This is a genomic window from Brachybacterium sp. AOP42-C2-15 (assembly GCF_052377065.1).
Lineage (GTDB): Bacteria > Actinomycetota > Actinomycetes > Actinomycetales > Dermabacteraceae > Brachybacterium.
The window spans coordinates 1-55,443 of sequence record NZ_JBQSWK010000011.1 but is presented as its reverse complement, the minus strand read 5'-3'; the positions used below and the strand labels follow the sequence as shown (position 1 = coordinate 55,443).

The following is a 55,443-nucleotide window of genomic DNA, read 5'->3' as shown; positions in this document are numbered from 1 at the left end:
GGGCAGGTCACTCCGAGGCGTCTGCGTCCACATCGGCCTCCGCGTCGTCAGTGCCTGCGGGCTCCGCGCCGGTGACGAACTCGCTCAGGTGCTGCGAGAGGGCGAGCCGGCTGGGCTCGTGGCAGTACATCATGTGCCCCGCCTCGTAGTACTCGATGCGGATCCGCTCGCTGTAGTCCTCGCGCGGGATCGCGAGCTGGGCGAGCACGGTCTCGCTGGCGTGGAACGGGGTCGCGGCGTCGTGATAGCCGTGGGAGACCAGCACCTTGGTGTGCGGGGACTTCCGCAGCAGCCGGGAGAGGTCCGAGGCGACCTCGACCGAGCGGTTCTCGAAATCCTTGTAGCTCCACGGATGGACACGGCCGGACATGATCTCGTAGATCACGTCGGAGGAGAACTCGAGCTCGCTGCGAAGATACTGGTTGATCGCCGCGGTGTACGACGGGGCGAGCTGATCGATCGACGGATCGGTCTCCATCCTCGCGGAGTTCCCGTTCCCGGCCGGGGCGGTGAAGCGACCGTCGATGCGACCCGTGACCAGGCCCTGATCGCGCAGCAGCTCGGCGAGGAAGGCCAGATGCTCCACGCGCAGGTCCGCGCGCTCCACCCAGTCCGGGTCCACCCCGATCAGTGCGCCGATGCGGGCCGCGGCTTCCTGCGTCTGCTCAGGTGCCAGGCGCAGACCGGCCGCGAGCAGCGCCGGGTACTCCTGCTCGGCGAAGGCCTCCGCCTCGTCGACCACGTCCTGCAGCAGCCGGCCCTCATGCTTGCCGTGCGCATGGGCGATCGCGGCATAGGTGGGCAGGTAATGGATGTACGGGCTGTCGTTGCCCTCGGAGAACACGATCGTGCCGAAGTCGAGTACCGGGGAGATCAGCGCGATCCCGGCAACGGCCACGTAGTAGCGGTCCATCAGGTGCGCGGCGACCGCGGAGGCGCGGGTGGTGCCGTAGGACTCCCCGGCCAGGTGGATCGGGGAGGTCCAGCGCTGATTGCGGCTCAGCCAGTCGATGATGAACGCGGCGATGAGATCGCGGTCGGCGGTGAGCCCGTGATGGCGATCCGGCTTCTGCCCGGGTGCGGGACGGGAGTAGCCGGTGGTCATCGCATCGACCACCACGAGATCGGCGTCGCGCAGGATCGTCTCGTGGTTGTCCAGCAGTCGGTGCGGGGGAGCGGTCGGGGAGCCGGCATCCCCGGAATCCACGCGGCGCGGCCCCAGCAGGCCCAGATGCAGCCAGACCGTCGAGGCGCCCGGACCGCCGTTGAACGCGAACATCACCGGACGCGGCCCCGCACCCTCGACGCCCTGGGCGACATACGAGACGGAGAACAGCTCCGCGTAGGCGGCGCCGCGCCCGTACTCCTCGCCCTCGGGCTCCTCCTTCAGCACCACAGTGCCGGCGGTGGCCGTGTAGTCGAGCGTCCCGTCGGGGAGTGCGAGCGAGTGCAGCGTGGTGACCAGGTGGTCCTCACGGGCGGGCTTCTCGGCGGCGGATGACGGGACGGTGGCGGTGTTCTCGTGGGTGCTGGCGGGGCGGGGCTGGTCGGTCACTCATGCTCCTTCATCGGATGCGGTGTCGGCATCGATGGTATGCGAGCTGCGCAGGGCAAGGACCAGGTGGGGAGCGCGCACCCGGGGATGGTGCCTGGTGGGGTGACCTGGTGACCTGGTGACCTGGTGGCCCGGTCGCCCGCGGCTCGTCGCGCCGCGACACGCAGGCGTGGAACGCGCGAATCCACCGATATCTTCCAGGAACGGAAGATATCGGTGGATTCGATGGCGAGCGCACGGCGTGTCTGGGGCCGGGCTCCTCCAGCGCGTCCTTCGCCGCGAGGTCTTGGCTCCTGCCCGGTGTGTCCGGGGCCAGGAAGGTGGGGCAAGGCCAGGGAGGGACGTGCTCAGTCGAGCGCCGCGATGTCGCGGGGCTCCTCCGCGCCGTCCTCGTTCTCGCGCACGACCATCCGGATCGGGTCCAGCTTCGTCCACAGGATGAAGAGGATCCCGACGATGTGCATCGCCAGTCCCGCCCAGAGGTTGGCGTTCAGCCCGCCGGTCTTCGCGGCCTCGACGGGGGTGAAGGCGAACAGGCCCATCCCCAGCAGGACCAGGCCGAACAGGCCCAGCAGGGAGCCGATGAAGTTGCGGATGTCGAAGGCGCCTGCGGTCCGGACCGCAGCGGCTTCGGGGGTGCCGGATCCGCGGTCCGCGGTCGGGTTCTGATCCTTGTGTGTGCTCATGGGTTCTCTCTTCCGTCCGCGCTCAGGCGAAGACGATGTTCAGGATGATGACCAGGACCAGGGCGATGCCGGCCATGGGGGCGGGACGGCGCCAGAAGGGCAGGTCCTTCTCCTCGGGATCCACGAGGTCTGCCTTCGGGGTCTCCGAGTAGACCAGGCCCTTCAGCTCATGCGCGGGCTTCGGGGCGGTGAACCGGGTGACGATCACCGAGACCACGATGTCGACGACGAACGCGGTCGCGGCGCTCACGAAGGCGAGGCCCTGGCCCGGCAGCTCGAAGACGCCGAAGAAGGTGGAGGCGCTCCACAGGGCGACGGCGGCGAGGGTGCCGGAGACCAGGCCGGCCCAGCCGGCCGTCGGCGTCATCCGCTTCCAGAACATGCCCAGGATGAAGGTCGCGAACAGCGGGGCGTTGAAGAATCCGAAGAGGGTCTGCAGGTAGTCCATGAGGTTCGAGAACTGCCCGGCGATCAGTGCGGTGAAGATCGCGATCACGCAGGCCGCGGCGGTCGCGATGCGGCCCACCTTCATGTAGTGGCCGTCGGGCGCGTCCTTCTTCACGTACTGCTGGTAGAGGTCGTAGCTGACCACCGTGTTGAAGGCGGAGATGTTCGCGGCCATACCGGCCATGAACGCGGCGAGCAGGCCGGCGATCGCCACGCCCAGCAGGCCGTTGGGCAGCACGTCCCGCATGAGCAGCAGCAGGGCGTCGTTGTAGGTGACGCCGGTGGCCGCGGCACCGGCCGCGTCCCCGCCCACGTCCAGCTGCTTGAACTCGGTGAGCTCGCCGACCAGGATCGCGGCGATCATGCCGGGGACGATCACGATGAAGGGGATCAGCATCTTGGGGAAGGCGCCGATGATCGGGGTCATCCGGGCGGCGGTGATCGACTTGCTGGCCATCGCGCGCTGGACCTCCACGAAGTTCGTGGTCCAGTAGCCGAAGGAGAGCACGAAGCCGAGGCCGAACACGATGCCCACCACGGACAGCACCGGGCTGTCGAAGCCGGAGAGCGCCTGGCCGGGCCAGGTGTGCAGCTGCTCCTCGCCGAGCATGCCGTCACCGGCGATGCGCTCCTTCATCCCGCTCCACCCGCCCACGCGGTGCAGGCCGATCAGGGTCAGCGGCAGCAGCGCTGCGACGATCACGAAGAACTGCAGCACCTCGTTGTAGATCGCGGCGGAGAGCCCGCCCACGGTGATGTAGAACAGCACGAACGCGGCGGCGAGCACGAGGCCCACCCACATCGGCCAGCCCAGCAGGCGGTTCACGATGGTGGCGAGCAGCGAGAGGTTCACGCCGGCGATCAGCAGCTGCGCGACGGCGAAGCTGATGGAGTTCACCAGGTGCGCCCCGGTGCCGAAGCGCATGCGCATGAACTCGGGGACCGAGCGCACCTTGGAGCCGTAGTAGAAGGGCATCATCACCACGCCCAGGAACAGCATCGCCGGGACGGCGCCGACCCAGAAGTAGTGCATGGTCGGCATGCCGTACTGGGCGCCGGTGGCGGACATGCCCATGATCTCGACGGCGCCGAGGTTGGCGGAGATGAAGGCGAGGCCGGTGACCCAGGCGGGCAGCGAGCGGCCCGAGAGGAAGAACTCGATGGAGGTGGAGACGCCGCGCTTGGCGTACCAGCCCACTCCGAGCACGAAGGCGAAGTACAACGCGATGATCGCGTAGTCGATCCACTGGGCGTCGAGGCGGAGGTCGACCATGAAGCAGTTCCTTGGGGACGGGGAGGGCGCGGTGGCGGCGAAGGCCGCGGCGGGCGCAGGTGATGCGGCATCTGGAGGTGCCGGAGCGTGACGTTACCACCGGGTAGTTCGTCATGGGCGCCGGATGCGGGCAACTGCGGGCCAGGAGGGCGGCAGTGTGGTGCTTACCGCATCTGCGGGGCCCTGAGCGGGGCTCTTGCGGGGCCCGGGGCAGCGCGCGGTGAGGGGCTCGGCGGGGCTGCGCGGCGCGCCGGATCGCGCCCCCTTCTCAAATCGTGAACGTTCACGGTAGCATCCTTGCCATCCACCGGATCGACGCTATGCTCGGGTGGAATTCACCGACGAATTGTGACAGGGAGAGCGATGACGCCACGTCTTTCACGCCGAGCCGCGTTGGCGGGGGGCGGAGCGGCAGTCGCCGCCGGCCTCGCCGCCTGCGCGCCGCCTAACCCCGGTGAGGTGAATGCAGCACCCACCATTCCGCCCGCGGAGGGCAAGGTGCACCTCTCCTACTGGGCCTGGCTCAAGGACCTGCAAAACGTCTGCGATGTCTTCAACGAGTCGCAGGACCGGATCCAGGTCGACGCCACCTGGATACCCGGGGGCAACACCGGCGGCTACGCGAAGATCCTCTCCGCCATCGCCGCCGGCGGCGGCCCGGACATCGCCCAGGTCGAGCTGCGCCAGATCCCCGAGTTCGCCCTCGCCGGCGCCCTGGTGGATCTCTCCCGCTACGGCTTCGACGAGCAGGAGTCCCTGTTCGATCCAGGAGCCATCAGCCAGGCGAAGGTCGGCGACACCATCTGGGGCGTCCCGCAGGACACCGGCCCCGTGGCCACCTTCTACAACCGCGAGGTGCTCGAGGAGGAGCTGGGCCTTTCCGTCCCCGCCACCTGGGATGAGTTCTACGAGACGGCGGGCATCGTCTCCGAGGCCGGCAAGATGCTGATCAGCCTGGACCCCTCCGACGGCTCCCACCCGATCGCCTGGGTGATGCAGGCCGGCGCGAACTGGTTCCGTCCCGAGGGTGACGGCTGGATCGTCGACATGACCGGCGACGCCTCGATGCGGGTTGCCGAGTACTGGGACCGCATCTTCGCCGAGAAGCTGGTGGGCACCGGATACGGCTCGTTCACGACCCCCTGGTACGCCGCGGCGGCCGACGGGAACGTGCTCGCCTCCATCAGCGGGTCCTGGTCCGATGCGCTGGCCAAGACCATCCCCGGCGGCGAGGGCAAATGGGCCGTGGCGCCCATGCCCACCTGGCCCGACGGCTATGCCTCGGGCGGGCACGGCGGATCGGCCGCAGCGGTCTCCTCCACCAGCGCGCATCCGGCCGAGGCGCTCGAGTTCCTGACCTGGATGTGCACCGACCCCGCCGGGATCGACGCCATGATCGAGCACTCCGGCATCGGCTGGTCCCCGGCGGCCGACTACATCGGGAAGATCCGCCAGCAGCCCGACGACTTCTTCTCCGGACAGAACTACAACGAAGACGTCATCGTCCCGATGGCCGAGGGCCAGAACCTCGAGTGGACCTGGGCACCGCTGATGCAGCGCGTCCAGGCCATCGTCGGGGACGGCATGACCACCGCCGTCACCGGCGAAGTCCCGCTCGCAGACATGTTCGCCGCAGCGCAGACGGAGATCGTCGAGATCATGCGCACCATCGGCCTGAACGCGGAGGAGGCACGATGAGATCGAGAACTGCCCCATGGGTGCTGCTGGCACCCTTCCTGATCCTGTTCATCGGCACCATGATCATCCCGATCATCATGGCGATCGGCTACAGCTTCACCCGGGTCGAGCGCAAGGGCCTGCTGGGCGAGGGCGGTACCGAGAGCGTCTTCGCGGGCCTGGACAACTATCTCGCCGCGCTGACCAACGTCAACTTCATCGAGTCGATCGGGCGCATGATCCTGTTCGGCGTGGTGCAGGTGACCGTGATGATCGTGGCCGCCACGATCCTGGCGCTGCTGCTGGAGAGCGCCTCGGCGAAGTGGCCGGGCTTCTTCCGCGCCACCTACTTCCTGCCCTACGGGATCCCCGGCGTGATCGCCACGATCCTGTGGTCCTTCCTGTACATCCCCGGTCTCTCGCCGATCATCGACGTCCTCGCAGTGGTCGGGATCGACGTCGACTTCCTGGGCCCGAGCATGGTGCTGTGGTCGATCGCGAACATCGTGACCTGGACCTACACCGGCTACAACATGCTGATCATCATCGCGCAGCTGAAGTCGATCCCCGGTGATCTGTACGAGGCCGCGAAGCTCGACGGTGCGAGCTCGTTCCGGGTCGCGATGGCGATCCAGCTGCCGCTGATCCGCCCCGCCCTGATGCTCACGATCATCTTCTCGATCATCGGCACCCTGCAGCTGTTCGCCGAGCCGCGGCTGCTGCAGACGATGAGCGCAGGCATCACCTCGGAGTACACCCCGAACATGTCCGCCTACGCCTTCGCATTCCAGTACAACGACATCGGCATGGCGGCGGCGCAGTCCGTGATCATCGCACTGGCCGCCTTCCTGCTCTCGGCGGTTGCGCTGGGAGTCTCCAACTGGACGGAGAAGCGCTCATGAGCACCGCCGACACCACCACCACGACTCGCCCCGCAGGGCGTCGCAGGGACTCGGCCAAGGACTCCCGCGCCGGTTCTCGTGATGCGGGCCGCAAGCCCACCACCACGATCATCATCACCGCACTGCTGGTGATCGTGGCGCTCTACTTCCTGGTCCCCGTCTACTGGGTGCTGATCAACGCCACCAAGTCCACCGAGGATCTGTTCGGCACCGGCGGCTTCTGGTTCGGCGAGGACTTCCAGTTGCTGGAGAACCTCCGTGCCGTGCTCGACGCCAACGGCGGCATCTTTCCCCGCTGGGGCTTGAACTCGCTGCTCTATGCGGGGGTGGGCTCGGTGCTGGCGACCTACTTCGCCACCGCCGCCGGTTACGCCCTGGCCAAGTACCGCTTCCGGGGCCGGAACTTCGTGTACGCGCTGGTCCTGGGAGGCGTGCTGGTCCCCGGCACCGCCGTCGCCCTGCCGCTGTTCTTCCTGTTCAGCTCGATGGGCATCACCAACACCTACTGGTCGGTGCTGATCCCCTCGCTGGTGAGCCCCTTCGGGCTGTTCCTCGCCTCGATCTACGCGAGCGCCGCGGTGCCCGAGGAGATGCTCGAGGCGGGCCGGATCGACGGGGTGGGGGAGCTGGGCCTGTTCCATCGCCTCGCGCTGCCGCAGCTGACCCCGGCTCTGGTGACCATCCTGCTGTTCCAGTTCGTCGCGATCTGGAACAACTACATGCTCCCGCTGGTGATGCTGGCCGACGAGAAGCTCTACCCGATCACCCTGGGCCTGGACAACTGGCGGGCCCAGACGGACCGGCTGCCGGAGTTCTACCAGCTCACCATCGGTGGCGCCCTGCTCTCGGTGATCCCGTTGGCGATCCTCATCCTGGTGCTGCAGCGCTTCTGGCGCGGCGGCCTCACGGAGGGCTCGGTCAAGGGCTGACCCCTACAGCCTGACCCTTACAGCCTGACCCATGGTCGGGCACCGATGCTCAGGCGCCGGTGCCCGACCAGCGTCATGTGGGGGCGGTGAGGCGCCGGGAGGCGTCGGCCCTTGCCACGGGCGCCTGCGCATCGTTCGATAGAGGCATGCGCACCACCTCTGCCTCCGCACACCCCGAGCTGCGGCGCCCCCAGGTGCGCCGTCGCTCGCTGCTGGCCACCTCGGCGCTGCTGCCGCCTCTCGCCCTGGGCCTGGCCGCGTGCGGAGGGCAGGATGAGGGCGAGGGCCCGGATCTCGCCGCGGAGCTGCCACGGGCCGCGCCGGGCCCGGCGGACGATGCCGGCGGCGTCGCGATTCCCTTCACCGCGAGGATGCTCGGCGCGATCGACCGCGCGGAGGTCAACGCGGTCTGCTCGCCGCTGTCCGCGCAGGTCGCGCTCACGATGGTCGGCATGGGGGCGGCCGGGCAGACCCTCCAGCAGATGGAAGAGGTGCTCGGTGGGAGCATGGAGGTCCTCGCCGAGGGTGCGAACACGCTCTCGCAGCTGCTGGCCACCGTCGGCGACGAGGAGCGGGAGCTCGATGACGACGAGGCGCCCGAGCCGGCCCGTGCCTCGCTCGTGAACGGGACCTGGCTCCAGGAGGGCTTCGAGATCCAGGAGACCTTCCTCGAAGACCTTGCCACCTGGTTCGGCAGCGGGCTCTTCGAGGCGGACTTCACCGACGACGCCGAGCGTGAGCAGGCCCGGGAGGAGATCAACGAGTGGGTCGCCGACTCCACCGACGACCTCATCGAAGAGCTGATCCCCGAGGGCATCCTGGACTCGAACACCCGCCTCGTGCTGGTCAACGCCCTGCACCTGAAGGCCGCTTGGCCCGAGGAGCTCACGAAGGGCGGCGGCACCTTCACCACTGCGGACGGCTCGGAGCTGAGCGCCGAGATGCTCCACGGCAGCACCTCCACCTGGTACGAGGACGAAGTGTGCCGGGCGACCTCTCTGGGCACCTACGGCGAAGACCTCGCGCTCGCGCTCGTGCAGCCCACCGGTGACCTCACCGACGTCCTCGATGCCTGGGCGGAGGCCGCATCCGGGAAGGATTCTGGTCTCGCCGCCCTGCTGAGCGGGCTCGAGGACTCGCAGGCCTCCACCCAGCTGGCCGTCCCCGCCTTTGACATCGGCTGGGAATCCGCGCTCAAGGACACGCTCAAGAGCCTCGGCATGACCGACGCCTTCGGCAAGGAGGCTGACTTCTCGGGCATTACCGGCGCGGTGGACCTGGTGATCGACGAGGTGCTGCAGAAGGCCGTGATCACGATCGACGAGCAGGGGATGGAGGCCGCCGCGGCGACCGCGGTGGTGATGGCCGAGACCTCCGCCCAGATCCCTGACCAGGAGCTCGTGCTGGACTCGCCCTTCCTGTTCCTCGCCTATGAGCGCTCCACGCTCGCCCCGCTGGTGGTCGGCTGGATCGGCGATCCCACCGAGACCCGCTGACGGACAGTCCCGAGCTGCAGCGGTGCCGGCGACTAGCCTGGTCGCACGCACTTCTGGATCGTTCTCGCAATGGAGGAGACATGACCGCTGCACGCCCCTGGCCGCTCGGAGTCGACGGGATCGCCTACGGCGGGGACTACAACCCCGAGCAGTGGCCCCGGGAGGTCCGGCTCGAGGACATCGAGCTGATGCGCGAGGCCGGCGTGAGTCTGCTCAGCGTCGCGATCTTCTCCTGGGCCATGCTCGAGCCGCGCGAGGGCGAGTACGACTTCGGCTGGCTCGACGAGGTGATGGACGACCTCGCCGACGCCGGGATCAAGGTCGCTCTCGCCACTGCGACCGCCTCCCCGCCGCCGTGGCTCACCCGGAACCACCCCGAGATCCTCCCGGTCACCGAGGACGGCACCGTGCTCGGCCAGGGCGGCCGACAGGCCTACGCCGTCTCCTCGCCTCTGTTCCGCGAGTACGCGCTGCGGATGACCCGCGTGATGGCCGAGCGGTACCGGGAGCATCCCGCGCTCGCGCTCTGGCATGTCGACAACGAGCTGGGCTGTCACGTGCCCCATGACTTCTCCGACCACGCCGCCGCAGCCTTCCGTCGCTGGCTGGAGGTGCGCTACGAGAGCATCGAGGCGCTGAACCACGCCTGGGGCACCGCCTTCTGGTCCCAGCGCTACGATTCCTTCGAGGAGATCCTGCCGCCGCGCGCCGCGCCCACCTACGCCAATCCCACCCAGCAGCTCGACTTCGCCCGCTACTCGAGCGACGAGCTGCTCACCCACTACCGGGCGCTGCGCGACGTGCTGCGCGAAGTCACCCCGCACGTCCCCGCCACCACCAACTTCATGCTCTCGAGCGCCACGAAGTGGATGGATTACTACTCCTGGGCGGGAGACGTGGACGTGGTCGCCAACGACCACTACCTGATCGCGGCCGATCCGCGCGGCCAGATCGAGCTGGCCTTCGCCGCGGACCTCTCCCGTGGCGTCGCCGGCGGTGACCCGTGGATCCTCATGGAGCACTCCACCTCCGCGGTGAACTGGCAGCCCCGCAACCGCACCAAGGGTCGCGGGGAGATGCTGCGCAACTCCCTCTCGCACGTCGCTCGCGGGGCCGACGGGGTGATGTTCTTCCAGTGGCGCCAGTCCCAGGCCGGCGCCGAGAAGTTCCACTCGGCGATGGTCCCGCACGGCGGGCGCGACACCGACGTGTGGCGCGGCACCGTGGCTCTGGGCCGCGCCCTGGAGTCCCTCGCCCCGGTCCATGGCAGCCGTGTGCTGAACCGGGTGGCGCTGGTCATGGACTATCCCTCCTGGTGGGCCAGCGAGCTGGACTCCCACCCCACCCAGGCCCTGCGCTACAGCGAGGAGATGCTGCGCTGGTACACCGCGCTGTGGGACCTCGGCATCGGGGTGGACATCGTCCCCACCAGCGCTGATCTGACGGGCTACGAGCTGGTGATCGCTCCGACCCTCTACACGGTCAGCGCCCAGGAGGCGGAGCGCCTGGACGAGGCCGCCCGTGCCGGAGCGCAGGTCGTGATCACCTTCTTCTCCGGGATCGTGGACGAGAACGAGCACATCTACCTCGGGGGCTACCCGGGCGCATTCCGAGACCTGCTGGGCGTGCGCACCGAGGAGTTCTACGCCCTGCAGGAGGGCGAGATCCTGCACCTGGATGACGGCACCGCCGCGGACATGTGGAGCGAGAAGACGCACCTCGAGGGTGCCGAAGCGATGCGCTCCTGGGCCGATGGTCCGCTGCACGGCTGGCCCGCGATCACCCGCAATGCCGTGGGGGAGGAGGGAGGCGCCGCCTGGTACGTGGCCGCCCATCCGGTGGCGGAGGGGCTCGAGACGCTGGTGGCGGAGGTCGTCGGCGCCGCGGGCGTGGAACCGACTGTGCCCGGCCTGCACCGCGATGTCGAGGCGGTGCGCCGCTTCGCCGAGGACGGCACCACCTATCTCTTCGTGCTCAACCACTCCGATCGCGATCAGGTGGTGCAGGTCAGTGGTCGGGAGCTGCTGCGCGACACCGAGGCGGACGGCGCCCACACCGTGCCCGTCGGCGCTGTCGCGGTGATCCGCGAGAGCTGAGCGACTGCGGGGCGTCGGGGCGTTGCCTGCCCTGCCGCCCGCTCCTGAGACACTGATGGAAGACGTGTGACCCGAGAGGACCTTCGACGATGACTGCCCTGCTCCAGCCCACCCCGGACGGGTTCCTCCGTGACGGGGAGCCGCATGTGGTGGTCTCCGGCGCGATCCACTACTTCCGCGTCCATCCTCAGCAGTGGCGCGACCGGCTGCGCCGCCTGGTCGCGATGGGCTGCAACACAGTGGAGACCTACGTGGCCTGGAACGTGCACCAGCCGGCCCGCGACGTCACCACCTTCGAGGGCTTCGCGGATCTGGGAGGCTTCCTCGACATCGCCGCGGAGGAGGGCCTCGACGCGATCGTGCGCCCCGGCCCGTACATCTGCGCCGAATGGGAGAACGGAGGCTTCCCCGGCTGGATCCTCGCGGACCGCAACCTCCGCCTGCGCAACCGCAACGCCCCCTATCTGGAGCTGGTCGACGCCTGGTTCGATCAGCTGATTCCGGTGATCGCCCACCGACAGGCGGCTCGCGGCGGCAACGTGGTGATGGTGCAGGTGGAGAACGAGTACGGCAGCTTCGGTGACGACACGGTGTACCTCGCGCACCTGCGCGACGGTCTGATCGCGCGCGGCATCGAGGAGCTGCTGGTGACCTCCGACGGGCCGGCACGGATGTGGCTGACCGGTGGCGCGGTCGACGGCGCGCTCGCGACCGTGAACTTCGGCTCCCGTGCTCTGGAGGTGCTGGCGATGGCCGAGGAGGAGCTGCCCGCCCAGCCGCAGATGTGCATGGAGTTCTGGAACGGCTGGTTCGACCACTGGGGCGAGGGGCACCACGAACGGACCGGCGGGGACGCCGCCGGGGAGCTCGCCGACATGCTCGATCACGGCATGAGCGTGAACTTCTACATGGCCCATGGCGGCACCAACTTCGGCCTGCAGGCCGGTGCCAACCACTTCGGCTTCCTCCAGCCCACCACCACCAGCTATGACTACGACGCCCCGATCGCGGAGAACGGTGCGCTGACCGAGAAGTTCCGCGCCTTCCGGGAGGTGATCGCGGAGCATCGTGAGCTGCCCCCGCTCGAGGAGCACCTCGAGCAGCTGGAGCTCGTCGCGCAGCCGGCGACTCTGCCTGCCGGAGACGTGAGGGTCGAGAAGCTCGCCTCGTTGCGCGGCACCGAGCGGTTCACCCGCGCCGCCGAGGTGCATCCCACGCCGCCCGCCTTCGAGGATGTCGGGCTGGAGCGGGGCCTTCTGCGACTCTCCCGGGAGATCGAGATCGCGGCGGTCGAGCGTGAAGGACGCCCCGAGATCTCCCCGCTGAAGCTCTACGACCTGCATGATCGTGCCTGGGTCTATGTGGACGGGGTCTACCTCGGGGCGACCGGCGTGGTCGGCAACGAGGAGAGCGAGATCGACCCGGCCACGATCGAGCTGACCCCGTTCCTCGGGCGGCTGCTGCCCGACGGCGGGCGCCGCACCGTGCGCGTCGAGATCCTGGTGGAGAACCTGGGACGCGTGAACTTCGGACCGAAGCTCGGGGAGCGCAAGGGCATCCTCGGCGGTGTCTGGCAGACCATCCGCTTCCTCAACGGCTGGGAGGCCGATTCCTGGCCGCTTGAGGAGATGGGGGCAGAGCTCGCCGCGCTGCTCGAGGCCGCTCCCTCGCTCACGGCCGGGCCCCACTCGGCGCTCACCGCCGGGGCCGACACTGCAGCATCCGACGCCGCACCACGCGCCACTGCAGCCAACGACGCTGCAGCATCCGATGCCGACGCGCTCCCGGTGCTGGTGGGCGCGTCCTTCGAGGCGGAGAGTCCCGCCGACACCTTCCTCGACGTCTCCGGCGCTGGCCACGGGGTGGCTTACGTGAACGGCTTCTGCGTGGGCCGCTATTGGAACATCGGTCCCCAGCTGACCCTCTACGTCCCCGCACCGCTGGTGCGCGAGGGCCGCAACGAGGTGCTGCTGCTGGATCTCGAGAAGCAGCCCACGCGGCTCGCGCTCGCCGCGGAGCACCGATTCGGGCGCACCGACGACTGAGAGCACGCGCTCCTGCAGAACACTGCAGGCCCGACCGGCTCTGCTTGACAGGGTGCCCCAGATCGGAAATGCTCCCACAATACCTGTAAATCGGTTAACAACAGTTGGGCACTGCGCTCCTCACACGAAGCTGTGACGATGAAGCGGTGCTGTCCCGGCTCCTCTCGAAAGCGGTCCCCTCATGAAAGACCTCCGGATCGGCGTCATCGGCTTCGGATCCCGCCATTACCTGGCCCTGCGTGCCCACCAGCCGGGGGAGGGCTCGGCGATCACCGTCGTCGCCGACCCGAGCGAGCTCGGCAAGGCGAACGCTCGCAAAGCGCTCGGCGAGGAGATCCCGACCGTGGATACCGTCGAGCAGCTGCTGGCCGACCATGAGGTCGACGCGGTCATGATCCTCACCCCTGACTTCGCGCATGCCTCGGTCGCGCTGACCACCCTCGAGGCGGGGATCCCCACCTTCTGCGAGAAGCCCATGGCGATCAGCGTCGAGGACACCGACGCGATGCTCGCGCTCGCGAAGGAGAAGCGGGCTCGGCTGTACATCGGCCACAACATGCGCCACATGCCGGTGGTGCGCCAGATGAAGGCGATCGTCGACTCGGGCCGCATCGGCCGGGTGCGCGCGATCTGGTGCCGGCACTTCGTGGGTGCCGGCGGCGACTTCTACTTCAAGGACTGGCACGCCGAGCGTGCGAAGTCGATGAGCCTGCTGCTGCAGAAGGGCGCCCACGACATCGACGTGATCCACTGGCTCGCCGGCGGCTACACCCGCCGGGTCTCCGGCATCGGTGACCTCGCCGTCTATGGCGACATTACCGATCGGCGCGACAACTCCGACCGCCTGATGCGCGACTGGTACGACGCCGACATCTGGCCACCCACGGCTCAGAAGGAGCTGAACCCCGTCATCGATGTCGAGGACATCTCGATGCTCAACATGACGCTGGACAACGGCGTGCTCGCCTCCTACCAGCAGTGTCACTTCACGCCCGACTACTTCCGCAATTACACGGTGATCGGGGACGCGGGCAGGATCGAGAACATGGGGGACGGCAGCGGGGACCAGATCCATATCTGGGAATCGCGCCGTTCGGGCCCCGGCCGGCCCGACGCCGTCGAGGTCATCGCCCGGGCCGACGGCGGCCACGGCGGCGCCGATCCCAGCCTGGTCGCCGAGTTCCTGCGCTTCGCCCGCTCCGGCGGGACCACCGAGGTCTCCGCCATTGCCGCACGTGAGGCCGTGGCCACCGGGGTGTACGGCGCGGAGTCGATCCGCAGCGGCGGGGTGCCGCTGGACGTGCCGCCGGTCCCGCAGGAACTGCGCGACTACTTCGACGACGGGCAGGTCTGAGCCCGGTCAGGTCCTCCGCGCAGGCGGTCCCGCTCGCTGTTGCTCCGGTCGTCGCGCAGGCGGTCGTGACGGCACCGTGGCTTGTAGCATCGCTGTCGGATCTCAGCCCGCCGCCCACGGCATCGCTGCCGTGCAAGGAGCCCCGATGACCAGTGCCGTCCCCACCACTCGTCGCGTGATGCCGACCGACCTTCCCGAAGCGTGGTCCGGTGCCGCGACCTGGACTCAGACGGCCGCCGGCGCCCAGCCCTGGCGGGTGGCCCCGGCGCAGCTCGAGCGGATCATGAACGCCGAGGTCGAGGAGCTGGCACGGATCCCCAACGGGGTGCGCCTGGCGGTCGACACCGATGCCAGCGCCCTCGAGGTCGAGCTGACCACCACAGAGGCGCATGCGAATTCGGCGCGGTGCCTGGATGTCGTGGTGGACGGTGAGCTGGTGGCGACCCGGGAGGCCGGTGGGAACGTGACCGCTCGCATCGAGCTGCCGGGAAAGCTCGCCCGGGTGGAGCTCCGGCTGCCTCACGCCGCCCCGACCACTGTCCAACAGGTGCTCCTGCACTCCGTCACCCAGCTGGCCCCGGCCCCGCCCCGCGGCCCCCGCTGGGCTGTCCACGGCAGCTCGATCACCCAGTGCAACCAGGCAGACAGCCCCACCGGGACCTGGCCCGCGCTGGTCGCCGCCCAGAACTCCTACGAGCTCACGGCACTGGGCATGTCCGGGCAGTGCCACCTGGACCCGCCGCTGGCCGAGACCATCGGCCGCTCGCGTCCCGATCTCGTCACCCTGTGCCTCGGTGCGAACGTCTACGGCGCGAACACCTTCTCCGAGCGCAGCCTGCCCCCGGCGATGATCGGCTTCGTCGACTACGTGCGCCGTCTGACCGAGGCGCCGATCGTGGTGATGAGCTCGATCGCCGCCGGTCCCCACCGCGAGGACCAGCCCAACGCCGTCGGTCTCACCCAGCGTCAGATCCGCGACCTGGTCCATCGCAGCGTCGAGGTGCTGCAGCGCCTCGATCCGCTGATCAGCCTGATCGACGGCACCGAGATCCTCGGCTTCGACGAGATGGAGCTCCTCGGCGACCTGCTGCATCCCACTGCGGAGGGCTATCGGGTGATGGCCGAGCGGCTCGCGCCGCGGCTGGCGGGCCTGCTCGACTGAGGCACGCTCCCCGTCGCAACCGTCGCAACCGTCGCAACCGTCGCAACCGTCGCAACCGTCAGAACCGTCGGAACCGTCGTGGCACGATGCCCCCATGCGCATCGCACTCATCGGCGGCAAGGGCGGCGTGGGCAGCTCCCTGGTCGCGGCATGGCGGCACCAGCACGAGCTGACCGTCCTGGACCGCAGCACTGAACCTGTCGACGGGGTCCGCGACATCGTCGCGCCGGCTGACGATCCTGTCGCGCTCGCCGAAACGCTCGAGGGGGTCGAGGCGGTGGTCCATCTGGCCGCTCATCTGCCGCGGGGGACCGAAGCCGAGCAGCTGCCCGGCACGGCGGAGGCGATCTCGACCAACGTCGGAGCGGTGCTGCTCGCTCTGCGCATGGCCCGCCGGTCCGGAGCCCGGTCCTTCGTGCACATCAGCTCTCTGTCCGTCTTCTCCCGCTACTGCATCGACCCGGTCCCGGCCGGTGCGGCACCGGACGAGACTCTGCTGTACGGGCTCACCCAGCGCCTCGCCGAGAGCGCACTGCGGATCTCGGCCGAGGGTGAGGCGCCCACTCCGGAGGAGGGGCCGATCGCGGTGACCTCTCTACGGCTGGCGTTCCCGACCACCGCGCAGGACTGGCCGCGTTGGAAGACCCCGGTCGAGCCGGAGAAGGACGCGCAGCTGATGCGCATGGGCGATGGCACGGTGCACGCAGCGATGCATCCCGAGGACCTGGTCGCCGCCGTATGGGCTGCGCTGCACCGGGACCGCGGTGGCCGTTACGAGGCGATCGCCGTGACCTCAGCGCCCCACGCGATCGATGACGACGCGGCGCAGCAGCTGCTCGACTGGCGGCCCCGGCACGTGCTCGGTGCCGGGGCCTGACCAGGTCGCTCTCTGTGCGCGGGCCTCAGGCCGTGGCGCCGTGGGCGGTGACGACCTTGCCCGCGTAGCGGCGGCGGAAGCGCTCGATGCGGCCTGCGGTGTCTACCACGCCACCGCGTCCGGTCCAGAAGGGATGCGAGGCCGAGGAGACCTCGACGTCGACGACCGGGTACTCGCGGCCATCCTCCCAGGTCATGGTGCGCTCGGAGGTGCGAGTCGAGTTCGTGAGGAAGGCGGTCCCGGCGCTCCGGTCACGGAAGACGACGGGGCGGTAGTCGGGGTGGATGTTCTTCTGCATGAGGATCTCCTCCGTTGATGACTGAAAGTTCAACGGTGGGGCGGGGCTGAGTATTCCCGCTCGGGGGAGCACTTTTCCAGCCGACCGGGTCCGGGGCGGTTCGGACCGGTCGTCATGGGGAGGCTGGGCCGTTCAGCGCAGCGGCGGAGTGAGCGGCTCAGCGGATCTCGCAGTGCGCCGTGAGCGCCGCTCAGCGGATCGCGCAGTATGCCGCGAGCGCCGCGTCGACGTCTGCTGTTGCCACCGCTCCGGCATGGACGGGCCAGGACGCGGCGACGTAACCATCCGGTCGCACCAGGTACAGGTGGTCGTCGTGCAGTCGTCCGAGCGAGTCCGGCGGGAAGGTGAGCGGTCCCTCGATCCAGTCTGGCGCGGAGGTGGGCCGGGCCGCCACGATCCCGTAGGTGTGCAGCTGCCAGGCCATTGCGCCCAGGGCTGCCGCGTTCTCCTGCGTCGGCGGCAGTCGCAGGCCGACGGCCCGGTCGCGCGCCCAGCGCGGCGGCGACTGTCCCTTCGGGACCGCGTGGTACCGGATCCGGTACTGGCCGAGCAGCCCCGCGGCGTACGGACCGAACGGGGTGCGCAGCAGCCGCGGCGCGAGCACGGCGAGCACATCCCGGCCTCGTCGGCGCAGGAAGGCTGAGCGCCGGCCCGTCCGGGCGATCGCCCCGAAGGCACGGTCGGTCGCCCGGATCAAGGTGAGTGCGACCGGTCGACGCTCGTCCTCGTAGCGGTCCAGCGCCGCCTCGTCGAGGTGCCCTGCGGTGACATCTGCCAGCAGGTTCGCCAGGTGATGGGCATCCTGCAGGCCGGTGTTCATACCCTGACCGCCCACGGGGGAGTGCACATGGGCCGCGTCCCCGGCGAGGAACACCGGGCCCGTCCGGAACTCCGCGGCGACCCGGTGATGGACCCGGTAGGCAGAGAACCAGTCGACTCGCTCATAGCGGATGCCGAGATCCTCCCGTGCGCCGGCCAGAGCCTCCTCCTGCTCGGGGTGGGCATCGCCGTGCAGCCAGATCAGCCGCGCATGACCGTTCGGCCCCAGCGGGAAGAGGAGCGCGAAACGCTCCTGGCCGAGACGCACCGACAATGCATCGGGCGGGGCGTCCTCGACCCCGCGCAGATCGGCGACGCAGAAAGCCGCATCGTCGGTCACGCCCTCGAAGTCGAGGCCCAGCTGGTGGCGCACCGGCGAGCTCGCCCCGTCGGCTCCGATCAGCCAACGGCAGCGGATCCGCAGCGGGCCGTCCGGCCCCTCGACCAGCGCCTCGACCGGACCCTCGGCATGACCGTCGACGAGCGCCTCGACCGGCCGTTCGGCGGCCCCTTCGACCGGCCCTTCGGCGAGCCCCTCCGGTCTGACAGCGCTCTCTGCGGCCTGCACCTCGAAGGAGATCAGCCGGTGCCCGAACAGCACCGGTCGACCCTCCGTGGCGAGCGTCTCGCCCAGCAGCGCCTCGGTGCGGCTCTGCTCGAAGATCTGGGCGCCGGGGAACGGGGTCCATCCCTGCTGCCGGGCGGCGAACTCGATCCCGGCCGGGTCTCGCCCGCCGCGCAGGCGGAGGCCAGCGGCGCTCTGGCCATCCTGCAGCACAGGCTGGGCAAGTCCCAGCTGATCGAGGATCTCCATGCTCCGGGCTTGGACCACAATCGCCCGCGACTCCCGGGTGGGCCCCGGTTTCGGGTCGATGACCAGGGCGGATACTCCGCGTCGGGCGAGGACCAGGCCCGCCATCACGCCCGTCGGCCCGGCGCCGACGATCAGCACGTCGGTCTCTGTCAGTGGTGGTTCCGGCGTGCTCATCACGGTGGCACCTCGTCTCGCGGCGGCTCGAGAGCGGGCCATGATGCCACGGTAGACCCCTGCTGTGACGGCGTCACCCTGCTGATCGCCGCTCTCGGCGCCGCGGGCCTGATCCTGTCCTGGTTGCGCCGTCGCGGTGAGATGCGCAAGCACGGGGTCGCAGTCGAGCCGGCGAAGGTCTACTGGGCCAAGGCCGCCGCGGGCGTCGTGGTGCTGGGCTTCTTCGCCTACCTGCTGGCGAAGCCCTCCGGCGGGCTCCCGATCGTGCTGGCGGTCGCCGCCTGCTTCATCGGCGGCGCCGCGGTCACCGGCGGCGCCGGCAAGATCTCGGGCGCGATGATCGGTGCGCTGATCAGGGGCGTGCTGAACATCGGCCTGTCGATCCTGGCCGTGGATCCCTCGTGGCAGATGACCATCAAGGGCCTGGTGCTGCTGGCTGCAGTCGCCTTCGACCTGGTCTGCAAGAAGCGCGGGGCCGCGGTGGCCTGAACCGGCCCCCACAGCACCCTGACTCGGCCCCGGCCCGCCTGAACAGGCGGGCCGGGGCCGATTCGGATGGCCCACGGCGAGCGAGCCGTAGGTTGCTCTCCTCATACGGCTCTATGGGGGACGCAACCTACGGCTCGCTCTTCTGTTCAGGGCTCGGCTCGGGGCTCGGCCCCCTGGGGCCCCGGCTCAGCCGGCCAAGCTCAGCTCAGCCGGTCAGCTCAGCCGGCCCGACTCAGGCTGCGGCGCCGGCCAGCTCACGCTGGGGGTGACGCGCCTGCTGGCGCGCCAGGTGCGCCGCGGAGGACAGGTCCACCTCGACGACGGGATAGATGTTCCCGTCCTCCCAGGTGGTGGTGTGCTCCGACGTGCGCGTGGAGCGGGTGAGGTAGCGCAGGCCCGCGCTCTGGTCACGGAAGACGACGAGATGCGGCTGGGGGGACTGCATTCGATGCTCGGGATTCATGGTCTGGTACTGCATGGGACTACTCCTTCGAAGTCGGCCCTGGGCCGACGGATGTCTGGGTCCGGCAGGGTGCCGGGATGCGCGAGGTGCGCAGGATGCGAGCTGTCCGCTGGGGCGGACGTTCGCTGGCCGGGCGCCGCTGGGGCGGGCCGTGGCCGGTGGCGCGCACCGGTCGCGAAGCTCCACGGGAGGCCGCCGAGTCGGCGGGATGGAGGCGGTGCGAGGGCGCAGGCCCTGCGAGGCGAGCTCGGGGTGCGCTGCCGTCATGGCAGTGCGCGAGCTGCGGGGTTCGCAGTGATCGAGTGGACGGGTCTCACGTCCAGGTGGCGGGATTCTCCGCCAGGTGACGACACGTCGTCGGTCCGGCTCACAGGCTCGACCACCCATGAACTCGTAGGACGCTACCAGGGAACAACCGGGAAGCCCAGTGCTTTATTCCCGACGCCATATCCGTGGCGGGATCTGATGTTGCAATCACCCCTGGCGGAGCGATGACTCCTCGCCAGTGGCGCGTCGCACGAAGGCTCGGTGCGCGGCGATGATCAGCCACAGGAGCACCCCGACGCTGATCAGCCCGATGGCGATGTGCAGCACGCCGTTTGTGGTCGCATCCCAGGCGGTGTGGAGGATGATCGCGCCGACGTAGGACACGACCAGGGCGAGCACACCGCGACCCTTGTGGGTGGTCTCGACCAGGTACCACAGCGCCGCGCAGATCGAGCCGGTCCAGGCCACGTGACCGGCCGGCACCAGGATCCCGCGCAGCACCAGCGTCGCATCCAGCGCCCCCAGGCCGCCGTTCTTCGACAGCAGCGCGTTGAAGCCGTATCCCATGGTCTCGAGCACTGCGAAGCCTGTGGCCGAGGCGATGCCGATGACGATCCCGCCGCCGCGGGTGACCCGGTGGGCCAGCGCCAGCACGATCAGCGGCACCACCAGCTTCGCCGACTCCTCGATGATGCCGACCAGCAGGATCGACGCCCTGCCGAGCACGAGTCCGGCGATGGCCTCCTCAAGACCGGCGGCGCAGATCCCGAACAGTCCGCCCAGCACGGCGGTGAGCAGCACGATCCGGGTGGGCACGAGCGCGCCCACCTTGCTGGACTGCGCCAGCAGCAGCACCGTGAGCGGGATCGTCGCCGCGCCCACCAGCAAGATGGTGGGCAGCAAGGTCGGGTTCCTGGTCAGGAGCATGATCGTAAAAGTCGCGAGATAGGCGAGGATCCCGATGCCCAGGGTGAGGAGCCACGAGAACCGCAGGTACCAGGGGTATGCGACGGGGGCCGATGGGTGCGGCGCTGTGACGGTGGGCCGTGATGCGTCAATGGGCTGGGTGGACATCGCCAGATCCTTCGTCCAGTCGCGGGAGGCTCTCGCTCACCCGGGGTGAGGCGTCGTCATCGCGGCGGCGTCAAGGCCAGTATGCGCCTGTGGTTCCTGTCCTGAAGGCCTTGTGGCGTGTGAGCCGGGGAACGTGGTGGCGCGAGTCGGGGAGCCCAGGGGGGATCAGGGAGCATCGTCCTCCCGGTGCCCCTTTCGCGCCTCCGGGTCCACGAGCATCAGCACGTCCGCCGGTCCGCCTTCGGCGCCGAAGGCGTGGGGCAGCATCGTGTCGAACTCGGCGGACTGGTTGGTGCCGACCCGGTAGCGACGCTCGCCCAGCAGCAGGGTCAGCGTCCCGGAGAGGACCACCAGCCATTCGTGTCCGGGATGGGCGCGCATCCGGGACAGTTCCGGCGGCGGACCGGTCACTCGCCTGCGCAGGATCACCGAGTCGGGGGAGTGGCGGATGCGCCAGCGGAGCGTGTCCAGGCCGTGGTCGGAGCTCGGGTGGGAGACCACTTCCTCGGTCTGCATCTCGACCAGCTCATCGAGGCCGGTGTCCAGCGCCCGAGCGAGCGTGACCAGCTGATCGAGCGCCAGGCGGCGCTGCCCGTTCTCGATCCTCGACAGCGTGGAGGGGCTGATGTGGGCACGGGCGGCGAGTTCGCCGAGCGAGAGGCCCTGGGCGTGGCGCAGGGCACGCAGCCGCTGGCGCACCAGGCCATCCACACCCTCAGAAGTTTGCGTCATGGGCAAGATGCTATGCAGGCGCGGCAAGGCGTGTCTAGCGTGGCGAGCATGAACGCACCTCACGCTCTCCAGTCCCAGTCCCAGTCCCAGTCCCAGTCCCAGTCCCAGTCCCAGTCCCAGGGTCTGCCCGCCGAGCTCGTCGACCTCGCCGTGATCGGCGGCGGGGCCGCCGGCCTGAACGGCGCGCTGATGCTCGCCCGCTCCCGCCGCAGTGTCGTCGTGATCGACTCCGGCACCCCGCGCAACGCCCCGGCCGAAGGGATCCACGCCCTGCTCGGCAACGAGGGCACCCCTCCGGCCGACTACCTCGCCCGCGGCCGCGCCGAGGTGCGGCAGTACGGCGGGCTCGTCGTCGCCGGGGAGGTCGCCTCCGCACGCGCCGCCGCACCGTCGGCGGAGGGCGACCTGCGGTTCGAGATCGTCCTCGCCGACGGCCGCACCCTCACCGCGCGCCAGCTGCTGGTGGCCAGCGGGATCCGCGACGAGCTGCCCGAGATCCCGGGACTCGCCCAGCACTGGGGGCGCGGACTCGTGCACTGCCCCTTCTGCCACGGCTGGGAGGTGCGCGACCAGGCGATCGGCGTGATCGCCACCCGGCCCGCCTCCCTCCACCAGGCGCTCATGTTCCGCGCCCTCACCGAGGACGTCACCGTGTTCGCGCCCGGGATCGAGATCGACGACGATGCCCGCGAGCGCTGCGAGGCGCTCGGCATCACCGTGCGCGAGTCCCCGATCCAGGAGATCGTCGCGAGCGAGGATGGCGGCATCACCGGGGTGCGGCTCGAGGGCGGCGAGCTGGTGCCGCGCTCCGTGCTCACGGTCGCGACGGTCATGACCCCGCGGCTGGACGGACTCGAGGACCTCGGTCTCGAGATCGAGGAGCTGCCCGGCGGGATGGGCCAGAAGATCGCCACCGGCTTCGCCGGAGCGACCGAGGTGCCCGGGGTGTGGGTCGCGGGCAACGCTGCGGACCCCATGGCGCAGGTCGGGGCCTCGGCCGCGGGCGGTGCGCTCGCCGGCGGGCACATCCAGGGCATGCTCGTGATGGCCGACGCCGACGCGGCGATCGCCGCGCACCGGGCGCGCCGCGCCGCCTGAGCCCGGCGCGCCGCCTGAGCACGCCGCGCCCCGTAGAGCGCTCGCGCGGTCGGTGCGCACGGTCGAACGTTGCAGAGCTGGCGGAATGGAGGACGCGGGACCCATTCCCCCGCCTTTGCAACGGTGGAGCGTGACCGGGTGAACTCAGCGTGACCGGGGTGCTCAGCGTGACCGGGTGAACTCAGCGTGACCGGGGTGCTCAGCGTGACCGGGGGAGCTCAGCGCACCCGGCGCAGGCCCCGCTCACGCAGCACCAGCAGGCCCAGGGGCACCAGGACCAGCGCGGCGCCCACGGCGCCGACCAGCAGCGGCCCCTGCACCCCGAGCCCGCTGCCGAGAGCCGTCCCCGCCAGTCCGGTGCCGATCGCCGTGCCGAGGTTGAACATCGCCGTCGGCATCGAGGTGGCGAGCGTCGAGGCCTCGCCGCCGTAGCGGTTCGCGAGCCCTACCAGCACCGGGTTCGCCGAGAGGCTCACCAGCCCCAGCAGCACGAACAGGAGGAGCATCAGCGCCGGCTGCGCGGGGAGCAGCAGCAGCAGGGCCAGGGCGATCACGAGCGTCGCTGCCGCGGTGAGCACGGGGGTGGCGAACGGACGGGTGTCGCCCATCCAGCCGGCGAGGATCGAGCCGACCAGTGCCGCGAGGCCGAAGCCCATCAGTGCGACCGGCACCCCCAGCTCGGGGATCCCGGCGGCGTCGGTGAGGATCGGGGAGATGAAGCTGTAGATCGACAACGCTCCGCCGGTGACCATCGCGCAGGTCGCCAGCACCAGCCACAGCCTTCCCGAGCGCAGGGACGCGAGCTCGGCCCGCACCGAGGGGAGGGCCCCGGACCTGCTCGCGGCCGGCACCATCCGGGCCACTGCCGCGGCGAGCACGGCAGCGAGCACGGCGAGCAGCCAGAAGGTGCCGCGCCAGCCGATGAACTGCCCGACGAGCGCCCCGAGCGGCACTCCGAGCACGTTGGCGACCATGCCGCCGCCCAGCATGATGCCGAGCGCGCGGGAGCGGATCCGAGGTCCGGTGGCGTCGACGGCGGCGACCGAGGCGACCGCCCAGAACGCTCCGGTGGCCACGGCGGTGACGAAGCGGGTGCCCAGCAGCACGCCGAAGCTGCCGGTGAGCGCACCGACGGCGTGGCCGGCGGAGAAGATCACGAGCGCTGCGGTGAGGGTGACGCGACGGGGCACGCGCAGGGTGGCCAGCGCCATCGTCGGCGCGCCGAGGATCATCCCGACCGCGAAGACGGTGATCGCGTGGCCCGCCTGGGCGACGGTCACCGAGAAGTCCCCGGCGACCGAGGTGAGCAGGCCGGCGAAGACGAACTCGGTGGTGGCCATGAGGAAGGTCCCGGCGGTCAGCACGTAGATCACCGGGGGCAGGGCGGTCGGTGCGGCAGAGGTCGAGGTGGGCGGGAGCGTCGCGGTCAAGGAGGTGCCTTTCGGGGGCGGAGAGAGTCCGGGGGCGGAGAGAGCAGGGAATGGGCGGAAGGTCAGAGGGTGAGCAGCACCTTGGTGGCACGCCGCTCGTCCATCGCCCGGTAGCCCTCGGCGGCATCGGCCAGCGGCAGCGTGAGGTCGAAGACCTTGCCCGGGTCGATCTTCCGGTCCCAGACCAGCTGGATCAGCTCGGGCAGGTAGCGGCGCACCGGAGCCGGCCCGCCATGGAGATGGACGGCGGAGAAGAACAGCTCACCGCCCGGCAGCTGGACATCATGCGAGACGCCCACGAAGCCCACGGAGCCGCCGGGGCGTGTCGAGCGGATCGCCTGCATCATCGACTCCTGGGTGCCGACGGCCTCGATCGTGGAGTGCGCGCCGAGCCCGCCGGTGAGCTCTTTCAGCCGGGTCACGCCCTCGTCACCGCGCTCGGTGATGATGTCGGTCGCACCGTGCTCGCGGGCCAGCGCCTTCCGGTCCGGGTGGCGGCTGAAGATGATGATGCGCTCGGCGCCCATCTGCTGCGCGGCCAGCACTCCCATCAGGCCCACGGCGCCGTCACCGACCACGGCGACGATCCTTCCGGGGCCGGCCTGGGCGGCGTCGGCCGCGAACCAGCCGGTGCCCAGCACGTCGGAGGTGGCCAGCAGTGAGGGGATGAGGTCCGCGTCGGGCCGGCCGGGGGTGGCGACCAGGGTGCCGTCGGCGAAGGGGATCCGGGCCTTCTCGGCCTGGGTGCCGATCGCGCCGTCCACGAAGATGGCGTTCACACAGCGGGAGGGGTGGCCCTCGAGGCAGATCTCGAGTTCCTCATGACCCGCCGCGCGAAGGTCACCCCGCAGCAGGCGGGACTGCCCGCAGGCGGCAACCGGCGCGTGGCGGGCCTGCGCCGCAGCGAGGTCGCGATGCTCGCCGGGGTCAGCGTGGAGTACTACGCGAAGCTCGAGCGCGGCGCGATCGCCGGCGCCTCGGCCTCCGTGCTGGACGCCGTCTCCACGGCCCTGCAGCTCGATGAGACCGAGAGCATCCACCTGCTGGATCTGGCACCTGCGGCCGACGGGATCCCCACCTCCGGCAGGCCTCGACGGCGCAGCGCCGCGACGCCCGCCCCGGTGCGGCCCGGCCTGCAATGGGCACTGGACTCCCTCACCGACGGCGTCGCCTTCGTGCGGGACCAGTACCAGAACCTGCTCGCGACCAACGAGCTGGGACGCGCCTTCTACGCTCCGCTGATCGGGGACGGCGAGGGCGGGCGCTCCCCGAACCTCGCCCGCTTCCAGTTCCTCGATCCGGCATCGAGGGACTTCTACCCGGACTGGGACCGGTTCGCTGAGATGTGCGTGAGCAGCATGTGGGTCGAAGCGGGCAAGATCCCGCATGACGCGACCTTGCAGGACCTCGTCGGAGAGCTCTCCACCTGCAGCGATACCTTCCGTCGACTGTGGGGCGCACATGACGTGCGCACTCACGGCTCCGGCCTCAAGCGGTTCGAGCATCCGGTGGTCGGCGAGCTGACCGTCACCTATGAGGAGCTCGCCATCACGGCGGAGCCCGGCCGTGCCGTGATCGTCTACTCCACCGAGCCCGGCTCGCAGTCCGCGCAGCGCATGCGGCTGCTCGCGAGCTGGGCCGCGACCCAGCGCGCTGAGCGCGCGGACGCCGCGGCGGCGCCACCGGCGGCCTCCGGCCCCTCCGGCACCCCCAGCGCCGGTGCGACTCCCGGGTCGCCTCCGGGCAGTCGAGGGGTTCCGACGGTCGGATAGGGTGCTGTGCCTGGGCCCAGCGATGCCGCAGCCGGGTGCCGGAGCCGGACCGGGGGGGCGATGGAAGCCCAGCCCCCGCGCGGATCGTCGACGACAAGGACTCCCATGCCACGCGCCCTCGCCCCCGGACAGCGCTCACGGATCCACGTGCTCGACGTGGAGACCGGGGAGGACCAGATCCTTCACGAGTCCGAGGCGGTGCTGTACGAGGCACCGAACTGGACGCTGGACGGCGCCGCGCTGATCCTCAACGGCGACGGCCACCTGTTCCGCCTCGACCTGGACGGCGGTGGGGACCTGGACCGCCCGGACCGGACCGGCGGTGCACCGCAGCGGATCCCGCTCGAGGGCATGGAACCCCTGAACAACGACCACGTGCTCGATCCCGACGGGGAGCACGTGTTCGTCTCCGCCGACGACAGCCACATCTACCGAGCCCTGCTCACCGGTGGCCCCGCCGAGCAGATCACCCTCGGGGACGGGCTCCTGCACTACCTGCATGGCGTCAGTCCCGACGGTGCCACGCTCGCCTACACCGGCGTCCAGCGGCGCTCTGACGGGTCCTGGGTGCCTCCGAACCTGTTCACGATCCGCGCTGAGGGCGGGGAGAGCACCCAGCTCACCGACAACGAGTTCCCCGACGACGGCCCGGAGTACTCCCCGGACGGGGCCTGGATCTACCTCAACTCCGAGCGGTCCCGCACCGTGGCCGGGCACGCCCAGCTCTTCCGCATGCGCCCCGACGGCACCGGGATGGAGCAGCTCACCGATGATGAGCGCGTGAACTGGTTCCCGCACCTCTCCCCGGACGGTGCCCGCCTCGCCTACGTCAGCTTCCCGCCCGGCACCGAAGGGCACCCGGCGGATCGCGAGGTGATCCTGCGCCTGGCCGCGGCCGACGGCAACGGGATCCGTGATCTGACCGCCGTGTTCGGTGGGCAGGGCACCATGAACGTGAACAGCTGGGCCCCGGACTCCCGCCGGATCGCCTACGTGGACTATCCGCTGCAGGGCTGATCCCTGACCCGGCGACCGGTCAGTCGCGCGGTGCGTCCGTCCACGGGCGCTGCGGCGCGACGGCATCGATGCGGTCCCGCCGGATCCCGTCCGGGCCGCTGACGACGTTCGAGGCGAGCGGAATCTGGTGCGAGGCGCTCTCGAGGATATGCATGAGATAACCGGCGGTGTTCGGCAGCGCCACCACGTCGCCGATCGCCACCCCGCCCGGGAAGCTCAGGCGCCGGCGCAGGATCAGCTCGGCCTCGATGCAGTAGGCGCCGACGAGGAACGCTTCCACCGGGGCCGACGGCTCCCCGCCGGTCCTCACCAGGATCGGGTCGACCAGGAAGTCGTCGGAGGTGGAACGGCACTGGGTGCGGTTCATCTCCAGCCCGATCAGCGGGATCCCGTCGCTGGTGGTGGTGCGCTGCACGGTGCGGGCGAGGGTCATCCCGCAGCCGTCGAGCATCGACCGACCGGGCTCGCAGCGCAGTTCCAGCTCCCGCTCCCGCAGCGCGTCGGCGGCGCGGACTCCGGGCTGCACCTCCGCTCCGAGGAGAGTGCGCAGCCACTGACCGCGCACCACCTGCTGGTGGTAGGGATAGACCTGCCGCAGCGGCTCCCCGCGCCAGGTCAGAGAATCCGTCGGATCGTCGCTCTGCTGGTCGTGGGCCTCCCAGAACGCCGCCCACTGCTCGGCATCATCGAGGTAGGACATAGGGATCCCGCCGCCGATGTCGATGAAGCTCACGGGGTGTCCGCTCGACCGCAGCGAGTCGACCAGGCCGAGGGCCTCGCCGAGGGCGTGAGCCCGAGCGAGAGGGTCGTAGCCGTGCAGGTGGAAGTGGATCCCCTGGATCTGGAGTCCGCCGCGGGAGACCTCCCGGGACCCGGCCCAGCCCTGCCAGGTGGAGGCGGATTCGCCGAAGCGGGTGGGACCCACGACGTCGCTCGGCGTCGGTGCGAGACGCAGCGCGACGGGCCGCGGCGGGGCGAGCGGCTCGCGGGCGATCTCTGCCTCGACGGCGGCGGCCTCGTCGAGGTTGTCGAGGACGAGCATCGCTCCGGAATCCAGCGCGAAGCGCAGCAGCGGGGCCGGCTTGATGGCGGCGGTGACGACCACGTCGCCGGCGGGCACGCCGAGGTCGAGGACCTGGGAGAGCTCGCGATGGCTGCCCACGTCGAGTCCCAGCCCGGCCGCGTGCGCGGCGCGGACCAGCCCGAGCGTCTTGTTGGCCTTGCGGGCCACGAAGATCCGCAGGGCGACGCCTTCGGATTCGGCGACGTCTGACAGCTCGGCCGCGTTGCGCGCGAGCGCGCTGAAGTCGTGCACGTTCAGCGGGCTGCCGTGCTCCTCGAGCAGCGCCGCGCACGCCGTGGGATCCGCGAGCAGCTCCTGCATCCACGGCTCGAGCCGTGCCGACAGGGACGGGATGCCCTGGCACCCCGTGCGCAGGTCGTCCCCCTCATGCAGGGCGTCGTTCGTCGGGAGGCCATCTGTGCGCGGTGCGGTCGTCATTCCCTGGTCTCCCGGTGCGTTCCGGCGGCGACCTTCGCCGCGGTGGCGTATGCAGTGGATTCTCCCGGCACACCGGCCTCGGCCGCAGGTTCGCCCACGGGTGAGACGAGGGTGCGTGCGAGGCGAGCGGCCCAGTGCCGGATCTCGGTGTGCAGGTGCCGGTTGAGGGTGTCGTGGCCGATCACGTGGTCCTCCGTCGGGCGGCCGAGCAGCGCGAGCCCCTCCGCGCGGCTCCCGTCGGCCCGGCGCGCGGTGGCGTCGGGATCGACGACCGCCCCGCGTCGTCCCGGGCGGACGCTCACGAGACCCGATCGGAGCAGGTTCTCCGTGAGCTCGTCGGTGATCCCGAGGACCCCGGGCGGGGACAGCACCGCATCTACCACGAGGTCCGCGGCCCCGGCACCCTGCGGGATCCCCTGGAGACCGCGGGTATCGATCGCGGTGCCTGCATCGAGCCAGGACAGGTCCACCGCACCGGAATCGAGCATGGCCAGCAGTTTGCGGGCATTGACCAGCGGCGGACCGAAGGCGAAACGCTCCAGCACCTGGGCGGTGCGGCGAAACGCTTCCCATTCGCCCGCAGTCATGTCGCTGCCGCGGAGGCCGGCGGTGAGCAGCGGGTAGAGCGCGGACCAGGTGCGGCCCAGCGCCCAGGCGGGGCCCGGCGCACGGGCCCCCTCCGCCACGGCCACGCTGCGGCGCAGGGCGCGCTCGGCGCGGCCCGGGCCGGAGGGAAGATCGGGCTCGGCACCGGTGGCGAGGGTGTGCTCGACCGCGCGGTACCGCTCGGCGGCGGAGGCGCCCGCTCCCCGGATCATGGCGGTCGCGGCATCGAGCACCACATCGAGCACCACATCCGGGGCGATCTCCCCCTGGGAGCTGGTCGCTGCCCGGAGACGCCGCTTCCCGTCCTCGATCACGGCGGCGCCTGCGGGAGGCAGCGGCGTGCCGGGATCGGGTTTCGCGTCCAGCAGCAGGCCGTGGCGCGCGGTCGGGAGGATGGTGGCTGGCTCCTCCGCTCCCCGGAGGTGGACGATCGTCCTCTCATGACGGGGATGCGGGTCGAACCTGCCACCCCGCCCTTCGGTGAGGGCGAGCGCGGCGTCGAGGAAGGTCAGGGCCGCGCCTCGGACCGCCACCCGGGAACCGGGCGGGACCTGCTCGGGGCCGAGCATGGCCTCCACCGGCAGCACGGCAGGTCGGAGGGGGAGCGGGCCGGTCCACGACCTCGCGAGCGCGCCGAGGTGGCGGGCAGCGTGGCCGGTGGCCAGGAGCACCTCGTCGAACCGATCGAGCAGGGTGGGCGCCGCGCGCCCGGGCGACGAACCGTCGGCCGTGGCGTCCCATGACTCCGCGCCGTCGGCCGTGGCGGGCTGCTCGATCCCGACCCGCCACCGTCCAGCATGGGGCTCCACCGAGACGACCTGGCAGCGGTGGTGGCGCAGGGTGCCGACCCGGGACAGAGAGGCCTCCATCCATGCCCACCGCTGTGTGAGATAGGCGCCGACGACGGCCCGCGGCGGGTACGGATCCTCGGCGAGCCCGGGGTGCTCTCGGCGCACCCAGGAGGGGAACGACGTCCCCGTCCCGGTGGCGGGCGCATCGAGGATTCCCGCGGTGACGTTCAGGCGGAGGTAGGGCGGTTGGTCGAGGGCGTAGGCGGCGCCGGTCCCGGGAAGCCCGGCGGGGTCCAGCACGGTCACGTCCACGATGGCGGCGCCGGGGGTCTCGGTGCTGACGGCCCCGGTGCCGGCGGCGAGGTCTGCGGTGAGGTGCGCCGCGAGTGCTTCGAGGGCGAACAGCGCCTTCGGTCCCGCTCCCACCACGGCCAGCCGTCGCCGCGGGCCGGTCGCGTCGGGGCCGGTCCCCGGCGTGTCCTGGGTGCTCATGGACGCCCTGGTCCTCCACGTCGCGCGGTGGCCTGCCGGGATGCCGTGGCCTGCAATGATGCGGTGGCGTCGGTCAGGGCGTCGGCGTCGGCCCCGAGGGTCCGCTCGACCCAGTCGTCGTCGTAGACCGTGCTGAGATAGGGCACGCCGCCGTCGTGGACGATGAACGCCACCCGCGAGCCGGGTGCCAGCTCGGGAACCAGGGAGCCCAGCGTGTGGACGATGCCGCCGGTGGAGGCGCCGGCGAGGATGCCCTCGCGGCGGGCCAGCAGGCGCGCCCCGACCACGCAGTCCAGCCCGCTGACGCGCACCACGCGATCCGGATCGACCGTGCGGGAGATGTCGGTGACCACGCCCGCGCCCAATCCGGGCAGCGGGCGCGGTGCGGCCGTGCCCCCGAACAGGACGCTGCCCTCGGCGTCGACCGCGACCGTGCGGGTGTCCATGGAGTTCTCGCGGAGGTACGCGGTGCACCCGGCGATCGTGCCGGTGGTGCTCACCGCCGCCATCAGCACGTCCAGGCGGTGATCGGTGGCCTCGGCGATCTCGGCCATGGTGCCGGCCGCGTGCGCGCCGGGGTTCGCGGGATTGCCGTACTGGTAGAGGTTCACCGCACCCGGGATCTGCTCGAGCAGCTGCTCGACGCGATGCAGGCGGGCGGTGAGCAGGTCCCCGGTCTCCGGATCGGGCTCCGTGACCATCTCGACCTGCCCGCCGAGCGCCCGGATGGTGGCCACCGTGGTGGCATTGGTGCGGGAGTCGACCACGCACACGAAGTGCACCCCGTGCGTGGAGCACACCCGGGCCAGGGCGACCCCGAGGTTGCCGGAGCTCGACTCGACCACCGTGCCCCCTGCCTCGAGGTGCCCGCGCGCGAAGGCATCGCGCACCATCGCCAGGGCCGGACGGTCCTTGGTGCTGCCGCCGGGATTGACGGACTCGAGCTTGGCGAGGATCTCGATCCCGGAGTCCGGGAACAGGCGGTCGAGACGGATCAGGGGGGTGCGGCCGACGGCGGCGGAGATGCCGACGGTGATGCCGGGAGCGACGTCGCTGGGCGTGCTGAGGTCGGGCTCCGGGGCCGGCTGCGCGAAGTGTGTGGTCACGATCGTCAAAGTACGGCATCGCGAGGCTCGTGCCGAGGTGTTCTCGACCTTCTCTGGTATCGCTTCGCGCGACGGCTGGAGGACGGTGGGTGTGCTAGCAGGAAACCGCCCCAGGCGGGAGGCGCGCGGGCGGGATGCCGGTGCACCGGAGACCCTCGCTCCCGGGTGGGCATCGGTACCGAACGGTCGGTTCCGCACGCGGGACAGGAGGAGGCTTGTACCGTCGGAGGGGACAGCACCGGCAACGCGGGAGGATCCCTGATGACCGACGACACCCTGGCCCTGGAGGACGTCGTGGACACGCTCCGCGACGCCGACATCGTCATGCTCACCACCGCACTTCCCAACGGCAAGCTCCTGTCCCACCCCCTGTCCATCCAGGGCGTGACCGATGACGCGGACGTCTGGTTCTTCGTCGGACTGCAGGGTGGCCAGGCCGAGGCGCTGCGCAGCGGCCCGCAGGTGAATCTCTCGATCTCGCAGGCAGGGTCGTGGCTGTCGGTGGCCGGGAGCGCGGAGTTCATCGAGGACCGTGCCCTGGTCGAGCAGCTGTGGACCAAGGGGGCGGAAGCCTACTTCCCCGGCGGTCCGGAGGACCCGAGCCTGGGACTGCTGCGGGTCAGCGGCGAATCCGCGCAGTTCTGGGGCCTGCCCGGCGGCAAGGCCGCCGGGCTCGCGCAGATCCTCAAGGCGAAGGTGGCCGGGGAGCGCCCACCCGGCGGCACCGCCACGACCGAGCTCTGACCACGGACGCCATGGGCGACCCGGGTGCCGGCGAGGGGCCGGAGCGGACCGCCGACGGTCGATACATCGTGGTGCGCGGCCGCCGGTGGCGGGCCACCGACCCCGATCTCCCCGAGGAGATCACCGGCCCCCTGCGCTCCGAGCTGGGACGGGCCCGCTCCGCGATCGGCAGGTCCCAGGACCCCAGCGAGGTGCGGGCCTGGCGCGACCGGGTCCAGCTCGCCAAGGAGGGCCTGGGGGAGCGCGGTGAGGCCTGGTGGGAGTTGACGGAGGACGACCGCGCGGAGCGCGCCGGCGAACGCCTGGATCGCCTGCGCTCCACGGACGTCACGGGGTCCTCCGCTCCGTGAGGATCGCGGGGCGAGAGATCAGACGGGCAGGCCGGTCCCGAGGGACGTCGCCCGATGCTTCGCCTCGCGACCGGCCTTGCGCCAGCCGTCGATGATGTCCCACGCAGCGACCCCGAGGATGCTCAGCACGAACAGGACCACGACTACGCGAGCTGTGTCCGGCCCGCCCCCGTCGCTGGGGAGGACGAGGCCCATGAACTCGGGATTCACCAGGAGCCCGTTGCCCAACAGGGTCAGGATCACGCTGACCCATACGACTGCGAGAGCGGTGTTGGCGACAGCCAGGCCCGTGGACCAGCCGCGGCGCAGATGGACGAGGACGGCGAGCCCGACCTCGAGCAGGAGGAGCGCGAGCATGCCGAGCAGTGCCCAGGGCCACAGCTGCGGGTGGAGGATCTGGATGTCGCGGGCGTGGCCGTCGATCTGCACGAATCCGCGGAAGCGGTCCCAGAGCACCGCGCCGATCATCAGTCCGGCGAACACCACCGAGGCGACCACCTCGGAGCGGCCCGCCCCCGTGGGGCGCGGCTCCGGCAGCTGGTCGAGGTCCCAGTCGTGACCGGTGTCCGCCCCGGTGCGCTCCAGGATGACGAACATCAGCGTCACCCAGAAGAACAGGTGCACGGTGGCGGAGATCCCCACGCTGATCGCCTGCCCGATGACCTCCCCGACCGGGGCGCCGATGATGACCTGGACGAGGGCGACACCGCCGACGGCGGAGGCGGGAACGATCGCCAGCAGGAGCTTGAGCAGCCGCCACCAGGCCAGATAGTAGCGCGGTCCCAGCAGGTGCAGCGGCCGGTCGGTGTAGCTCGCGGCGAGGGCGACCGGGTCACCGAGATCGGTGAGCACGGCGCGCTCGGCCTCGGCAGGGTCCTCGCCCTGCTCGAGGCGCGACTCGATGGCGTCGGCGATGGAGGCCTCGAGCTCGGCGCGCACGTCGCTCTGGGTCTCGAGCGGGAGGGAGTCGGTCGTGGCGCTGATGTAGCGCTCGGTCAAGGTGGTGGTCATGTCAGTTCTCCTCGGGCGTGCCCGGATCGTCGGTGAGGGAGGCGATGGACCGGGTGAGATCGACCCAGTCCTGGCTGAGGGTCTCGGCCAGGCTGGTGCCGTCGGCCGAGGTGACGTAGAACTTCCGGGGTCTGGAGTCCTCGGTGTTCCACTCGCTGGTCAGGAACCCCTGCTTCTCGAGACGCCGCAGCAGCGGGTAGAGGGTGTTGGCATCCGTGGTGAAGCCGCGTGACTCGAGCTGCTCGAGCAGGCTGTATCCGTACCCGGGGGTGCGCAGCAGTCGCAGGCACGCCAGCACGACGGTGCCGCGCCGAAGCTCCTGCAGATGGGGATCGAAGGACTCGCTCATGCCCCACACCATAGTGTGCTCGACACACCATTGTCCAGGAGACTGTGCTGTCTTGGTGGTGCTGTCCAGACGGTGCTGTCTAGACGGTGCCCTCGGGAGATGGCCCGCGGCCGCGGAACAGGAACTGGGGGGTGCCGTCGTCGGCCGTGGCGCGTTCGGCTGTGACCTCATAGGTGGCGCTGACCAGCCCGGCTGCGAGTGCGTCGCGGGGAGGGCCGTCGGCCAGCACGATGCCGTCCGCGAGCACGATCACCCGGTCGCAGTAGCGGGCGGCGAGGTTCAGGTCGTGCAGGACCACGACCGTCGCCAGGCCCCGCTCGCGCACGATCTGCAGCACGTGGTGCTGGGAGCCGATGTCCAGATGGTTGGTGGGCTCGTCCATCAGCAGCAGCCGGGGCTGCTGGGCGAGCGCCCGCGCGATCAGCACGCGCTGCTTCTCCCCTCCGGAGAGGATTCCGAACTCGCGCCGCGCCAGGTGCAGGGCGTCGACGCTGGTCAGAGCCTCGGTCGCGATCCGTAGATCCTCGCCGGTCGTCGAGCCGAAGGCCCCGGCATGGGGGACCCGGCCCAACAGCACCACATCTGCGACGCTCAGCGGGACCTCCCCGGTCAGTTCCTGTGCCATCACCGCGATCTGCTGCGCCCGCTCTCGTCCGGAGTGCTCGGCCAGGTCACGGCCCGCGAGCCGCACCTGCCCGGCGTCCGGGACCAGAGCGCGGTGCAGGATCCGCAGGGCGGTGGTCTTGCCGCTGCCGTTGGGGCCGACGAGCCCGAGCACCTCGCCGTCCGTGACCGTCATATCCACTCCCCGCAGCACCTCGGTGGCGCCGAAGGAGTGCCGGAGGCCGCGAGCCTCGAGGACCGGCACGTCCTGGGAGCCGGAGGAGGTGTCGGAGGTCATCCTTCGAGCTCGAGCAGCCACTCGTGGATCCTCTCCAACCCGTCCACCACCAGCGGCGACGCGGGCTCGGCGAAGTTGAACAGCAGCGGCAGCGCCGCCTGTTCCTGTGCGGCGCGCAGGCCGGAGAGCTGATCCTGGGCGATCATCTCCTGGGTGAGGTCCATGCCGTCGCCCTCGCCCTGGTAGAGCACGATCAGCACGTCGGGGTCCGCCGCGAGCAGCGGCTCGGCGCTGACCTCGAACACGCGCTCCGCGGTGCTGGCGAAGACGTTCTCGATGCCCAGGGCGTCCAGCTGCGCCGTGACCATCGAGCCGGCGCCGTAGGTGAACAGCGGCCCGCCGCCGAGGGAGGGGTAGAGCACCGCAGCAGTCGTGGTGGTGAGGGTCTGTGCGGAATCGGAGACCTCGGCGACGCGCTCCTGCAGCGAGGTGGTCAGGGAGTCGGCCTCCGTGGCGCGATCGAAGATCCGGCCGTAGGTGCCGATCGTCGAGTACAGCGTCTCGAAGCTCGCTCGTTCGCTCCCGCCGCCGCAGAAGATGTCCTGGACGACGACCCCGGCGCCTGCATCGGCCATCACCTCTCGGGTCACCCCGTCGGGTAGACCGAAGACGATATCTGGGTCTTGCGCGATCACCAGCTCCTGGGAGATCAGCAGATGGCCGGAGGCGTCGATGTCCTCGGACAGGGCCGGGATCGCCTCGATGCGGGCGGTGAGATCCTCCCCGTAGTAGCCGAGCGGGAAGGCCCCGGCACGGGAGACGACCTTGTCCAGCACCCCGATGCCGTCCAGCGTGGTCACCGGCGCGGATTCCAGCAGCACGATCCGCTCCGGCGGGGTCTCGAAGGTCAGCGTCGCCTCGCAGTTCGTGAGTTCGAGCGGGAAGCCTCCTGCGGCGTCACTCCCGGAGGCGCCGTCCGAGGGGGAGCCGGCGTCTCCCGCATCGGAGCTGCAGGCGGTGGTGAGCCCGACCAGCCCTACCAGCCCGGTCAGTCCGGCCAGTGCGGTGCGCCGGTTCAGGGGGCCGACGGCGGTGCGGCGGGCGGTGCGTTCCATGAGATTCCTTCTGCGGGACGGGCGACGGGGTAGGGGACGGAGCACGTCGCTCATCCCTGGCGCGAATAGAGGCGCCGGACCAGCAGGAGCAGGAAAGGGGCACCGATCGCCGCGGTGAGGACACCGATCGGCAGCTCGCGGGGCTGCATGACCACGCGGGCGAAGGCGTCGGCCCACAGCAGGAACAGGGAGCCCAGCAGAGCGCTCGCCGGGATCAGCACCCGGTGCCGCGCCCCGACCAGGCGCCGTGCCAGGTGCGGGATCACCAGGCCCACGAAGCCGATCGCTCCTGCGCCGGAGACCGCGGCCGCGGTGCACAGCGAGACCACCAGCAGGAAGCCGATCCGGGCGCGGTCCGGCGAGATCCCCAGGCCATGCGCGATCTCGTCCCCGGCGCTCAGCGCATCGAGCACCCGGGCGCCGAAGACCATCACGAGCACACCGAGCACGGCGGCGAGCACCGCGATCAGCAGGAAAGCGTTCCAACGGGCCAGGGACAGCGAGCCCAGCATCCAGAACATCACCGAACGCGAGCCCTCGGCGGAGTCTGAGGAGAAGATCAGCAGGTTCGTCACGGCCGTGAGCGCGTAGCCGACGGCCACCCCGGAGAGCAGCAGCCGCAGCGAGGTGACCCGCCCGCCGGCCCGGGCGATGACGAAGACCAGCAGCGCCGCTGCGAGCGCACCCAGGAAGGCGAGGACGGACTGCGCGTACTCCCCGAACGCTGCGCCGACTCCGAAGAGGATCGCGGCGGCGGCGCCCGTGGAGGCGCCGCCGGAGACCCCGAGGATGTAGGGGTCGGCGAGCATATTGCGCACCATCGCCTGCAGGGCGGCGCCGCTGATCGCGAGGCACGCGCCGACGGCAGCCCCCATCAGCACCCGCGGAAGACGCACATTCCAGACGATGGAATCCGTCGCGGCCTCCCACGAGACCGTCACCGGCAGCCCGAGGTGCTGGGCGATCACCTGCGCGGTGATCCCGGGGGAGATCGACACCGGGCCGACGCCGAGGCAGATCAGCAGGCTGAGCGCGCCAGCAATGAACAGACCTACCAGCACCAGGGCGGACCGGCGAGCACGAGAGCGCACCCCGAGCACATCGGGGGAGTGAGGTGGCTGGTCGGACAGGGAGGGGTCCGCCATCTCCAGGTTCCCGAGGGCTGCATGCACGATGCACCCTCCCTCCGCTAGCCGAATCACTTGCACGACCTTACAACTATCGGAGGGTCGCGCGAGGGGCCGTGCCGGAGATTGCCGGGGTCCGCACCGGGAGCCCAGCGCGGTCCCGCCGCGGAGGGTGGCTCGCCGGGACTGCTGAGGGCAGTTCAGCGGCCCCCGGCAGCCCGCTTCGGGTGGTCCGGTGCACCACCCGGAGTGCCGTGAGGATGGGTGTGGGCATGGTCGACGCCGGGCAGGTGGTCGGAGCCCAGGGCGTGCAGGATCTCGTGGGCGAGATCGTCGGCCAGCTCGTAGCGCACCTCGCGCCCGGAGCGCTGCGCCCGCACCCAGCCCGCCTCCCGCAGCAGCGCGAGCGCATGGGAGGTGGTCGAATCATGCGCCTGGATCGCCCGAGCGAGGTCCGAGCTACGGACCCCGGGATGGGCGTGCAGGCAGAACAGGATCTGCAGGCGGCGGGGGTCCGACAGCAGCGCCAACCTCTCGGCGAGCTGCACGAACCCGCTGACCTCGCCGAGGAGGCCACGCAGCTCCTCGACGAGATCCTCATCGACGGGGGCGACGTCGTCGGCCCGGACGTGCAGGGGGTGCTCGGAGGTCATGGGACCAACGTAAGCGATCGCCGCGACCTCCGCCCTACCCCGGCGCGCTGCGCACGCCGGGGTGGGGCCCGGCGCCTCAGGCGTCGGCGGGAACCCGCGCCAGCGTCGCGGCGAAGGGGTCGAAGTCGGCGGGCATCGGCTCGACCTCGGCGAAGGTCGAGCTGATCTCCACGATCGAGCCCTCGGCGATGGCGGTTTCGATGCCCACCATGATGTCCAGCACATGCGCGGCGATCTCGCCCTGCGCACGGTGCGGGACTCCGGCGCGGATCGCGCGGGCCATCTCCAGCACGCCCAGGCCGCGCCCGGTGGTGGCACCGGTGGCGGGGATCGGGGTCGGCGCCTCGCCGCGGTACTGAGTCAGCGCAGAGTCGCCGTCGAAGACGTTGGGGTCGGGGAAGGCGAGGGTCGCCTCGGTGCCGTACACCTCGACGAACCCGGTGCGGGAGTGCGGGGAGTCGAAGCTCAGCAGCACGGTCGCATTCTGGCCCGAGGCGAAGCTCAGCAGCGCTGCGACCTGGGTGGGGACGGTGACATCGAAGACCTCTCCGGCCTTGGGGCCGGAGCCGATGGTGCGCTGCTCACGGGCTTTGGAGCCGACGGCGCTGACCGAGGTGACCGGGCCGAGGGCGAGCACGAGGGTGGTCGCGTAATACGGGGCGATGTCGTAGAGCGGCCCGGCACCCTCCTGGAACAGGAAGGCGGGGTTGGGGTGCCAGGACTCGGGCCCGGGGGACTGGAACAGGGTCAGGGCGCTGGCCGGGGTGCCGATCGAGCCGTCGCGCAGAGTGCGCAGACCGGTCTGGATGCCGGCACCGAGCACGGTGTCGGGGGCGCCCCCCACCCGCACGCCCGCCTGCTCCGCCGCCTCGAGCAGGGCCTTCGCGTCGGCCGGAACCGTGGTGATCGGCTTCTCGGTCCACACATGCTTGCCCGCGGCCACGATCGCCTGGGAGACCTCCGCATGCGCGGTGGGGATCGTCAGGTTGATGACGATCTCGACCTCCGGATGGCTCAGCACGTCCTGCGTGGTGCCGGAGGCGGGGATGCTGAATTCCTTGGCGCGCTGTGCAGCGGCCTCGGGGATCAGATCACCGATGATGTGCACGATCACGTCTGGGAAGGAGGTGAGGTGCTCGAGGTACTGGGTGGAGATGGTGCCGGCGCCGATGAGGCCGACGCCGACAGGTCCGGTGGCGTGCTGAACGGTCATGAATGGATTCCTTCGTGGTGCAGAGAAGCGTGTGGCGTGCATGAGCAGAGCGGTCAGGACCGCAGGAGTGCTGGGGTGGTGGCCCCGGTCAGACGGCGGTGCGCAGGTGCGCGATCGAGTCGGCGATGCCCTCGAACATGTCCCCTGCGAAGTCATCGAACTCGATCACGCCGTAGGCGACCTGTGCGGAGGCGTCCAGGGTCTGGGCCAGCGGCATCTTCCCGGAGCCCAGCGGCAGCTGTGCGGCGGGGTCCTCGGAGAGGTCGCCGTCCTTGAGGTGCACCAGCTGCACGCGCTCGCCGAGGGTGCCCAGCAGGGTGGGGAGGTCTGCGCCGCCCACCGCCGCCCAGTAGGTGTCGATCTCGAGGATGACCTGCGGGTCCAGCTCGTCGGCGAAGAGCTCCAGGGCGCTGCGGCCCTCGAGCTGGGAGGCGAGCTCGAAATGGTGGTTGTGATAGCCGACGCGGATCCCTGCTTCGGCCGCAGCGGTGGCGCGCCGGTTGAGCGTCTCGGCGAGCGCCCGCACCTTGCCGGCGTCGGTCCAGTCCTCAGGGTTCCAGAACGGGTCGATCAGGTACTTCACGCCGACTGCCTGGGCGGCCTCGAGGACCTCGGGGAAGTCCACCTCGCCCAGGAAGGACTGGTGGGCGCTGGGGAAGTCGATCGGGAACTGCTCCCGGGCGCGCACCAGCTCATCGCGGTATTCCAGCAGGTGGTAGGGCTCGGCGTGCGTGAGGCCGAGCTCGACCAGGCGGGCGACGGTGCCGGGGAAGTCGATCGCGAGGGCCTCGCGCACGCTGTACATCTGGACGGAGATCTCCATGGGGATCCTCTCGGGGTCGGGAAGAGCGGTGGGGATGGATGGTGGGGAGAGGCGGGGCTACTTGACGGCGCCGGCGGTGAGCCCGGCGACGAAGTTCTTCTGCATCATCAGGAAGCCCACGACCACCGGGATCGACACCGCGAGCGAGGCGGCGAGAACCTGGTTCCAGTAGACGTTGGTCTGCGTGGCGTACTGCCGTAGGCCCACGGCCAGGGTGCGGGTGTCCTCCGTGGTCAGCACGGAGGCGAACAGCACTTCTCCCCAGGCGGTCATGAAGGCGTAGATCGCCACGGCCACGATGCCCGGGCGGGCGGCGGGCAGGATGATGCGCAGCAGGATGGTGAGGTTGCCGGCGCCGTCCACCTTGCCGGCCTGGTCCAGCTCCCGCGGGATGCCGTCGAAGTAGCCCACCAGCATCCAGATCGCGAACGGCAGCGAGAACGTCAGGTAGGTGATGATCAGCCCGATGCGGGTGCCCACCAGCGGGATCCCGAAGGTCGCATCGATGTTCACGAAGATCAGGTACAGCGGCAGCAGGAACAGCACACCGGGGAACATCTGGGTGGACAGCACCGTGGTCATGAACGGGCCCCGGCCGCGGAACCGCCAGCGGGAGACGGCGTAGGCGGCGAGGGTCGCCACGACCACGCTGAACGCGGTGGCGACCGTCGTGACGATCAGCGAGTTCATGAAGTAGCGGGCCAGCGGCACCGTCGACCACATCTCGACGAACGGTGCGAAGGTGATGGTGGAGGGGATCCAGGAGAACCCGGACTGCACATCGCCCAGCGGCTTCATCGAGGTGGTGACCATGACCCACAGCGGCACCGCGACGAACACGGTCAGCCCGATCAGCACGATGATCCGGAAGATCTTCTCTCCGACGGTCTCACGCATTGCGCTTCTCCTTCTTCCACTGGGTGAAGTAGAGGTACACCAGCGACACCCCCAGCAGGAACAGCAGCAGCAGCACGCTCATCGCGCTGGCCACGCCGAAGTCCCAGGACAGGAACGAGGCGTTGTAGATGTGGAAGCTGATGAGGTCACCGGCCGGAGGCTGCGCGGTGCCGAACAGCACATAGGGGGTGTTGAAGTCGTTGAACACCCACAGGAACATCACCAGCAGCAGGGTCTGGTTGACCGGGCCCAGCATCGGCAGAGTCACCGAGCGCCACTGCCGCAGCGGGCTCGCGCCGTCCATCGCGGAGGCCTCGTACAGCTCGCCGGGGACCGACTGCAGACCGGCCATGAACATGAGGAACGCGAAGGGCCACATGCGCCAGATCGCGACCACCACGACGGAGATGAAGGCGTTGTCGCCGATCAGCCAGAACGGGGCCTGGTCCATCAGGCCCAGCTGGTCCACCAGCAGATGGTTCACCGCGCCGGTGTCCCGCTGGAGCATGAAGTTCCAGGTGATCACCGCGGCGTAGAGCGGCAGGGCGTAGGGGATCAGGAACAGGGTGCGGAAGATGCCGCGGCCACGGAAGGGACGCTGCAGGGCCACGGCTGCGGCCATCCCCAGTCCCCAGCTGATGCCCACCACCAGCGCCGTGAAGGCGAGGGTGACCAGGAAGGAGTTCAGCAGCTCCTGACCGACGGGGGTGTTCAGATCCACCGCGATCTGGTAGTTCTCCAGCCCGGCGAACGGGGCCTCGGTCCAGCGGCGGATGAAGAACTTGGTCAGCTCGATGAAGCTCATCCAGAACCCGGTGGCCATCGGAACGATGTGGATCAGCAGCTCGAGCAGCATCGCGGGCGCGATGATCAGGTACGGGAACAGGTGATGGCGGGGGCGTCGGGGGCTGGGCCGGTCGGGACGCTCCGGCGGCGCCTTGGTGCCCTTCGGGGCGATCAGGCTGGTCATGGGACTCTCTTCGTCGGGGTGGCGGGCGCGCGGCGGCCGACGGGGGAGCGTGCCCCCGTCGGCCCCTCGGAGCCTCAGATGCGGATCGAGTCCTGCGCGGTCTGCATGGCGGTGACGACGTCCTCGCGGCTGACGGTGCCGCCGGTGGCGATGGTGGCGAACATGTTGTTCATCGCCTGGCCCACGGAGGTCTCGAACTGGTCCTCCCACGGCACCAGCGGCAGCGGCTCGGCGCGCTCGCCGTAGATCTCCATGAACATGGCGGCCTGCTCGGTGTCCTCGGTGAAGGTGGGCTCACCGTCTGCGAGCACGGGCAGGGAGGCGAAGGGCTTGCCCAGCTCGGCCTGCGTCTCCGTGGAGGTCATGAAGTTCAGGAACTTCAGGGCGCCCTCCACGTTCTCGGTGTCCTGCATGATCGCGAGGTTGATGCCGGCCAGGTGCGAGGCGCAGTCGCTGGGGGCATCGGCCGGGGCGGGGAAGGGGACCGCGGCGAACTGTTCCGGGGCCATCCCGTTGGATTCGATGGTCGCGTTGGCATTGTTCTGGTTGATGATCATCGCGGCCTCGAGATTGGCGAAGGCGGTGACGGACATCGTGCCGTTGTCGAACTGGGCGTTGGAGGGGTTGACGACCTTGTGCTCCTGCATCAGATCCAGGTAGCGCATGATGCCGTCGACCACGCCGTCCTCGGTGAAGGAGGGCTTGCCGTCCGCGGTGTTCAGGGCGGCGCCGTTCTGGGTGGCGTTGATGAACGCGAAGTGGTTGTTCTCCGTGTACGAGCCCGCGGCGAGGGACATGCCGTACACGCCGTTGGCCTCATCGGTCAGGGCCTTGGCGGCCTCGACCATCTCCTCCCAGGTGGTGGGCGGCTCGATGCCGGCATCCTCGAACATCTTCACGTTGTAGTACATGCCGTAGGCGAGGCCGTAGAGCGGGATCGAGGTGGGGTCGGTGTCGACCGCACCGCCGGTGGCGAGCGCGGCCGGGACGTAGCGGTCGCGGCCGCCGAGCGCCTCGAACTCGGCATCACCCAGCTCGAGCAGACCGCCGGTGGCTTGGAGGCTGACTCCCCAGGTGTTGCCGATGTTCAGCACGTCGGGACCCTGGCCGGACGTGATCGCAGTCTGGATGCGGGTCTGGAGGTCCGCCCAGCCGATCACCTCGAGGGACACCTCGATGCCGGTCTCCTCGGTGAACTTCTCCAGGACGGGGGTGAGCACCTCCTTGTCGTTCTCGAGGCTGGTGCCCTGGTTGGAGGCCCAGTAGGTGAGCTTGTCCGGGCTGTCGTTCGAGCCGCCCGAGCCGGAGCCGGAGCCGCAGGCGGCGAGGCCCGCGGCGGTCACGGCGGCGAGCGGGGCTGCGGACAGAAGTGTGCGTCGTCGCATCGGAGTTCTCCTTGGTGCACCGTCGGCTGTGACGGGTCGGATGGGTTGCGGACCGCCCGCTGGATCGCCGGCAGGTCGCTCGCTGGATCGGTGGCCGGAGTGGCTGCCGAATCGATTCAGTACTTAATCGATTCGGTCAGTATCGCCACGAGACGCATCGTGTGTCAACAGGGTGGTGCCGACGGGTGGTGACGGCAGGCTGGTGTCCGCCGGGGGCGACAGCAGAGCGGGGCTCTGGGCCGGGACTCAGCTGCCGGTGGAGGCGCGGGGAATCAGCGTCGCCTCAGCGACCTCCAGCACCTTCTCGATGTCGTCCTGGCCTTCGATCTGGCGCACCAGCAGGTCTCCGACGCTGTGCCCCATCTCGAAGGGGCGCCGGGAGAGGGCGGTGATCGCAGGCGAGGTCACCTCAGCGATCAGCGAGTCGTCCCAGCTGATCAGTCCCAGCTGGCGGGGCACGTCGATGCCGGCCTCCTGGGCGCTGCGCAGCGCGCCGATCGCGAGCAGGTCGCTCGAGGCGATGATCGCCGGCCGGGCGCTCACGGCGCAATCCGCCTGCGCGAAGGCGGAGCGCCCGCCGTCGATCGTGTAGCGACCGGAGGCCCAGCTGTGGGGAAGCCCGTGCTCGGCGCACAGCTCCTGGATCCGGGTGCGACGGCGCTCCTCGTGGGCGTAGCCGGCCGGACCCGTGAGCTGGATGCAGCCGTCGTAACCGCGCTCGAGGAGATGATCGATCACCGTGCGGGCGTCCGGCCACTCGGCAGATTCCACCCTCACGAAATTCTCGGGGCCCTGATAGTGGCCGAGCAGGCCGAATGCGAGGTTCAGGGATTCCAGCAGCGCCGGGCGAGGGTCGTCCTGGGCGAGGTCGAGCAGCACCACCCCGTCGACTCGGCGTTGGCGTGCCCAGGTGCGGAACACCTCGGCCTCCTGGCTGCCGCCGCCTGTCACGAAGCGGACCATCAGCTCATAGCCATGGGCGGACGTCGCAGATTCGATGCCTGCGGTGACCGAGGAGTAGAACGGTTCGCGGGAGACTTCCTCGGGATCCCTGACCAGCACCAGTCCGATGTTTCCGCTGCGCCCGCGGCGCAGCGCCTGAGCGCCGGAGTGCGGGGTCCAGCCGACGGTGCGGGCGTGCTCGAGGACCCGCTCGCGCAATGCGGCGCTGACTCCCGGCTTGTCATTGAGCGCGTAACTCACTGTGGCGGCAGAGATGCCGAGGTCACCGGCGATGGTGGCGACTGTCGGGCGAGTGGACTTCCGCGGCATAGGGATGCTTCCAGTTCTGACGGCGTGCGGGCCGGGCCGGAGGGGATCGCCAGCGCGGAGGGTGCCTCGGGTGGCGGGGACGCTGGATTCGCACATGATAGATCCCAGGTCTGCACCTCCTGTCAGCACGGTCAGTCAGCAAGGCCGGTCTGCACGGTCAGTGGGCAGAACTCAGGTGCGCAGGTGCGAGGCGCCGTTGAGGTCCAGGATCGTGCCCGAGGCCCACTGCGCGGCGGGGGAGGTGAGGTAGAGGATCGCGGCGGCGACCTCCTCGGCCGTCCCCACCCGTCCGAACGGGCTCTGGGCCCGCAGCGCCTCCCCGGCTGGGCCCTCGAGCTTCGCGTGCTGGCGTTCGGTGGCGATGAACCCTGGCGCCACCGAGGCGACCGCGATGCCCTGCGGCGCCAGTGCGAGGGCCAGCGACTGGCCCAGGGCGTGCAGCCCGGCCTTCGCTGCGGCGTAGGCGGGGGCGTCCGGCTCTCCGCGGAAGGCACCCCGCGAGCCGACGTTCACGATCACTCCGGGTGCCTCGCGGGCGATCAGCGACCGGGCGACCAGGTAGGACAGGTTCGCGGGCGCGGTGAGATCGACGTCGAGCATCCGCGTAAAGCGCTGCTGCCAGGTGGCGTAGTCGACGTCGGCCACTGGGTGGTCGGTGCTCTCGCCGGGGGCGATGCCGGCGTTGTTGACCAGGATGTCGATCTGTCCCAGCCCGTCCTGCGCCTCTTGGACGACCCGCTGCGCGCTCGCCGGATCGGAGAGATCCCCGCCCACCAGCACATGGCCCCTCCCGTGGAGCAGGGTGAGGGTCTCCTCTGCAGCATCCCGATTCGTGCCGTAGTGCACGGCCACTCGCTCCCCTCGCTCGCTCAGCGCGATCGCGGTGGCACGGCCGATCCCGCGGGAGGCTCCCGTGACCAATGCGCATCTCATCGTGTGGCTCCTGTCCTGGCGGCGGTGCCCGGCAGCGGCGGGGCACGGTGCCATCATCGGGCATTGCCACGGTAGGGCGGATCCCGGTCAGCGGGTGAGCGCGAGCCAGATCAGCAGCTGGGTGAGCAGGAACCCGGTGATCAGGTTCAGCCACAGGAACCGGCGCCAGCCCCGATTGGCCAGCACTGCGTGCTCGTCCGGCAGCGAGCGGAAGGGCCAGGTGCTGAGGAGATAGGGGAGCACGAGCAGCCCCGCGAGCATTGCCGGCCAGCCGGCCAGCAGCATGACCAGGCCGGCGGCGCCGTACAGCCCGATCGAGACCCGCACCGTCGCCGCAGCCCCGATCACGGTCGCGATCGAGCCGATGCCCGCGGCCCGATCGGGCTGGACGTCCTGGACCGCGCCGAAGGCATGGGAGGCCATGCCCCACAAGAAGAATGCTGCGAGGCTCGCCGCCGCGGTCACTCCCACCGGTGCCCCGGTCAGGGCCAGTCCGAACGCTGCGGGACCCATGAAATGGGTGGAGGAGGTGATCGAGTCCAGCACCGGCCGCTCCTTCAGCCGCAGCCCCGGTGCGGAATAGCCGACCACCGCGACCAGCACGATCACCAGCACCACCGCGGAGGTCAGCCCGCCCCAGGCCAGCAGCGCCACCACGAACGGCAGCGCGAGCAGCCCTGCCGACCACAGCGTCACCGCATGCCAGCGCTGGTCCAGGACGATGCCCTCGACGCCGCCCTTGCGGGGGTTGCGGAGGTCGGATTCGTGGTCGAACACATCGTTCACGCCGTACATCAGCAGGTTGTAGGGCACCAGGAAGAACAGCGTGCCGATCACCAGCGGCGCATCCACCCTCCCTCCGGCCAGCAGGTACGCGGCGGCGAAGGGGTAGGCGGTGTTGATCCAGCTCAGCGGGCGCGAAGAGGCGAGCAGCTGCGTCGCCGCCCGGATGCCGGCGGGCGCGCCGCTCATCGTTCACGCTCCGGGGTCAGCAGCAGCCATAGCGAGGGCAGCAGCAGCCCGGCCGCGAGGGGCCAGGCGAGGTCCTCCACCGGGGCCAGCCCTATCCGCGGGCCCAGCAGCAGCGACTCCTCGAAGCGGAACAGATCGACCGCGATCATCAGCGAATCGAACAGCACGGTCATCACCAGGAGCACAGCGATGGTGGCGCCCGTGAGCAGCCACCAGCGGCAGCCGGGGCGGCGGAGCACCACTGCCAGGGCGGTGGCCAGCATGGGGCCGATCAGGAACAGGCCGGCGAGGGCTGCGTAGCTCATCGCTCCTCCTCGAGGGTCGGGGCTGGCGGGGCCGAAAGGGCCGATGGGGCCGGCGGGGCCGGCGGGGCCGGCGGGGCCGACAGGGCCGACAGGGCCGTGCGCCGGGCGGGGTCGCTGAGGCGCCGGCCCAGCCTCGCCAGGAGTCCCCACGTCACCAGGGTGAAGTAGCACAGGAAGGTGATGAACACGAGCTCCTCGAGCGGCAGCTCGGGGGCGAGCATGATCCCGGTCATCAGCGCGCTCTGCCCCATCCCGTAGTGTCCGGCCGCAATCGCGGCGAGGTCCCACAGCAGGAAGTATCCGATGCCCAGGGCGAGCACCAGGAGGGTGCGGCGCGGCGCGCGCCAGAGTGCCAGCCCGAAGCGTCGGTCCAGCAGCCCCATGCAGAGCGACGGGACCAGCAGGCCGATCAGGTACACCGATGAGGTCATGCGATGACTTCCTCGGCGGGCTCGGGCTCGGGCTCGGACTCTGGCTTGGATTTGGACTCGGACTCGGGCTCGGGCAGCGGGGAGGCGGAGCGGTCGCCGCGCAGTCGCTTGGCGACCAGCTCCGCGCTGATCAGGCACATCGGCAGCCCGATGCCCGGGATCGTGCTGGATCCGGCGTAGAGCAGCGAGTCGACCTTCTTCGAGGCGTTGCCGGCGCGGAAGAAGGCGCTCTGGCGCAGCGTGTGCGCGGGGCCGAGCATGCTGCCCTGCCAGGCGCCGAGATCCTCGGAGAATTCGGCGGGGCCCACGGTGCGGCGCACCACAATCCGGGAGGCCAGATCCGGGATCCCGGCCTGCTCGGCGAGCATCGTGATGGCCTCGTCGGCCACCCGCTCCACCGCCACGCTGCCGGCGCCGTCCAGCCCGCCGCGCCCGAGCCCGGGATCAGCGGGAACGGGCACCAGCACGAAGAGGTTCTCGTGCCCGGCAGGGGCGACCGACGGATCGGTGGCCGAGGGGCGGCATACATAGGTCGAGGCGGGGGAGGGCACACGCCCCTCGCGCAGGGCGCTGAAGTTCTCATGCCAGTCGCGGGTGAACAGCAGGGTGTGGTGCGCCAGCTGCGGCAGCGCGCCCTCCACCCCGAGCATCACCAGCACCGCCCCGGGCCCGGGGGTGCGTCGCCGCCACCAGGAGTCGGGGAAGGTCTGCAGGTCCCGCGGCAGCAGGGTGGTCTCCACCCGGTGCAGGTCGGCGGTGGCGACCACCACGTCGGCGGGCAGCGTGCGGGTTCTCCCATCGGGCCCCTGCACCTGGACGCCGCTCGCCCGCGGTCGGCGCCGACCACCGAGCCGCGCAGCATCAGCGGTGGTGAGGATCCGGGTGGCGCGGGTCGAGGTGTGCATCCGCACGCCTTCACGGGCAGCGAGGTCGGTGATCGCGCCGATCAGATGGGTGAACCCGCCCTGCGGGTACTTGACCCCGCCGGTGAGGTCCAGGGCGCTCATCAGGTGGTACATGCTCGGGGTGCGGTCCGGGGAGGACCCCAGGAACACCGCCGGGTAGCCGAGCACCTGCCGCAGCCGCGGGTCTCGGAACCTGCGCGCGACGAAGCGCTCGAGCGGCTCGGTGAGCAGCTGCAGCAGACGCGGTGCCTGCAGCGCGACCCGCGCGGAGAGGAAGGGTCGCAGCGAGGTGAACGAGGTGTAGAGGAAGCGTTCGAGGGCCACGTCGTAGGTGCGGGCGGCCGAGTCGAGATGCTTCGCCAGCTGCAGGCCCGCGCCCGGTTCGATCTCCTCGAAGGCATCGGCGTTGCGCGCGGCGGAGGCGCGGATGTCCAGCGGATCCTCATGCCCCTCGAAGAACACCCGGTAGCCGGGATCCAGTCCCTGCAGATCGAGCTGCTCGGCGGCGGAGGTCCCCAGCAGGCGGAAGAAGTGGTCGAAGACCTCGGGCATCAGATACCAGGAGGGGCCGGTGTCGAAGCGGAATCCGTCCCGCTCCCAGCTGCCGGCGCGGCCGCCGAGCTGCTCACGAGCTTCCACCAGATCCACCGAGAAGCCATCGCGGGCGAGCAGGGCAGCGGTGGCGAGGCCGGAGATGCCGCCGCCGATCACCACGGCGGTCCGGCGCGTCCCGGATGCGGCGCTCATCGGCTCACCCCGAGCAGGGTGCGGGCGAGGATCGCTGCCTTCTCGTAGTCGGCGACCCGCACCCGGGCGCGACGGATCTGCTGCGCCGGGGTGGCGCGCAGCCGGCGTGAGAGAGCGCTGTAGAAGCCGTGGGCGGCGGCCACCGCGCGACGGCTCGAGGCGGGCAGATGGGGGATGGCGGTGGCGGCATGGGCGAGGTCGGTGTCGATGTCGTCGAGCAGGCGGTCCCGCTCGGCGTCGCCGAACTGCTCGATCTCCAGGCCGGGGAAGTAGGTGCGCCCCAGCTCATCATGGTCCTCGGCGAGGTCTCGCAGGAAGTTCACCTTCTGGAAGGCGGCGCCGAGTGCGCTCGCCGCCGGGGCGAGCCGTGCGTAGGCGGCCTCGTCCCCGCCCAGGAACACCCGCAGGCACATCAGCCCCACCACTTCGGCGGAGCCGTGCACGTATTCCGCGAGGCTCGCCTCGTCGTGCGTGGAGACCGCGAGATCCGCGCGCATGGACGCGAAGAAGGGGTCGAGGAGGTCGGGGCCGATGCCGCAGCGCCGGGCCGTGAGGGCGAAGGCCTGCACCACGAGGTTGGTGGAGCGGGCGCCGGCCACCGCGCGTGCGGTCTCGGCGGCGAGGTCCTCCAGCAGCTGGGACCGTTCCGCGACCGAGAAGGAGGGGTCCGGGTCGTCGACCGTCTCATCGGCGATGCGGACCAGCGCGTAGATGCTGCGCACGTGGGTGCGCACCGGCTCGTCCAGCAGCCGGGTCGCCCAGCCGAAGGAGGTGGAGTACCCGGCGATCACGCAGCCGGCGCTGCGCTGGGCGACCAGGTCGTAGCGGCTGGTCGGCATCTCCACCGTGGTGTGCCGGCTCATCGCTCGCTCCGACCGGCGAGTGCGGACGCTCCGCGCTGCGGGCGCAGCCACTGCGCGGCGGCCGCGAGGGCGATCACGGTCGCGACCGCCGCGGCGGCGATCGCCACGCCCGGGGCATGGGGCTCGTCCGTCGCCCGCCCGACGGCGATCCACGCCAGGCCCCAGATCATCGCCAGCGGTGCCGCGACCGGCCGCCGGCCGGCGAGAGTGAGCCCCACCCCGATCACGGCGACGACCGCGAGCACCGCGACGGCCAGAAGCGAGGGGACGCCGAACCCCAGGAATCCGGCGCCCTTGAGCGCTGCAGCGATGTTCGCACAGGTCGCCACGCTCACCCAGCCGAGGTACAGGCCGAAGGTGCCGTCCACGACGATCCGCTCCGGCAGTCCGCCCGGCGGCGTGGCCGCGATCCGACGGAAGAGGTCGGCGAGGACCACCAGCAGCAGCGCGATGACGACCACGCTGAGCGCCACCCAGCCGGCCTGGATGGTGAGGATCCACGCCGCGTTCAGCAGCAGCGAGAGGATCGCGCCGGGAGCGATGCCGCGCGCATCGCGCCGGTCCCACCACTGCCACAGGGTGTAGGCGCCCAGGCCCACGTAGATCACGGACCAGATCGTGAAGGCGGAGCCGGCAGGCGCGAGGTGGGTGGAGTCTGCGGCGAGCAGACCGCCTGCGGCCTCGGCGATCGGGTCGCCACCGAAGGCGCCGACGCCGATCGCGGTGCCGACCATCGCCAGCAGGAAGCTGACGGTCACGGCGAGCTGACGGGCGAGCGGACGCGGGGGGCGGGTCATGCTGTCTCCTCGGTGTCGGTGTCGGTGTCGGTGTCGGTATTCACGGCGCGGCGGCTATCAGGCGGCGCGGCCTCTGCGGCGCGGGCGATATTTCGCTGCATGCCGCCGAACACGATCCCGTGGAAGGGCCAGACGGCCCACCAGTACAGGTCGCCGAGCAGTCCGTGCGGATGGTAGATCGCGCGCTGGTGGAGGATCGAGCCGCCGTCGTCGGCCTCCTGGACGCCGAGCTCGAGCCACGCCTGTCCCGGCACTCTCATCTCGGCGCGCAGGCGCAGCAGGCGGCCCCGTTCGAGGCGTTCGACCCGCCACCAGTCCAGGGCGTCGCCGACGGCCAGCTTGTCGGGGTGGCGGCGACCGCGGCGCAGGCCGGGCCCGCCCACGAGGCGGTCCATCAGCCCGCGCGAGATCCAGCCCAGGCGCCAGGAGTACCAGCCCCGTCGGCCGCCGATGCCCTCCAGCACTGCCCACAGGGTCTCGGGGGAGGCGTCGACGGGGCGCTGCCGCTCGTCCCCTCGCACGATGCCGCCGGACCATTCGGGGTCCTCGGGCAGCGGGGAGGACGGAGCGCCGGCGGGTGTGGCGGAGTGCCAGGCGGTGGCGACGTCGAGCTCCCGGACGCGAGCCAGGGCCAGCTCGATCGCACGATCCACACTGGTCAGGCCGCCCTCGGGGGCGGGGATCAGCGCGCGCAGATCCGCCTCGGCGGCGACCGATTCGTGGATGAGCGATTCGACCAGTGGGCGCGCGATGCCGGTGGGCACCGGCGTGACCAGGCCGATCCAGTGGCTGGCCAGCCGCGGGGTCAGCACCGGCACAGTGAGGATCCGCCGCTGCGGGAGCCCGGCCGCTCGGGCGTAGGCCTGGAGCAGCTCGGCGAACGTCAGCACGTCGGGCCCGCCGACGTCGAAGGTGCGATTCGGTGCGCCGTCGAGCCGGGCCGCGCCGACGAGATAGTGGAGCACGTCGCGCACGGCGATGGGCTGGATCCGATTGCGCAGCCACTGCGGGGCGATCATCACCGGCAGGCGCTCTGCGAGGTGGCGCATGATCTCGAAGGAGGCGCTGCCGGAGCCGAGGATCACTGCCGCTCGCAGCACCACCGCGGGGACTGCGCCGGCGAGCAGGATGTCGCCGACCTCCTTGCGGGAGGCCATGTGCGTCGAGAGTTCCTCGCCGTCGGGATGGATGCCGCCGAGGTAGACGATGCGCCCCACGCCGGCCCGTGCGGAGGCGTCGGCGAAGGAACGAGCGCCCTGCCGGTCGCGGTCGGCGAAGCTGCGGCCGCCGCCCATCGCGTGGATCAGGTAGTAGGCGACGTCGACTCCGTCGAGCGCGGCCTCCAGGCTCGCCGGGTCCTGGACGTCGGCCTCCACCACCTCGACCCGGTCCCGCCAGGGGCGGTCCTGGAGTCGGTCGGCGTGGCGCGCCATCGCGCGCACGCGAAATCCGGCGTCGAGCAGTGCGGGGACCAGGCGGCCGCCGATGTACCCGCTGGCACCCGTGACCAGGACCAGCGGGGCAGCATGTGGAGCGGGGGTGCTCATGCGGGAAGCTCCTCTTCTGCCCGTCTGCGGGGAGCGGGCGATGGCGGTGCGTGCTGAGGGGCGGACGTGGGAAGCGTGAGCTCCGCGGCGCGGAGGATCTCCGCGGTCGCGAGGTCGAGGGAGGTGACGAGGCCGGGCGGCAGGTCGTGACGCGCGGCCGCCTCTGCGGCGCTGCTCACGTGCCACCGGGCGAGGTCCTCGACCCAGGCGCGGGATCCGCCGGCGGTCAGCAGCTCCCGGGCGCGCTGCGCCTCCTGTTCGCCCAGGTCCTCGCGCCCCAGCAAGGGCTCCAGTGACGGCCAGATATCCGTGGTCGAGGCATGGGCGATCAGCGCCGTGCGCTTGCCCTCCCGCAGGTCGCCGAGGGCGCTCTTGCCAGTGCGTCGCTCGTCGCCGAACATGCCGAGCAGGTCGTCGAACAACTGGAACCCGATGCCGAGCAGGCTCCCGATCTCGTCGAGTGCGCTGAGCACCTCGGGGGAGGCATCGGCCAGGATCGCGCCGGCGCGCAGCGGCAGCTGGAAGGAGTACAGGGCGGTCTTCAGTTCGGCCACCGCGAGCGCTTCGCGGAGCACCACGGGACCATCTGCCGGGCCCAGCTGGAGGCGCACGTCGGCGAGCTCACCGGCGGCCGTGGCGTGCAGGGTGCTCTCGAAGAGGTCGAGCAGGCGCTCGACCACGGGAGCAGGGGCCTCGCACCTGACGATGGCGCGCAGTGCCGCCACCAGCCCCAGATCGCCCGCGAGGATGCCGGCCGCCTCCCCGAGCCGCTGCGCCTCGCTCGCACCGGCTCCCCGGTGTCGGGCGTCGGCCGCGATCCCGCCCGGAAGGCTGGGTGCCCCGCGGCGCACCTGGTCGCCATCGATCACGTCGTCCTGGACCACGAAGGCGGTATGCATCAGCTCGAGGGCGGCGGCGGCTTGGACCGCAGCAGGCCCGCGGGATCCGCCGAGCGCCTCGTGGGTGGCGAGCAGCAGGTTCGGCCGAAATCGCTTGCCGCCGCCTGTGGCGCGGGAGAAGGCTGCCCACAGGTCATCGTGGTCGGGCAGCGGCAGAGTGCCGGGCCTGGTCGCTCCGAGGCGCAGCTGTCGCTGGATCTCCTGCTCGACGGCCCGGTGGTGCACCGTGCTCATGAGGTGCTCGCGGGGATGCGCTCCAGGACCTCGCGGAGCTGCGGGACCTGGGCTGTCGTCCACGGGCTGAGGGTCCACGGCGACAGCTCCACGAGAGCGGCGAGCTCCGCGGGGTCGACCCATCGCAGATCCATCACCTCCGCGGGATGGGGCACCGGCTCGCTCCCGGCTGCAGCGACGAAGACCGGGCAGATCTCGTTCTCGACGATGCCGGAGGCGTCCACGGCCCGGTAGCGGAAGTCGGGCAGGACCTCCCGGGGAGGGCCGACCTCCATGCCCAGCTCGTGCATGGCATGCCGCGCGATCGCCTCGGCGAAGGTTTCGCCCTGGCGGGGGTGGCCGCAGAAGGAGTTCGTCCATACCCCCGGCCAGGTGCGCTTGGTCAGTGCGCGCCGGGTGAGCAGGACCCGTCCGTCGGGCCGCACCACATAGCAGGAGAAGGCCAGGTGCAGGGGAGTGGCGGTGGAGTGGACCGTGGCGCGCGGAGCCAGCCCTCGAGGAGTTCCGTCCTCCTCCATGAGGATCACGTGGTCCTCTGCGGTCGCCTGATCCTGTGCGGTGGTGCCTGGGTGGGTGCTCTGTCGTGCGCTCACCATGCCTGCATCCTCTAGTTAGCCGGGCTATCTAATTTCACTGTAGCATCCACGTATGACCGACACGCCAAGGAACCCCGACGAGGGGCGGAGCAACCGCTACTGGTACGACGGGAATGACTCCCCCGTCGCCCTCCTCAGTGCCTTGCGCGCCTTCCGTGTGGCGGATCAGGAGCTGCGCCGTCGGATGAGCGAGGGAATGGACATGAACACCACCGATCTCGCTGCCCTGAGATTCGTGATCGCCAATGAGCTCTCGGCAGAACCGGTGACACCCCTGCGACTGGCGGCGAACCTGCGCATCTCCGGCCCGTCCACCTCGAAGCTGATCGACCGGCTGACCGCTTCGGGTCACCTGCGGCGCGTGCCCCACCCCGAGGATGGCCGGTCGAGGATCGTGATCGCGACGGACCATGCCCACTCCCAGGTGCGGGAGCGCCTGGGGCACATGCACGAGCGGATGCTCGAGATCGCACAGCAGGTGCCGGCCCCGGCGAGGGCGGCCGCCATCGCATTCCTGCAGGCGATGGCGGAGCAGCTCGACGCCGAAGCGGCACCGCCGGAGCTGACGCAGCGCGGGACCTGAGGGTCCGAGCTCTGCGGCGGCACCCGAGGCGGGTCGGTGAGGCCAGGTGGGATACTGGGGTTCCGACGAGAGGGCCTCGTCGCGAGGACCCACCCCGTGCTCCGACACCGATGTGATGCCGGTTCCTCGTGACGTCGACGTCCAGGGAGCATCCGATGTCCACGATCAGCTGGACCGAGAACAGCACACCGCGCACCGCACGATGGCATTCCGAGAACGGCGCTCCGCCGCCCGAACGGCTCGAGATCGTCGACGACACTGTCACCGCGAACGCCGCCCTGCGCAGCATCCGCGCCGGCGCCGGCCTGCTCTGGCGCGGTGACTACCACAACGCCCGCCAGCTGCTCACAGCCATCGGGCGCCGGGCAGATCGGCGCGCGCTGCCCAAGAACCTCGACGTCGCACGACTGTTCCAGGCGCACCGAGCAGCGCGGGCGGAGCGCGCCAGGCTGCTGGGCGGGGTGGTGGTGATGCTCGAGCCGGGGCACCGCCTCGCTCTGCGCCGAGCCCCGGACGTCGCCGCGGCCTGCCAGCAGGCATACGGAGAGCTCACAGAACCGATGCTCATCTCCCTCTCGGAGCTGCTCGGAGTGCTCAGCGCCCGCCAGTGGCAGGAGAAGGGCGTGCCGATCTCAGCCCTCGAGGCCCAGATCCATCCCCGCCACAGCGTGTTCTCCCCGGTGCGCTCGGAGTACGTGGACCTCGTGGCGCAGGCACCCATGCCCGAGGTCGAGGGAGGGGCAGAAGCCTTCGACCTCGGCACAGGAACCGGCGTGCTGGCAGCAGTGCTCGCGCGACGGGGTGCGGCACGTGTGGTCGCCACCGACATCAATCCCCGCGCAGTCGACAACGCCCGGGAGAACATCCAGCGCCTGGGCCTCGAGGACCGCGTCGAGGTGCTCGAAGCGAACCTGTTCCCGCCCGGGCAGGCGGACCTGGTGGTCTGCAATCCGCCCTGGCTCCCCGGGACGGCGACCTCGGCCCTCGAGCTGGGGATCTATGACGAGGACTCGAGCATGCTCCGAGGAGTGCTCGACGGCCTCAGCGCCCATCTGCGACCCGGAGGGGAGGGGTGGCTGATCCTCTCCGACCTCGCCGAGCACCTGAAGCTGCGCAGTCGTGACGAGCTCCTGAGACTGATCGACACGGCCGGCCTGGAGGTCATCGGCAAGGTCTCCACCTCTCCTCGTCACCCCCGCTCTCAGGATCCGCACGATCTGCTGCACGCCGCCCGCTCTCAGGAGGTCACGACCCTGTGGCGCCTGCGCCCGGTGGCCGACCCAGATCCGGTGGCCGGCTGAGGCGGGAAGCCTGAGGGCGCTCAGGCGGGCCGGAAACCTACCGTCAAGTAGCCAGGCGCTGACCTCGACAGATGCGCAGAAAGTCGGTGTGGTCGAGGCCACTTCGGAAATGGTCGTTCTGGCTTGACGGGGGTGCGT

General features: G+C 70.6%; 51 protein-coding genes and 1 pseudogene. 17 read left to right on the top strand and 35 right to left on the bottom strand.

From position 1 onward, the window contains the following. Positions 1–7 precede the first annotated feature (7 nt). The 3 genes from ACT3SQ_RS08015 to ACT3SQ_RS08005 all read right to left on the bottom strand — a co-directional run bounded on the left by ACT3SQ_RS08015 (position 8) and on the right by ACT3SQ_RS08005 (position 3,961). On the bottom strand, positions 8–1,555 hold the full coding sequence (locus tag ACT3SQ_RS08015; protein WP_441445341.1) for a S10 family peptidase: 1,548 nt from the start codon (positions 1,553–1,555) through the stop codon (positions 8–10). Between the two features lie 347 nt (positions 1,556–1,902). Beyond that, positions 1,903–2,241, bottom strand: a complete 339-nt coding sequence (locus ACT3SQ_RS08010; RefSeq protein WP_441445342.1) for a hypothetical protein — start codon at positions 2,239–2,241, stop codon at positions 1,903–1,905. A gap of 22 nt (positions 2,242–2,263) precedes the next feature. Continuing rightward, entirely contained in the window at positions 2,264–3,961 is a 1,698-nt protein-coding gene (locus ACT3SQ_RS08005) for a sodium:solute symporter family protein (RefSeq protein ID WP_441445343.1), read from the bottom strand. 459 nt (positions 3,962–4,420) lie between these two features. On the opposite strand from ACT3SQ_RS08005, the gene ACT3SQ_RS08000 reads away from it, so the two are divergent. The 9 genes from ACT3SQ_RS08000 to ACT3SQ_RS07960 all read left to right on the top strand — a co-directional run bounded on the left by ACT3SQ_RS08000 (position 4,421) and on the right by ACT3SQ_RS07960 (position 16,499). Beyond that, on the top strand, positions 4,421–5,659 hold the full coding sequence (locus ACT3SQ_RS08000) for an ABC transporter substrate-binding protein (RefSeq protein ID WP_444599110.1): 1,239 nt from the start codon (positions 4,421–4,423) through the stop codon (positions 5,657–5,659). Further along, positions 5,656–6,540 carry a carbohydrate ABC transporter permease gene (locus ACT3SQ_RS07995; protein ID WP_441445345.1) on the top strand — a complete coding sequence of 295 codons (885 nt, stop codon included), beginning with the start codon at positions 5,656–5,658 and terminating at the stop codon, positions 6,538–6,540. The genes ACT3SQ_RS08000 and ACT3SQ_RS07995 overlap by 4 nt, the downstream gene beginning before the upstream one ends. Then, positions 6,537–7,469, top strand: coding sequence for a carbohydrate ABC transporter permease (locus ACT3SQ_RS07990; RefSeq protein ID WP_441445346.1), 933 nt, complete (start codon positions 6,537–6,539; stop codon positions 7,467–7,469). The genes ACT3SQ_RS07995 and ACT3SQ_RS07990 overlap by 4 nt, the downstream gene beginning before the upstream one ends. Before the next feature lie 146 nt (positions 7,470–7,615). Continuing rightward, positions 7,616–8,965, top strand: a complete 1,350-nt coding sequence (locus ACT3SQ_RS07985; RefSeq protein ID WP_441445347.1) for a serpin family protein — start codon at positions 7,616–7,618, stop codon at positions 8,963–8,965. 80 nt (positions 8,966–9,045) lie between these two features. Continuing rightward, the gene (locus ACT3SQ_RS07980) at positions 9,046–11,061 is read left to right on the top strand and encodes a beta-galactosidase (RefSeq protein ID WP_441445348.1); all 2,016 of its coding nucleotides are present in this window, start codon (positions 9,046–9,048) and stop codon (positions 11,059–11,061) included. An 89-nt stretch (positions 11,062–11,150) separates the two neighbouring features. Beyond that, a complete protein-coding gene (locus ACT3SQ_RS07975) occupies positions 11,151–13,106 on the top strand; it encodes a glycoside hydrolase family 35 protein (protein WP_441445349.1) in 1,956 nt (651 codons plus the stop codon). Between the two features lie 181 nt (positions 13,107–13,287). Further along, entirely contained in the window at positions 13,288–14,460 is a 1,173-nt protein-coding gene (locus tag ACT3SQ_RS07970) for a Gfo/Idh/MocA family protein (RefSeq protein ID WP_441445350.1), read from the top strand. A 145-nt stretch (positions 14,461–14,605) separates the two neighbouring features. Beyond that, the gene (locus ACT3SQ_RS07965) at positions 14,606–15,622 is read left to right on the top strand and encodes a GDSL-type esterase/lipase family protein (RefSeq protein WP_441445351.1); all 1,017 of its coding nucleotides are present in this window, start codon (positions 14,606–14,608) and stop codon (positions 15,620–15,622) included. Between the two features lie 94 nt (positions 15,623–15,716). Continuing rightward, positions 15,717–16,499, top strand: coding sequence for an NAD-dependent epimerase/dehydratase family protein (locus ACT3SQ_RS07960; protein ID WP_441445352.1), 783 nt, complete (start codon positions 15,717–15,719; stop codon positions 16,497–16,499). Between the two features lie 25 nt (positions 16,500–16,524). On the opposite strand, the gene ACT3SQ_RS07955 is transcribed toward ACT3SQ_RS07960, so the two are convergent. Together ACT3SQ_RS07955 and ACT3SQ_RS07950 are read right to left on the bottom strand one after the other, a co-directional pair. Then, on the bottom strand, positions 16,525–16,797 hold the full coding sequence (locus tag ACT3SQ_RS07955; protein WP_441445353.1) for a type B 50S ribosomal protein L31: 273 nt from the start codon (positions 16,795–16,797) through the stop codon (positions 16,525–16,527). A 190-nt stretch (positions 16,798–16,987) separates the two neighbouring features. Then, positions 16,988–18,646 carry an FAD-dependent monooxygenase gene (locus ACT3SQ_RS07950; protein ID WP_444601037.1) on the bottom strand — a complete coding sequence of 553 codons (1,659 nt, stop codon included), beginning with the start codon at positions 18,644–18,646 and terminating at the stop codon, positions 16,988–16,990. Between the two features lie 99 nt (positions 18,647–18,745). On the opposite strand from ACT3SQ_RS07950, the gene ACT3SQ_RS07945 reads away from it, so the two are divergent. Beyond that, positions 18,746–19,093 (top strand): hypothetical protein, encoded by a 348-nt coding sequence (locus ACT3SQ_RS07945; protein WP_442332873.1) that lies wholly within the window; start codon positions 18,746–18,748, stop codon positions 19,091–19,093. Positions 19,094–19,325: 232 nt separating this feature from the next. Here ACT3SQ_RS07945 and ACT3SQ_RS07940 read toward each other — a convergent pair whose 3' ends face one another. The 3 genes from ACT3SQ_RS07940 to ACT3SQ_RS07930 all read right to left on the bottom strand — a co-directional run bounded on the left by ACT3SQ_RS07940 (position 19,326) and on the right by ACT3SQ_RS07930 (position 21,629). Continuing rightward, positions 19,326–19,571, bottom strand: coding sequence for a hypothetical protein (locus ACT3SQ_RS07940; RefSeq protein WP_441445356.1), 246 nt, complete (start codon positions 19,569–19,571; stop codon positions 19,326–19,328). A gap of 459 nt (positions 19,572–20,030) precedes the next feature. Continuing rightward, positions 20,031–20,897: a PrsW family intramembrane metalloprotease gene (locus ACT3SQ_RS07935; RefSeq protein ID WP_444599103.1), complete on the bottom strand. Its 867-nt coding sequence runs from the start codon at positions 20,895–20,897 to the stop codon at positions 20,031–20,033. 165 nt (positions 20,898–21,062) lie between these two features. Then, positions 21,063–21,629 (bottom strand): helix-turn-helix domain-containing protein, encoded by a 567-nt coding sequence (locus ACT3SQ_RS07930; RefSeq protein ID WP_441445358.1) that lies wholly within the window; start codon positions 21,627–21,629, stop codon positions 21,063–21,065. A 48-nt stretch (positions 21,630–21,677) separates the two neighbouring features. On the opposite strand from ACT3SQ_RS07930, the gene ACT3SQ_RS07925 reads away from it, so the two are divergent. Next, positions 21,678–22,727 (top strand): NAD(P)/FAD-dependent oxidoreductase, encoded by a 1,050-nt coding sequence (locus ACT3SQ_RS07925; protein WP_444601036.1) that lies wholly within the window; start codon positions 21,678–21,680, stop codon positions 22,725–22,727. A gap of 218 nt (positions 22,728–22,945) precedes the next feature. Here the strand turns inward: ACT3SQ_RS07925 and ACT3SQ_RS07920 are convergent, their stop codons facing one another. Further along, positions 22,946–24,157, bottom strand: coding sequence for an MFS transporter (locus tag ACT3SQ_RS07920; RefSeq protein WP_444601035.1), 1,212 nt, complete (start codon positions 24,155–24,157; stop codon positions 22,946–22,948). A gap of 62 nt (positions 24,158–24,219) precedes the next feature. Further along, positions 24,220–24,969 (bottom strand): annotated as a pseudogene (locus ACT3SQ_RS07915) (zinc-binding dehydrogenase); the annotation flags it as partial. A 9-nt stretch (positions 24,970–24,978) separates the two neighbouring features. On the opposite strand from ACT3SQ_RS07915, the gene ACT3SQ_RS07910 reads away from it, so the two are divergent. Further along, positions 24,979–25,929, top strand: a complete 951-nt coding sequence (locus tag ACT3SQ_RS07910; protein WP_444601034.1) for a helix-turn-helix domain-containing protein — start codon at positions 24,979–24,981, stop codon at positions 25,927–25,929. Positions 25,930–26,034: 105 nt separating this feature from the next. After that, a complete protein-coding gene (locus tag ACT3SQ_RS07905) occupies positions 26,035–26,946 on the top strand; it encodes a TolB family protein (RefSeq protein ID WP_444601033.1) in 912 nt (303 codons plus the stop codon). A 19-nt stretch (positions 26,947–26,965) separates the two neighbouring features. Here the strand turns inward: ACT3SQ_RS07905 and ACT3SQ_RS07900 are convergent, their stop codons facing one another. Genes ACT3SQ_RS07900 through sbnA form a run of 3 tightly spaced genes read right to left on the bottom strand, consistent with a single transcriptional unit; the run spans position 26,966 to position 31,442 of the window. Then, positions 26,966–28,447 carry a Y4yA family PLP-dependent enzyme gene (locus tag ACT3SQ_RS07900; RefSeq protein ID WP_441445363.1) on the bottom strand — a complete coding sequence of 494 codons (1,482 nt, stop codon included), beginning with the start codon at positions 28,445–28,447 and terminating at the stop codon, positions 26,966–26,968. Next, positions 28,444–30,336: an FAD/NAD(P)-binding protein gene (locus ACT3SQ_RS07895; RefSeq protein ID WP_444591951.1), complete on the bottom strand. Its 1,893-nt coding sequence runs from the start codon at positions 30,334–30,336 to the stop codon at positions 28,444–28,446. The genes ACT3SQ_RS07900 and ACT3SQ_RS07895 overlap by 4 nt, the downstream gene beginning before the upstream one ends. After that, positions 30,333–31,442, bottom strand: coding sequence for a 2,3-diaminopropionate biosynthesis protein SbnA (gene sbnA, locus ACT3SQ_RS07890; RefSeq protein WP_444601032.1), 1,110 nt, complete (start codon positions 31,440–31,442; stop codon positions 30,333–30,335). The genes ACT3SQ_RS07895 and sbnA overlap by 4 nt, the downstream gene beginning before the upstream one ends. 261 nt (positions 31,443–31,703) lie before the next feature. Between sbnA and ACT3SQ_RS07885 the strand changes: the two genes are divergently transcribed. After that, positions 31,704–32,186: a pyridoxamine 5'-phosphate oxidase family protein gene (locus tag ACT3SQ_RS07885; RefSeq protein ID WP_444601031.1), complete on the top strand. Its 483-nt coding sequence runs from the start codon at positions 31,704–31,706 to the stop codon at positions 32,184–32,186. An 11-nt stretch (positions 32,187–32,197) separates the two neighbouring features. Beyond that, positions 32,198–32,536, top strand: coding sequence for a biopolymer transporter Tol (locus ACT3SQ_RS07880; RefSeq protein WP_444601030.1), 339 nt, complete (start codon positions 32,198–32,200; stop codon positions 32,534–32,536). 18 nt (positions 32,537–32,554) lie between these two features. Here the strand turns inward: ACT3SQ_RS07880 and ACT3SQ_RS07875 are convergent, their stop codons facing one another. The 22 genes from ACT3SQ_RS07875 to idi form a co-directional block, all read right to left on the bottom strand. Continuing rightward, a complete protein-coding gene (locus tag ACT3SQ_RS07875) occupies positions 32,555–33,547 on the bottom strand; it encodes a permease prefix domain 1-containing protein (protein WP_444601029.1) in 993 nt (330 codons plus the stop codon). Position 33,548: 1 nt separating this feature from the next. After that, complete coding sequence (locus ACT3SQ_RS07870; RefSeq protein WP_441446352.1) at positions 33,549–33,896, bottom strand: PadR family transcriptional regulator; 348 nt, start codon at positions 33,894–33,896, stop codon at positions 33,549–33,551. A gap of 79 nt (positions 33,897–33,975) precedes the next feature. After that, positions 33,976–34,797, bottom strand: coding sequence for an ABC transporter ATP-binding protein (locus tag ACT3SQ_RS07865; protein ID WP_442332157.1), 822 nt, complete (start codon positions 34,795–34,797; stop codon positions 33,976–33,978). After that, entirely contained in the window at positions 34,794–35,852 is a 1,059-nt protein-coding gene (locus ACT3SQ_RS07860; RefSeq protein WP_441446301.1) for an ABC transporter substrate-binding protein, read from the bottom strand. Before ACT3SQ_RS07860 ends, ACT3SQ_RS07865 begins: the two co-directional genes overlap by 4 nt. 50 nt (positions 35,853–35,902) lie before the next feature. After that, the gene (locus ACT3SQ_RS07855; protein WP_441446300.1) at positions 35,903–37,024 is read right to left on the bottom strand and encodes a FecCD family ABC transporter permease; all 1,122 of its coding nucleotides are present in this window, start codon (positions 37,022–37,024) and stop codon (positions 35,903–35,905) included. A 155-nt stretch (positions 37,025–37,179) separates the two neighbouring features. Continuing rightward, positions 37,180–37,632 carry an ArsR/SmtB family transcription factor gene (locus ACT3SQ_RS07850; protein ID WP_441446299.1) on the bottom strand — a complete coding sequence of 151 codons (453 nt, stop codon included), beginning with the start codon at positions 37,630–37,632 and terminating at the stop codon, positions 37,180–37,182. A 76-nt stretch (positions 37,633–37,708) separates the two neighbouring features. After that, positions 37,709–38,845 carry a Gfo/Idh/MocA family protein gene (locus ACT3SQ_RS07845; protein ID WP_441446298.1) on the bottom strand — a complete coding sequence of 379 codons (1,137 nt, stop codon included), beginning with the start codon at positions 38,843–38,845 and terminating at the stop codon, positions 37,709–37,711. A gap of 88 nt (positions 38,846–38,933) precedes the next feature. Next, positions 38,934–39,668, bottom strand: coding sequence for a sugar phosphate isomerase/epimerase family protein (locus ACT3SQ_RS07840; RefSeq protein WP_441446297.1), 735 nt, complete (start codon positions 39,666–39,668; stop codon positions 38,934–38,936). Between the two features lie 57 nt (positions 39,669–39,725). Continuing rightward, on the bottom strand, positions 39,726–40,565 hold the full coding sequence (locus ACT3SQ_RS07835; RefSeq protein ID WP_345081801.1) for a carbohydrate ABC transporter permease: 840 nt from the start codon (positions 40,563–40,565) through the stop codon (positions 39,726–39,728). Then, entirely contained in the window at positions 40,558–41,535 is a 978-nt protein-coding gene (locus tag ACT3SQ_RS07830; RefSeq protein WP_444601028.1) for a carbohydrate ABC transporter permease, read from the bottom strand. The genes ACT3SQ_RS07835 and ACT3SQ_RS07830 overlap by 8 nt, the downstream gene beginning before the upstream one ends. 74 nt (positions 41,536–41,609) lie before the next feature. Beyond that, complete coding sequence (locus ACT3SQ_RS07825) at positions 41,610–42,920, bottom strand: ABC transporter substrate-binding protein (protein WP_442332159.1); 1,311 nt, start codon at positions 42,918–42,920, stop codon at positions 41,610–41,612. Positions 42,921–43,166: 246 nt separating this feature from the next. Continuing rightward, complete coding sequence (locus tag ACT3SQ_RS07820) at positions 43,167–44,192, bottom strand: LacI family DNA-binding transcriptional regulator (RefSeq protein ID WP_444599101.1); 1,026 nt, start codon at positions 44,190–44,192, stop codon at positions 43,167–43,169. Between the two features lie 171 nt (positions 44,193–44,363). Continuing rightward, complete coding sequence (locus ACT3SQ_RS07815) at positions 44,364–45,125, bottom strand: SDR family NAD(P)-dependent oxidoreductase (protein ID WP_442332161.1); 762 nt, start codon at positions 45,123–45,125, stop codon at positions 44,364–44,366. 87 nt (positions 45,126–45,212) lie between these two features. Beyond that, on the bottom strand, positions 45,213–46,097 hold the full coding sequence (locus ACT3SQ_RS07810) for a prenyltransferase (protein WP_442332162.1): 885 nt from the start codon (positions 46,095–46,097) through the stop codon (positions 45,213–45,215). Continuing rightward, positions 46,094–46,402 carry a lycopene cyclase domain-containing protein gene (locus ACT3SQ_RS07805; RefSeq protein WP_442332163.1) on the bottom strand — a complete coding sequence of 103 codons (309 nt, stop codon included), beginning with the start codon at positions 46,400–46,402 and terminating at the stop codon, positions 46,094–46,096. Before ACT3SQ_RS07805 ends, ACT3SQ_RS07810 begins: the two co-directional genes overlap by 4 nt. Further along, positions 46,399–46,833, bottom strand: coding sequence for a lycopene cyclase domain-containing protein (locus ACT3SQ_RS07800; RefSeq protein ID WP_442332164.1), 435 nt, complete (start codon positions 46,831–46,833; stop codon positions 46,399–46,401). The genes ACT3SQ_RS07805 and ACT3SQ_RS07800 overlap by 4 nt, the downstream gene beginning before the upstream one ends. Beyond that, positions 46,830–48,485, bottom strand: coding sequence for a phytoene desaturase family protein (crtI, locus tag ACT3SQ_RS07795; protein ID WP_444599100.1), 1,656 nt, complete (start codon positions 48,483–48,485; stop codon positions 46,830–46,832). The genes ACT3SQ_RS07800 and crtI overlap by 4 nt, the downstream gene beginning before the upstream one ends. Next, a complete protein-coding gene (locus tag ACT3SQ_RS07790) occupies positions 48,482–49,348 on the bottom strand; it encodes a phytoene/squalene synthase family protein (protein WP_345081829.1) in 867 nt (288 codons plus the stop codon). The genes crtI and ACT3SQ_RS07790 overlap by 4 nt, the downstream gene beginning before the upstream one ends. Continuing rightward, positions 49,345–50,145 carry a tryptophan-rich sensory protein gene (locus tag ACT3SQ_RS07785; protein WP_442332166.1) on the bottom strand — a complete coding sequence of 267 codons (801 nt, stop codon included), beginning with the start codon at positions 50,143–50,145 and terminating at the stop codon, positions 49,345–49,347. The genes ACT3SQ_RS07790 and ACT3SQ_RS07785 overlap by 4 nt, the downstream gene beginning before the upstream one ends. Continuing rightward, complete coding sequence (locus ACT3SQ_RS07780; protein WP_444601027.1) at positions 50,142–51,692, bottom strand: SDR family oxidoreductase; 1,551 nt, start codon at positions 51,690–51,692, stop codon at positions 50,142–50,144. The genes ACT3SQ_RS07785 and ACT3SQ_RS07780 overlap by 4 nt, the downstream gene beginning before the upstream one ends. Further along, positions 51,689–52,825 (bottom strand): polyprenyl synthetase family protein, encoded by a 1,137-nt coding sequence (locus ACT3SQ_RS07775; protein WP_442332168.1) that lies wholly within the window; start codon positions 52,823–52,825, stop codon positions 51,689–51,691. Before ACT3SQ_RS07775 ends, ACT3SQ_RS07780 begins: the two co-directional genes overlap by 4 nt. After that, the gene (idi, locus tag ACT3SQ_RS07770) at positions 52,822–53,421 is read right to left on the bottom strand and encodes an isopentenyl-diphosphate Delta-isomerase (protein WP_442332169.1); all 600 of its coding nucleotides are present in this window, start codon (positions 53,419–53,421) and stop codon (positions 52,822–52,824) included. The genes ACT3SQ_RS07775 and idi overlap by 4 nt, the downstream gene beginning before the upstream one ends. A gap of 52 nt (positions 53,422–53,473) precedes the next feature. Here idi and ACT3SQ_RS07765 point away from each other — a divergent pair, with 52 nt between their 5' ends. After that, positions 53,474–54,004, top strand: a complete 531-nt coding sequence (locus ACT3SQ_RS07765; RefSeq protein WP_441446335.1) for a MarR family winged helix-turn-helix transcriptional regulator — start codon at positions 53,474–53,476, stop codon at positions 54,002–54,004. 155 nt (positions 54,005–54,159) lie between these two features. Continuing rightward, positions 54,160–55,305 (top strand): 50S ribosomal protein L11 methyltransferase, encoded by a 1,146-nt coding sequence (locus ACT3SQ_RS07760; RefSeq protein WP_441446334.1) that lies wholly within the window; start codon positions 54,160–54,162, stop codon positions 55,303–55,305. Positions 55,306–55,443 lie beyond the last annotated feature (138 nt).

Excerpts from the sequence above, each read along its gene's own strand:
- ACT3SQ_RS07940 (WP_441445356.1), bottom strand. The coding sequence starts at position 19,571 with ATGCAGTACCAGACCATGAATCCCGAGCATCGAATGCAGTCCCCCCAG.
- ACT3SQ_RS07905 (WP_444601033.1), top strand. The coding sequence starts at position 26,035 with ATGCCACGCGCCCTCGCCCCCGGACAGCGCTCACGGATCCACGTGCTC.
- ACT3SQ_RS07775 (WP_442332168.1), bottom strand. The coding sequence starts at position 52,825 with ATGAGCACGGTGCACCACCGGGCCGTCGAGCAGGAGATCCAGCGACAG.
- ACT3SQ_RS07840 (WP_441446297.1), bottom strand. The coding sequence starts at position 39,668 with ATGGAGATCTCCGTCCAGATGTACAGCGTGCGCGAGGCCCTCGCGATC.
- ACT3SQ_RS07950 (WP_444601037.1), bottom strand. The coding sequence starts at position 18,646 with ATGGCCCGCTCTCGAGCCGCCGCGAGACGAGGTGCCACCGTGATGAGC.
- ACT3SQ_RS07995 (WP_441445345.1), top strand. The coding sequence starts at position 5,656 with ATGAGATCGAGAACTGCCCCATGGGTGCTGCTGGCACCCTTCCTGATC.
- ACT3SQ_RS07935 (WP_444599103.1), bottom strand. The coding sequence starts at position 20,897 with ATGTCCACCCAGCCCATTGACGCATCACGGCCCACCGTCACAGCGCCG.
- ACT3SQ_RS07900 (WP_441445363.1), bottom strand. The coding sequence starts at position 28,447 with ATGACGACCGCACCGCGCACAGATGGCCTCCCGACGAACGACGCCCTG.
- ACT3SQ_RS07800 (WP_442332164.1), bottom strand. The coding sequence starts at position 46,833 with ATGACCTCATCGGTGTACCTGATCGGCCTGCTGGTCCCGTCGCTCTGC.
- ACT3SQ_RS07865 (WP_442332157.1), bottom strand. The coding sequence starts at position 34,797 with ATGACCTCCGACACCTCCTCCGGCTCCCAGGACGTGCCGGTCCTCGAG.
- ACT3SQ_RS07830 (WP_444601028.1), bottom strand. The coding sequence starts at position 41,535 with ATGACCAGCCTGATCGCCCCGAAGGGCACCAAGGCGCCGCCGGAGCGT.
- ACT3SQ_RS07885 (WP_444601031.1), top strand. The coding sequence starts at position 31,704 with ATGACCGACGACACCCTGGCCCTGGAGGACGTCGTGGACACGCTCCGC.
- ACT3SQ_RS07930 (WP_441445358.1), bottom strand. The coding sequence starts at position 21,629 with ATGACGCAAACTTCTGAGGGTGTGGATGGCCTGGTGCGCCAGCGGCTG.
- ACT3SQ_RS07990 (WP_441445346.1), top strand. The coding sequence starts at position 6,537 with ATGAGCACCGCCGACACCACCACCACGACTCGCCCCGCAGGGCGTCGC.
- ACT3SQ_RS07760 (WP_441446334.1), top strand. The coding sequence starts at position 54,160 with ATGTCCACGATCAGCTGGACCGAGAACAGCACACCGCGCACCGCACGA.
- ACT3SQ_RS07765 (WP_441446335.1), top strand. The coding sequence starts at position 53,474 with ATGACCGACACGCCAAGGAACCCCGACGAGGGGCGGAGCAACCGCTAC.
- ACT3SQ_RS07805 (WP_442332163.1), bottom strand. The coding sequence starts at position 46,402 with ATGAGCTACGCAGCCCTCGCCGGCCTGTTCCTGATCGGCCCCATGCTG.
- ACT3SQ_RS07965 (WP_441445351.1), top strand. The coding sequence starts at position 14,606 with ATGACCAGTGCCGTCCCCACCACTCGTCGCGTGATGCCGACCGACCTT.
- ACT3SQ_RS07860 (WP_441446301.1), bottom strand. The coding sequence starts at position 35,852 with ATGGAACGCACCGCCCGCCGCACCGCCGTCGGCCCCCTGAACCGGCGC.
- ACT3SQ_RS07790 (WP_345081829.1), bottom strand. The coding sequence starts at position 49,348 with ATGAGCCGGCACACCACGGTGGAGATGCCGACCAGCCGCTACGACCTG.
- ACT3SQ_RS07810 (WP_442332162.1), bottom strand. The coding sequence starts at position 46,097 with ATGAGCGGCGCGCCCGCCGGCATCCGGGCGGCGACGCAGCTGCTCGCC.
- ACT3SQ_RS07955 (WP_441445353.1), bottom strand. The coding sequence starts at position 16,797 with ATGCAGAAGAACATCCACCCCGACTACCGCCCCGTCGTCTTCCGTGAC.
- ACT3SQ_RS07780 (WP_444601027.1), bottom strand. The coding sequence starts at position 51,692 with ATGAGCACCCCCGCTCCACATGCTGCCCCGCTGGTCCTGGTCACGGGT.
- ACT3SQ_RS07850 (WP_441446299.1), bottom strand. The coding sequence starts at position 37,632 with ATGACCTCCGAGCACCCCCTGCACGTCCGGGCCGACGACGTCGCCCCC.
- ACT3SQ_RS07815 (WP_442332161.1), bottom strand. The coding sequence starts at position 45,125 with ATGAGATGCGCATTGGTCACGGGAGCCTCCCGCGGGATCGGCCGTGCC.
- ACT3SQ_RS07975 (WP_441445349.1), top strand. The coding sequence starts at position 11,151 with ATGACTGCCCTGCTCCAGCCCACCCCGGACGGGTTCCTCCGTGACGGG.
- ACT3SQ_RS07910 (WP_444601034.1), top strand. The coding sequence starts at position 24,979 with ATGACCCGCCGCGCGAAGGTCACCCCGCAGCAGGCGGGACTGCCCGCA.
- ACT3SQ_RS07785 (WP_442332166.1), bottom strand. The coding sequence starts at position 50,145 with ATGACCCGCCCCCCGCGTCCGCTCGCCCGTCAGCTCGCCGTGACCGTC.
- ACT3SQ_RS07970 (WP_441445350.1), top strand. The coding sequence starts at position 13,288 with ATGAAAGACCTCCGGATCGGCGTCATCGGCTTCGGATCCCGCCATTAC.
- ACT3SQ_RS07960 (WP_441445352.1), top strand. The coding sequence starts at position 15,717 with ATGCGCATCGCACTCATCGGCGGCAAGGGCGGCGTGGGCAGCTCCCTG.
- ACT3SQ_RS07985 (WP_441445347.1), top strand. The coding sequence starts at position 7,616 with ATGCGCACCACCTCTGCCTCCGCACACCCCGAGCTGCGGCGCCCCCAG.
- ACT3SQ_RS07875 (WP_444601029.1), bottom strand. The coding sequence starts at position 33,547 with ATGACCACCACCTTGACCGAGCGCTACATCAGCGCCACGACCGACTCC.
- ACT3SQ_RS08010 (WP_441445342.1), bottom strand. The coding sequence starts at position 2,241 with ATGAGCACACACAAGGATCAGAACCCGACCGCGGACCGCGGATCCGGC.
- ACT3SQ_RS08005 (WP_441445343.1), bottom strand. The coding sequence starts at position 3,961 with ATGGTCGACCTCCGCCTCGACGCCCAGTGGATCGACTACGCGATCATC.
- ACT3SQ_RS07880 (WP_444601030.1), top strand. The coding sequence starts at position 32,198 with ATGGGCGACCCGGGTGCCGGCGAGGGGCCGGAGCGGACCGCCGACGGT.
- idi (WP_442332169.1), bottom strand. The coding sequence starts at position 53,421 with ATGGTGAGCGCACGACAGAGCACCCACCCAGGCACCACCGCACAGGAT.
- ACT3SQ_RS07845 (WP_441446298.1), bottom strand. The coding sequence starts at position 38,845 with ATGACCGTTCAGCACGCCACCGGACCTGTCGGCGTCGGCCTCATCGGC.
- ACT3SQ_RS07820 (WP_444599101.1), bottom strand. The coding sequence starts at position 44,192 with ATGCCGCGGAAGTCCACTCGCCCGACAGTCGCCACCATCGCCGGTGAC.
- ACT3SQ_RS07870 (WP_441446352.1), bottom strand. The coding sequence starts at position 33,896 with ATGAGCGAGTCCTTCGATCCCCATCTGCAGGAGCTTCGGCGCGGCACC.
- ACT3SQ_RS07895 (WP_444591951.1), bottom strand. The coding sequence starts at position 30,336 with ATGAGCACCCAGGACACGCCGGGGACCGGCCCCGACGCGACCGGCCCG.
- ACT3SQ_RS07925 (WP_444601036.1), top strand. The coding sequence starts at position 21,678 with ATGAACGCACCTCACGCTCTCCAGTCCCAGTCCCAGTCCCAGTCCCAG.
- ACT3SQ_RS07825 (WP_442332159.1), bottom strand. The coding sequence starts at position 42,920 with ATGCGACGACGCACACTTCTGTCCGCAGCCCCGCTCGCCGCCGTGACC.
- crtI (WP_444599100.1), bottom strand. The coding sequence starts at position 48,485 with ATGAGCGCCGCATCCGGGACGCGCCGGACCGCCGTGGTGATCGGCGGC.
- ACT3SQ_RS07980 (WP_441445348.1), top strand. The coding sequence starts at position 9,046 with ATGACCGCTGCACGCCCCTGGCCGCTCGGAGTCGACGGGATCGCCTAC.
- ACT3SQ_RS07835 (WP_345081801.1), bottom strand. The coding sequence starts at position 40,565 with ATGCGTGAGACCGTCGGAGAGAAGATCTTCCGGATCATCGTGCTGATC.
- ACT3SQ_RS07945 (WP_442332873.1), top strand. The coding sequence starts at position 18,746 with ATGCGCAAGCACGGGGTCGCAGTCGAGCCGGCGAAGGTCTACTGGGCC.